Genomic DNA, 53,099 nt, shown 5'->3' on the forward strand with positions numbered 1-53,099 from the left:
AAAATATCTTAATAGCAATACTTGTCGTTTTCGTTGGCTCTAGAATGATCTTTTCCCGTCCGCATAGCCCCCAAAATGGTAGAAACATAGACACAACGTCTAACTTTACCACCATTCAAGCTGTAGAAGGTTATCTGTCCTAATCCGCCTACAGTACATTGATTTCCAACTTCAGAGATCGGACAACCGTGATAGTTAAATAAAACTCGCCACATTTGCTGTGAAGGGTGTTTTAGTAAAGTTGTCTCCTTTTTTCCTTTATTGTTTTCCTCTTCATCAATGCGAATGTTCGGCTCAAGACTATGCCATAAGTTGCCATTGTTTTTAACAGCATCAGGAATGAATTGTCCTGCCTCTGCTTGATGAACTGCCCATTGCACGACACCATTTTGTATACGAAAACTGGTTTGCCTAGTTAATTTATCTTTAGTGGCTTGGCTTTGTGCTTGGCGCATAGCATAATAAACCTCATTTTGACTAGTGTTGAGACGACGAGTCTCCACAAAAGCCAGCCAATTAGATATTCCGAGCGTAGCTAATATACCAATTAATACAATAACTACTAAAATCTCTGGTAAGGTAAAACCACTGTTGGAATGATTATTCTTCAAGAGATTTTTTGCAGAAACTAAAGACGGTAGATGCACCAGGCTATTCATTTTTATTCTGAGAGTTTTTCAGCTACCTAGCTGTTAAACAATTTTCAGTTTGTTTAGCTTTTTACTTCGCGCTGGTTAGTAATATTTTCGAGCAACGTAGGCATTAAAATAATTATAAAAATTTTTAATAATAATTTTAAAGTAAAGTTTATTCGCTGAAATCTTGAAGAATTATTCAGAATATAATTCCATAAGAATTTAGCCGCAGTTAAAGCTTTCTGTCGATTAAACGGCTTTTGTAGAGCTTTGCATGTCAGGTATTTATATAAATTTGCCAGACTGAGATTCCAAGTACTTTTAAGTGCTAAAGGTCTTTCCTTATATGCTCTATCAAGCACTTGCAAGCAAGCTTTTTCTTGTCTTATAAGATTAGAAGAAACGGAATTAGCACTTATTCTGTACAATATTTGTACAAATGGTACGCATACAAAATCAAACTGACAAGCTAATCGCAACCACATATCCCAATCTTGAGCAGCATTTAGAGATTCATCAAATCCACCTAATTTGATTAAAGCTTCTCTACGAATTAAAGGATTGGAGCCATTCTCTAAAAAGTTTGTCAACAATAACTTTTCATAAACGTCTCCATTGGCTGTAACGTGTGTACCAGAGAGTACTATTTCACCATTTTCATCGATATAATCAGTCCAACTGTAAGCAACTGTCGCAGTAGCATTTTCTTGCAGAGCCTTTAACTGAGACTGAAGCTTATCAGGTGTCCAAAGATCGTCCGCATCTAAGAAACTAACAAATTCTCCAACTGCAAGCTGTAGACCTCGGTTACGACTAACGTTTCCACCAGCATTGGTATAAGAAAATATTTTTATTCGAGGATCTTTAATTTGTGTAACAACATCTAAAGTTGAGTCTTCTGAACCATCATTAATTACAATTAATTCTAGATCGCTCAAAGTTTGATTTAGAACAGATTGAATTGTATGATAAATAGTATTTTCACTATTATAAGCGGGTATAATTACAGAAGTTTTCGGCAAATCTTGACTATAGTTAATCATTTGATAAGGCTAATTTATTTTTTAATCCTTTGCGCAAATTAGATTTTAAGTAGTAAAAAGGACTCATCATACTAGCCAAGTAAAATTCCATTTCAAAAAGTGCAATTAAATTACTTTTCAATTCCCCTCTATAGTGAATACGGTGCTTTAATACTCGGCGTAAATTCCCCAAAATAGTTTTTATAAACAGTATTGGTTTTTGCCAATTTTTAGTATTTATCAAGCTTAACTGGAAAATACACAAGCCACAACCGCGTGCCAGAGTTAAGAGATAATCTCTCTCAAGTCGCCAGCGTGGTATTTGATGATAAGTGTGCATGGTAGGATTATACCAAATCTGCCAGCCTGCATAATGTATGTAAAGCAATGGTTCATAGTCATCACCCTGTACGAAAATACCAGGCAACTTCCCACTTAAATTAGGCCGCTGTGGTACATTTTCACGCCATACCTGTTTCCGAACAACAAGCGCCGCACCAGGAGGAAGTCTTAAATTATCTGCGTCAAATAAATATGGATTTGAACCATGTTCTCTGATAGCTAAAAAAGCTTGAATTCTTTCAAAATTTTCTGGTGGGTTTACTTCAAAATCACCATGAATCTGTCCACTCCAAGCACCTGCTTGAGGATGCTCTAATCCAAAGGTATATGCTTCTGATAACCAATCAGGTGCAGGTAAATTATCATCATCTAAAAATGCGATTAGCTGCCCTTTGGCTTCACGTACTGCTCGCAATCTCGCAAAAGCTGCTCCCTGTTCGGTTTCTAAAACATATCTTAAATGACAGTTTCCATTATATATTTTTTGGTAATTCTGGATAATTTCAAAGGTATTATCAGAACTATTATTATCCACAATAATAATTTCCCAGTTAAGTTGTTCTACTCCTGTCTGTGTTAATAGCTTATCCAAAATTTTAGGTAAACGGGTTGCTCCATTGTATGCAGGAATGGCGACGCTAATATCTAAATTTTCAGCTGTTAATTCAGTCATAATGCCTAAGGTTTTAGTAATTTATTTTTTAAAATATCCATTTTTCCAAAGATAAAAAGGACTAATGAAACTACTTAAAAAAAGTTCCATTTCACAAGCTGCTACCAAATCATCTTTTAGATTAGTTCGATATTTGAGTAAGTGTAACGTGATTTTACGTAAGTCATTTATCATATAAGATAAAAGAGCAAATGGTCTATATATTTGTTTAATATTTACCATTCTAGTTACACAACGGCTAAGTCCAATCCCTCGGAAAAATGGAATCAAATAATCTTTCTGCAAACGCAATTTGGGTATTTTGTGTGATATTTCCATTTCTGGGTTATACCAGATTTGCCATCCTGATTTTTGGATGTAAGACAACATCTCTAAATCTTCACTGGTAAGCATATTGCCTTTAACTCTGCCAGTTAAAATCGACTTATCAGGTACACTTTCTAACCATGCTTGTTTACGGACAACAAGTCCGGCTGAAGGGGGTAGTAATTTTTTAGATGCTTCATATAATAGCGGTAGATTACCCCGCTCTGTAATTGCTAAGAATGGAGCAATTCGCTTAAAGTTTTCCGGTGGTTCTACTTCCCAGTCTGGGTGAATTTGGCTGCCATAAGCTCCAGCTTTAGGATATTTTTCACCAAAAGCATAAGCTGCGACTACCCAATTTGATACTGGGTAGTTGTCATCATCTAGAAAACCTATGAATTTACCTTTAGCTTCTAAAACTGCCTTTTTTCGAGCATAAGCTGCGCCTTGTTTTGCTTCAAAGCAATACTTTAAAGGGTAAGGACATCGCCAATCTTTTTGATAGGTTTGAACAACTTTAGCTGTATTATCATTGCTGTTATTGTCTACAACTATAATTTCCCAAGATAGATTTTCGGTGTGAACTTGGTTTTGTAGTCGTTCTAGTAGTTCAGGCAAACGATTTTCACCGTTATAAGTTGGGATAGCTACAGTAAAGTCAAGGTTCTCAGTCATTTTCCGAAAAGTAATTTTGATGACGCTTATTATTATGTTCAGGCAATGGCTAATTTATCAATGGCTCTTAAATGAATCTATCAAATATTAAAACTGCACATGATGTTTCAATTTTGCTATCAACGTGCAGTTTTATGTTCAGCAATCTTACGTATTTTTTAACAAATCTTGGTATTTAAATTACTTAACTGCAATTATTATCTTTTGCTGTCACTATTGAGCCTAAGATAGTTTTCACAATAACACATCGCTTTACGCTACTAGCCAATGTAGGATTTGCAGAGCTTGGTACAGCTACCACTATTTGTAACCCAGATGTTCCAAGGCTTGCATTGGGTAAAGTTCCCATATAGTCAAAAGTAATTTTTGCTGATGCATTTAAAGAATAGGATACAGTAGAATCGGCAGTGTTTTCAGTAGTGCTATTTAGATTTGTACCTAGCAAAAATTTATCAGAGCTAACGCCTACATCCGTTCCTAAAGGTTTCCACGTGCTGATTTCAGCTAAAGGCAAATTGCTACCATCACTCTTTTTGGTAGGAAAAATAGCAACCTCTTGAGTTGTGCTATTTTTCCGAAAACTGACACTGTAGCTAAGTTTTTTGTTTTTAGCTTCGCGCTGTGCTTCTTGCAGTGCTGCGAAAACGGCGTCGTTAAACTTATTGATCCGTTGCCGATTTACAAAGGCAGCCCAACCAGGAGCTGCGATCGCTGCTAAAATTCCTACTAGCAGCAGTACTACTATTAACTCTATAAGACTAAATCCAGCATCTTGTTGCTTGTAGCCATTAGTAGAGGGTCTATTTGCTAAATATTGCTGCTTTAGCTTTGTTTTTCGGCTGTGCAACTGGAAATAATTTAATAGTCTTAAACTAAGAATATTCGCCATACTATCCTGCTTTTAGTAATATTTGTCAAAGATAGAAGCTATTTGGTAAAGATAAAGCTACTTCCTTGAACCTTAATGTTTGCACTCGGAAAATAACTAGATTTACTCTGCGCGTAACGTGCTTTAGTTTCATCTTGTATTAAACGAGCTTGTGCATTACCCCTTAAATAAACTTCCGCAGCACTTCTATTATCTGCGCTAACTGAATCTACACAAGCATAAAAGCCTCTTCTAGCAAGGTTTGCGACTGCTGGAACTTGACTAAAGTCAGTAGAACAAGTCACTGTTGCTGTAGCTGTTGGGGTTTCCTGTGCTGTTGTTGTTTGATCTATAAAATCAACCAACACCACAGGAACTTGATCGTAACTCCCCCCTCCTGCCCAACTATTCATTTTTGCTTGTAACGTTATGCCTTTTTGTGACAAGTCAAATGGTTTAAAACCTTTATTTGGACATGGGAGATATTTTTCGGTGGTAAATCCATCGCCGCAAGCACCTACTATAGCAGCAGTATTTGGAACGCCATCTTTAATTTCCCATCTAGCGATGCGTGCAGCGTTAGACCAAGTAGTATTAGTGTCTTTAATTAAATAGTAGGCAACTAATGAGTAAACAAAAGTATCATCTTTTTGAGTGCCTGTAATTGTGATTGCTTGATTAATTAATGCTCGTTTCCAAAAAACAAGCACAGGAACTTTATCTGTTCCGTTAGGTAGTTGATTCCCAGTTGTACTTGCATTTGGGCAAGTATTAGCGGTACTAGTATCAACAGTACCGCTTAGACAAGCAATTCCAGTAGCATCATAAATATATATTGCTTGTTGGAGATCGCGAGTAATATAATCTAGTGCAGCTTTAATTTCTTGCTCAGAGTTCGCTTTGGCTTGTTCCTGACCATCAGTGTTTAAAATACTGATCATAAAACTTAGTAACGGCGTAATTACTAAAAATGCAATGAGCATAGCCACCAATAATTCAATCAGGGTAAACCCACTATTTTTATTTCGCTTGTGAGAGGGTTTTAGCTGAGTACTTAACAGCCACCTCAATATATTCATTTTGCTACAGGTTCTCCTTTATGACCGATACTGAGTTATGAAATTATTTATGTTTAACGGGTTAATTATGGTTGACAACCACCAAGGCGATCGCACAAAGCGCTATAGGAGCTTTGACCCCTGACGATTTCAGTTGTCATTTCTACTAGTGGTGCTTTGCGATCGCCTAATCCCCCAGTGAATGTTGCTGCTGTTTTTCCATTGCTATCACTACCTTTTTTCAAGCTACCAGTACCGATGAAGGCATCTGAACGATATACCCGAACTCCCAAACGATAGCCTTGACCTTTATCAGCATCACTATCTGTAACAGCAACGCGAATAGCTTGAATGTAAAACAGATCGCTAGTACAGTCGGGATTAGCAAGGCTGCCATTTTTGTTAAAGCAATACAAACCAGTGCTAGCAGTAGGAGCTAACGTACTACTCAATAAATAGTCACTGCTTGAACTGGATACATTTCTAGTTGTGCTAGCAGTTAGTGTAACGGTGATTGTCGGATCTGAGATTGTTTTAGACTTTATAGCATCAACGAAGGCTTTAGCCGCTCCTGTTGCCAATTCCACCCGTTTAGCTTGTACACGAGTTGCTGTTGACATTACTAAGACAGGTGCGATCGCTACTAGCAAAATGGCAACTACGAGGATTGCCACAAGCGACTCAATGATCGTAAAACCAGAATCGTTAGACTGAGCAGATAATTCTTGTAGTTGGCGTGGGTTCATACTCGATTTCTTAATAAGGCTATGTTTTAAAGTAATTTGCGATCGGGTGTAATATATTTGTAACCTCTCTCCAAACCTCTCCTCTACAAGGGGAGAGGCTTTGAATTTTCTCCCTTCCCTATTAGGAAAGGGGGCTAGGGGGTTAGGTCTGTTAACGTGGTCTATTCACCCGAAAAGTGATGTAAAAACTCTCATTCAAACACTTTAGGATGGTTGGAGTTGGCAGCTAGTAGGACGTTCAGTTGCTGGTAGTGCAAATTTGAAACCACTGCCAAAGTAAGTAGTGTCCGCAGTCTCAAATCCATCTGATGTTTGAGTTTGTACACCACACAACAGAGTTTTCACCCAAAGGTCATCGCGGCCTACTTCTCTGAAGTATTCATTCGGAGGATCTGCTGCTGGAGTTACAAAGCGCTGGGCAAACAAGTCGGGGTTTTGCGCCAATAACGCCACATCAAAACCCCAGTTACGGTTAGGAGGCATATAATAAGGCGCTTCACCACTAGGATTAGTGATGTAAGTACTATCTGATGTGTAACCAGGTCTTGCAGAATTCAGAAGTCTGTAAAAGATACTGTTATTATTCAAAAGGTTAGCAGCGCTAGTATCATTAGGGTCAGAAGTGGTTGCAGGAGGAATTGTTGGCCCTGGTCTGACAAGAACTTGGAATGGTGCAGTAGCATAGATACTGCGTTTAAATTGGATAAATGAACCGTTGATATTGGCATCAATCGCATCCCAGTTTTCTAAGAAGCGCACAAAGTTATGCAAACCCCCATTGATTTCGTAGGTACTTGCACCCACACGAGCCGGAGTATCACCAGCAGCAACTACTAGATTAAAATTTGTTTGACTTGCCTGAGACAACCATCTAGTGTTTTTAACTACACTAGATGATCCTGCTAAAGCAGCGTAATTTAGAGTAGATGGTGTTGCGGTTGTTAGTTGTAATTGCAATACAGGTTCAAATAGCGGCTGGTATGACGCATCTCTGCTGGGTGTAGCGCTGAATAGTGACGCGTCTGTGGCTCCAGGAAAATCCCTAAGCGAACCAGAAGCCGGTAGTTTGGGGTATCTGTAGAATACACGATTAGTATTGTTGTATTTGATCTCGCTTATAGTTGATGGTGGTGGGCTAGTAGAAGTACTTGTTGTGGTTGCAAACCATAGAGCATTAGTTGCTATGTCAGGTATACTAAGCGCGTCTATCAAACCACCTATGATAATTAGCGGCAATTCTCTTACTACACTTAATTTAATACCTAGTGGAATGGGAGTAGCACTAGTATAATTTATTGCATTATTACTAATATCAACAAGCTTCGCAAAATCAGCATTAGTCGTTGCTACATTATATTTCCGTTTGAACGCAACCCTACGAGCAAATCCTTCAAAACCAGTTCTTGGCGATCGCGCAGTTGTACCAGCTAAGAGTCTGGTAAGATCGGTTACACCTACTACATCACTAGACCTTTTTAGGATTTCTGTGTTTAGGTCTAAAGCATTACCTGTATCAGTATCACTATCTAAACCCACATACCAGTCACCCGGTTGACACTCTGAAACTGGTATTTTGAAGCACATCTCCATTACATACTCAGGGAAACTTCCTCGACGCTGAATGGGCGTGACAAAGTTGTTCACGTAAGAACTGTTATTGTTTACTGAGTCGGTAGAAGTAGGAGTACCTGTATAGTAAGTATCACCACCAGAGTTAGTCAAGAAATTAGATGAAGTGACAAAGTTGTTATTCCAGAAACCTACCTTCAGCCGACTGAGTACAACGTTAGGATCGTTCCCTTGGTTATTTCGCAAGTCGTAATCACCTTCATTGCGGAAACCTTCACGGAAGTTACCAGAGAGCAAGGTAACAGCATCGGCAATTACTGATGCTGGTCGCCAAGTTTCGCCTGTTGTGCAATTTGGTAGTCTAGGGTCACTAGGCCGACAAGCAAAGTCAGGATCGCGATTTGCCGCAGCACGAGTGTAAAATTTAGTATCGTAGGTAGCAGCGCTGGGAGCAGGTAAAAGATCCGGGGTTTTGAATTCTTGTTTAGTGTGCAGATTAAAATCGCCTTTAACATACACTGGTAGCTCAGTTGCTAAAATTAAGCCTTTTTCTTCTGCTCTGTAATTAGTCTGGCGACTCAAGTTAGTGCCATTAATCAACATAATGGCGTTAGGTCGCCGTTCTGGATCGAGATTGTAGTCACTAGCGCTGATATTTTCACTAGTTGGGTTACTGCGATCTTTTTGAGCATCATCACGAGAGGCATAGATAATGCCGCTATTGGGTAATAGATATTCGTTATCCGATGCAGCGCCGATTGCTTGTGTGCGAAGCTGACCTAAATTTATACTAGTAGCACGAATTTCTAGAGGCTGACGCTGTTCAACTTCTAAATTGTAGTTTCCAGTTAATGTACCACCTTTATCTATAGCCTTAATTTGTCGGGCATCAAGAAATGCAGTTTCTTTGATTGCGCCATCAGGAATGTAGGTAGTACTCCGAGACAGAGTGCCATCAGCAATCTGTATTGCACAGATAGTAGAGTCAATTGCTGATTGTTCAGAGAGAGTGAGTTTACTGGTAGTTGCTTTGGCCAGTGCTTGCCGTAGTAGAGGATTCACAAGGCGGCCATTGGGAAATACCAAGTTAGCTTGATATTTCAAGCGATCTAGCAAAGCTACACCAGTGTTAGTAACATCATCAGCATTAGCCCCAGGTGTTAAAAAACCATAGGCATCTACCGCTTGTCCTCTAGTTATACCATCAGATGCAGTAGCGGGAGCAGCATAAACAATCCCATTGTTAGATGCTGCTGCTGTTGTCGAATTAAGGGGATTATAGGTGTTTGTAGTTGCTGTTGTCTGATTGGTAGGGTTGTAGTAGCTACTTACACAGGCCATGGGTGTTTGATAATCGTCTGGTGTACTCGCCTGAGGACTATAAGAATTAAAATTGTAGTGATACACCACCGTGGCACGCATTACTAAATCACCACGTTTTTGTTTACTTGCATTCAGAGGATCGGTCGGATCGGATACAACCATAGGCATAGTATCTGGCCAGACTACAGTGCCATAACTTTCGTTGACTCCCGACGTGCTTGGGTCGTCAACCAAATCGGGCTTTCCTCCTCGTGTTGGAAGAGTAGGTTGGACGAGTGTTCTTAGTCCAGAACCTGTAGGTGTATATACTCCTGCGCCTGTAATCACCCTCAGTCCACCGACCACATCAAGGGGATTAGATCGCGGTGAAGCGGCTGAAATTTCCCAAAAACCATCACGTCCTGTTACCCCTAAATCTGATAACTGTCTGACGCGAGTGGTACGTGTTCGATCTTTGGTAGTGCTACTTGTCCACCTCACAGCAGGAGTGATGGGTTGAGGATCGTTGTCTCCTACAAAGTCTCCTTTTGTGCTGTCCCAGATAAGTTCAGGCAGATTGTTGCCTAGTACGATGCGATCGCCTAACTCTGTTTCTATTACAGGAGTATTATCTACAACGTCTGGATCTCTAGTAGGTAGTTGCGCTGTATTTAGTGTTAGTGTTGTATTAGTATCTGTTGGATAAATCCAGGCATCCATTGGACGTAGCGTATTAACAGAACCTTGCATAAAGGTTGTTGCATCTGTTATAGAGTCGTACTCAGTAGTGCCAGTTTTTATAATAGCAGAAGTACCATAAGGAACTTCTCTAAATGGTATACGCCTAGTACGCTTACGAAACCAGTTTTCTAATTCTTCCTTACGTACTTTAGTCGCATCTAAGCTTGGATCGTTTAGAGTCCGGTTAGTTATATTAGTTCTGATTTCTTGAGGATCAGTAGTCGTAGCATTGTTAAGTTGTGCCTTCACTAATAAGTCTATGCGTTGAGCATAAGCCTGAGTGTTATACGCAATGTCATTCGAGTTATTTGAAGTGGTTTTATTAGTAGATACTAAAGTTTTATTTGTAGTAGGCGCACCATTTTCTACAAATAAATCTACGTTTGTTCCACCTGTATCACTTGTACTGATTGGACTACCAGTTGCAACATTACCGCCAACAACTATCTTGCTATTTTCTCGTTCGTAGTAACATGAATACCTACTACTGACCTGAAATAGGGTTATATTTTGACTGGTTACAGCAGTAAATAAGTTACTGTTAGTAAAGATGCGTCCATTGAGACGGAATCTCGGTCCTGGTGTAATATCTAAGTCATCCTCATAAACAACGGCATTATTAGTAATAGAAACTTGACTACGATCTTGTTGCATTTCTAATGCCGAGAAGCCCTTATTACCTCGATACTTCTCATATTTGGTTGTATCAAGAGAAGTAGCTTGAGCAATATCACTAATGGGAACTGTTACTGCATATACGAAAAAGCTTTTTTTCAATTCGCCAGTTGGTAGCTTATACCAACCCGAACTACCTACTAAGCTGGCACTAGTATCACCAGCTACGTCACAAGCTCCACCTGCCTTAGCTGGTAGCATCGGAGGGGTTCTAGCATCTAGTGGGCTTCTATTTCGGAGTGTACCAGTTTGAGGGGGAGTACGGAAGTAGATACCATAGAGAATAAAGCTATCAAATTTACCGTTATTATCTGTATCGGCAGGAAATTTCCAGGCTGTTTGTATTTTCTCTTGATTTTCTAAAGCCATACTACTAGCTGCTTCAATCATCGGATTTGAAGTACTTTTATTAAGGTTATAAGCCAGGGTTATAGGAGTTTCATCACCAAATGTATAGATAGAAAGTTTATTAACTAAGGTATTGTATAGGGTTAGATTTGATGGGACAGAGCGTGGTAGAGTCGGGTCAGCAAACAGTGCACTTATTTTGGCTTTCGCCCTGTCTAAAGCAGGGGTAGCGGCTTGCATTGTCGCTTCATTTACGCGGACATTACTAGCATTTTTAGAACGCTCAAAAGACCGAAATAAAATTGCAGTTGTTAACAGTACGACTACCAAAACTACCATCGCCACTGTTGGCAATACAAAGCCAGAATTGACTGACCCGCGTCTTCTTTGAGTACCAAAGATAGTTCGCAAAAGCCAAATAAGTTGCTTATTAATTGCAGATAAAAGCTGCTTGCTAATTTTTATGAAGGTTTTTTGAATTACCTTGAATAGCTGACGTTTTCTAGACATATCTGCTTCCTGGTCAAGTGGATTATAACGAATTTTCTATTTTTTCAAAGTTTTAACTCATGCCTATCAAGTATTTTTACAGGCATTACATGAGACGATATTTATCTAACGACTAGATTTTGCTTTACTAACTTCCAAACTAAAGTAGCTATGAAAAAGATAATTTATTAAAGTTATATCATTTATGAAGTTTTCATTTGATCCGGTAAACACTGATTTTTTCAGAATTATTTAGTTCAAGTCTGATAAATAATAAGAGCATTAGTTCACAGTATATTTGCGTAAATGTGTTTTATTTGAAGACAAATTTATGAAGATGTTGTCAGCAGAGTAGGCTTATAATACCCATCTGTTAAAGGAAAGATATCAGTTAGGTGCAAAATAATCAGATGTGCGGCTTATATTCCCGACTTCTTTAATTAAAAAGTCGGGAATCTTGTTGTTCGCATTCCTTTGATTAATTACTAATTACTCATTAGTACACCTTGGCATAAATCCCACTACCACCTTTAAAGACAAGCAAGCTTCTGCCACAAGGTACGCAAAATTAGTACCCTGTGGCAGAAGCTACTAGGCATCATAGATGCAACACGCAGTTACATTAATGTTAAAAGGATGGTTAGAAACCGCAACTATACGAGGTTTACTCACATCCGTGGGTTTCAAACCCTCAATTATTCTTAGATTTTGTTTGTGTATCCGGCGTTGCTGAATCAAGGGATGATTCTTGTAGGGTGGGCGACACAAGCGCCCTGAAACACAAGGGACGGGCTTTTCGGCCCATCCCACAAAACTACCAAAATCATCCCGCTTTCTCTGCAACGCCGTTTATCCAAGCCAGTTTGGTCTTCTCCCTACAGCCCTTTGGCTACGTCCCGTTGAGTGAAGGGGAGACGCTAGGTGCTATGTCGCAATTTGTGGTACTGACACCTTCACTAGCACTTTTTTGCTAAAAGACAGACCATTTTCATTTTTGTCAATGATAATCGTGTCTCCAGAGATAAAAGTATTCTCCAATAACTTGGTGGCGAGGGGGTTTTCTACTTCTCGCTGAATTGCCCGTTTGAGTGGGCGGGCACCGTAAACTGGGTCATACCCTGATTCAACAAGGTGATCGCAGGCTGATTGGGATATCTCAAAGAAGATTTTTTGCTCGCGCAGGAGATTTTCTACCCGTTTGAGTTGAATGCGGATGATCTGCCGCATTTCAGTGCGACTGAGGGCATGGAAGAGAATAATATCATCAAGGCGGGTGAGAAATTCTGGGCGGAAATGCGATCGCAAAGCATCCATTACCCGCTTTTGCATCGTTTCATACTTGGAATCATCACCAGATATATCCAAAATATGTTCGCTACCAATGTTACTGGTCATCACAATGACGGTGTTACGAAAATCTACCGCCCTTCCTTGAGAGTCAGTAACTCTCCCATCATCCAACACCTGCAATAAAATGTTGAACACATCGGGGTGCGCCTTTTCCACTTCATCCAACAGCACCACTGAATAAGGACGGCGGCGAATCGCCTCGGAAAGTTGGCCGCCTTCTTCATATCCTATGTATCCTGGAGGCGCACCCACTAAGCGAGAAACTGAGTGTTTTTCCATATACTCAGACATATCCAAGCGCACCAATGCATCATCAGAATCAAAGAGAAACTGAGCTAAAGCACGGGCAAGTTCGGTTTTACCCACACCTGTAGGGCCCATGAACAAAAATGAACCAATGGGACGAGAGGGATCTTTCATCCCCGCACGGGCGCGGCGAATTGCGGCTGCTACTGCTTCTACAGCCTCTTCTTGCCCAATGACTCGTTGATGCAAATGACTTTCTAATTGCAGTAATTTTTGTCGTTCCGATTCCAACAAGCGATTGACGGGGATTCCTGTCCACTTGGCGACGATTTCGGCAATGTCGGCTTCGGTGACTTGTTCTCGCAGCAACGTGGAACCTTGGTTTTGAATTTCTAAAAGGCTCGCTTCTTTAGCTTCACGCTCGTGCTGCACTCCCTCCAATTTGCCATACTTTAATTGAGCAGCTTTATTTAGATCGTAGGCGCGTTCCGCCTGTTCAATTTGCACTCGCAGCGCATCTTCTTCTTTCTTTAAGGCGCTTATCGCCTCCAATATCTGCTTTTCACCTTGCCATTGCTCATTAAATGTTTGCTGTTTTTCCGTCAAATTGGCGATTTCTTGCTCAATTCGCTGCAAACGTTCTTTTGTTTGGAGAGTACCCTTTTCTTCACCAGCTAATGATAGCTTTTCCATTTCTAATTGCATGAGGCGGCGATCAATGGTTTCCAATTCGGCTGGTTTGGAGGTAATCTCCATTTTCAACTGTGCTGCTGCTTCATCGACCAAATCAATAGCTTTATCTGGTAAGAAGCGATCGCTAATATAACGTGCTGACAAGGTTGCTGCTGCTACCAAAGCCGAATCAGAAATTTTGACGTTGTGATGCACTTCATAGCGTTCTTTCAACCCCCGCAGAATCGAAATAGTGTTTTCCACACTTGGCTGATCGACAAATACTTGCTGAAAGCGGCGTTCTAGGGCAGCGTCTTTCTCAATGTGTTTGCGGAATTCGTCAAGGGTAGTAGCACCAATACAACGCAGTTCTCCCCGCGCCAGCATTGGTTTGAGCAGATTTCCCGCATCCATTGCCCCTTGTTGGCTGGAACCTGTACCGACTACGGTATGTAGTTCGTCAATAAACAAGACAATTTGACCGTTAGATTCCGTAACTTCTTTGAGGACAGCTTTGAGGCGTTCTTCAAATTCTCCTCGCAATTTTGCCCCAGCAATTAAACTACCGATGTCTAAAGAGATGAGTTGGCGGTTTTTCAGAGATTCAGGAACATCACCGTTCACCATCCGTTGTGCTAATGCTTCGGCGATCGCAGTTTTACCTACCCCAGGTTCGCCAATTAATACAGGGTTGTTTTTGCTACGACGAGACAATACTTGAATTACCCGTCGAATTTCGTCATCCCGCCCAATTACTGGGTCGAGTTTTCCCGCTTTTGCCTGTTCTGTCAAATCTCTGCCAAATTTTTGTAAGGCTTCATAGCGGGATTCTGGTGTTTGATCTGTTACCTTTTGGCTACCGCGAATAGTTTTGATTGTAGCTTCAAGTTTAGGTGCATCCGCATTAAAGCCTTTGAGCATCTTTCGTCCAATGCGATCGTCTTCAGCAAAGGCCAAAAGTATGTGTTCCACAGAAATGTAGGAATCTTTCATCCTAGCTCTAGCTTCCTCGGCTCGGTCTAGTAAAATATCTAAATTGCGGCTAAGGTAAAGCTGATCGCTTTTACCAACTTTCGGCTGACGTTGCGTAAAGGCTTCTAGCTGCTGCTGCAAGCGGATTGGATCGACCTCAGATCGAGCTAGGATACGTATTGCTAGACTAGTGGGTTCTTCTAACAGGGCAATAATTAAATGTTCAACATCTAGTTGCTGTTGTTGATAAGCACGGACTATATCCTGAGATTTAACAATTGCTTCCCAGGCTTTATCAGTAAATTTATTTGGATCTGTAGGTTGCATCTTTAGAATTTTAGAATTTGAATTTTTAGTTTAAGGATTGGGGATTATTAAAGGGAGTAGGGAGTTGAGAGTGGTTGTAACCCTACTCCTTAATACCCAGATAATTATCCAAACATTCTGGGCGGATATCCGCGTGTATCTCCGGTGGCAATTTTGGATTGGCAATTGATGATAGTTTAATCCATTGCCTATTTCCTAATTTAAAACGAAAATACTGTTATGAGCAGACTTTCCCCAATGGTGTTATTGGAGCGATGTCTACGACTGGCTATTTGACTTCGCTATTAATATTGCTCATCAAGGACAGTATTGGGGAAATACTAATAGGATTTACGTAGAGGAGATCCCCTAACCCGCCCAAAAAGGGAAAACTCTAGCGCGTCTTCTGTGTTTACTGACACCAGATGACAGTGTGCCAGAAGAATCAATCTTTTTCTAGCTCCACTTTTTAAGACATCTGTGTAGATTTTCCGATCGCTCTTAAGCACAAATTGCTGCCCAGATTCCCGACTTCTTTAAGGAGCCGGGGATCTGAATCCAGCTTAGATAAATGACATTCCACCCTACTGGATAATTAATTTTTTGGAAATCCCTGATAGAATTATTGACTCACAAGTTGCTCTTGTGATTCCTGTTTGACTGCCGAACCTTGAGTTCCCAGTTGAATCAGTTCAATTTTATACCCATCTGGATCTTCCACAAAAGCAATTACCGTCGAACCATGTTTCATCGCCCCTGGCTCGCGCACGACTTTACCGCCCTGAGTGCGAATTTCTTCACACGTAGCGTAAATATCATCAACGCCAAGGGCAATGTGACCGTAAGCATTACCTAATTCGTACTTTTCTACACCCCAGTTGTAGGTTAGTTCGATTACCGAGTTGTCGCTTTCGTCGCCATAGCCAACAAAAGCCAGGGTAAATTCTCCGCCTGGATAATCTTTTCGGCGCAGCAGTTTCATTTTGAGAATTTCACAGTAGAACTTTAAAGATTCTTCAAGGTTGCCCACCCGCAGCATTGTGTGTAGTAATCGCATATTGACCTTTTCTCTGTAATTGATTTAGTGTTATTCTCTGCAAACATTTTACCTAGCTCAAAGTCTTAAGGTAAAAATGCTGTCACAGAAAGAATTAAAAGCCGAGAGGACAGAATAAACAATTACCCATTCTGGGCATTGCTCCCTATCCTTGATAATGGAAATCTTCTTTAATCTCAGCCGAGAAAGTCTCTTAACCACCTATGCTAGCGATTGGGTTAGGCAACTGGACTGGATGCGTAACACACTCGAATAAAGGATAAAGTACAGATGAGTAAATTTCTAGATACTGCCATTGAGGCGATCGCAGCCCGTGAAATTCTTGATTCACGCGGTAGACCGACAATTGAAGCCGAAGTATATTTAGCTAATGGTGTTGTCGGACTGGCGCAAGTTCCCAGTGGTGCTTCTACTGGCACTTTTGAAGCCCACGAACTGCGTGATGGCGATAAAAGTCGTTATGGGGGCAAAGGCGTACTCAAGGCAGTACAAAACGTCAAAGAAGCACTTGCACCACAATTGTTAGGCTTGGATGTCCTCAATCAAGAACTGCTAGACCGCACAATGATTGCGATAGATGGTTCTGCTAACAAAAAAAATTTGGGGGCTAATGCAATTTTGGGGGTTTCCTTAGCAGCTGCTAAAGCTGGTGCTGAGTCTCTAGAAATTCCTCTATATCGCTATTTGGGTGGCCCTTTAGCGAATTTGCTCCCAGTGCCGTTGATGAACGTGATTAACGGTGGCGCACACGCCTCAAATAACGTGGATTTTCAAGAGTTTATGATTGTCCCAATTGGCGCAACTTCCTTTCGGGAAGCGTTGCGCTGGGGTGCAGAGGTGTTTGCTACTCTCAGTCAAGTATTAGATGAGAAGGGTTTGCTTACTGGTGTGGGCGATGAAGGCGGCTTTGCTCCTAACCTAGAATCTAATCAGGTGGCTTTGGAATTGCTGGTTGCTGCCATTCAGAAAGCTGGTTACAAGCCAGGGGAACAAGTAGCTTTGGCGTTGGATGTGGCGGCTAGCGAGTTTTACAAGAATGGTCAGTATGTTTACGATGGTAAACCTCACGCCCCGACAGAGTTTATTGACTATTTAGGACAACTGGTTGACCAATATCCAATTGTGTCAATTGAAGATGGCTTGCACGAAGAAGATTGGCAAAGTTGGCAATTGCTCACCCAGAAGTTAGGTTCGCGGGTGCAATTGGTAGGGGATGACTTGTTTGTGACTAACGCTACTCGCTTGCAAAGAGGCATCCAGGAAAAAGCCGCTAATGCCATCTTGATTAAACTCAATCAAATTGGTTCGCTTACCGAAACCTTGGAAACAATTGATTTGGCAACTCGCAACAGCATCCGTTCAGTAATTAGCCATCGTTCTGGTGAAACAGAAGACACAACGATCGCTGATTTAGCTGTAGCAACCCGTGCCGGTCAAATCAAAACAGGTTCTCTGTGTCGCAGCGAACGCGTAGCAAAATATAATCGCTTGCTACGAATTGAAGATGAACTAGGCGATCGCGCCGTTTATGCTGGTGCTGTAGGGTTAGGGCCGAAGTAGGGACTAGGGACTGGGGACTGGGGACTAGGGACTGGGGCAAGAATTCTTCCCAATACCCAATCCCCAATCAAGGATAAAACCCCAACTTGGGCAACCCCAAGGTTTCATCCCAGCCCATCATCAGGTTCAGACACTGAATAGCTTGGCCCGCCTGTCCTTTAATTAGATTGTCAATTGCTGACATGACAATTACGCGACCCGTGCGTGGGTCAACTTCTACACCGATGTAACAAAGATTGCTGCCGTTAGCCCACTTGGTTTGGGGGTAAACGCCGCTACCGGAGACTCTTACCCAAGGAGAGTTGCGGTAGAAGGCTGAGAAAATTGTGATTAAGTCATCTCGCACTAGACCTGGATCGCTCATTGTGGCATATACCGTTGCCAAAATACCGCGTACCATTGGGATCAGGTGCGGTGTAAATTGAATCATGAGTTCGTGACCGGCTAAGTCACTGCAAATTTGCTCAATTTCTGGGGTATGACGGTGACGACCAACATTAAAAGCTGTTATGGAGTTGTCGGCTTCAGCTAGTAATAAGTTGGTTTGAGCCTGCCGTCCGCTACTAGATGTGCCAGACTTGGCATCGATAATAGCTGTTTCCGGTCTGATTAAGCCTTGCTTTAAAAGTGGCGAAAGTGCAAGAAGACTAGCAGTGGCATAGGAACCGGGACAGCCAATAAGTTGAGCTTCGGCAATGCGATCGCGATAAAGTTCTGGTAATCCATAAACTGCTGTAGCTGCAATTGTGCGATCGCTTCTCTCTGTACCATACCAATTGGTATAAGTTGTCAAATCACTAAACCGATAGTCTGCACTCAAATCTAGTACTTTACATCCTTTTTCCAAAAGTTTGGGTGCGATTTGGCAAGCCAGACCATTTGGTAAAGACAGGAAAACTACTTCACAGCGGTGAGCAATTATTTCTGGTTCTACCGCCTCTATTAGCAGGTTAGTTGCATGAGCCAGATGCGGGTAAAGATCCCCAAAGGATTTCCCGATACTAGTCTCACCTCCTAAATAAACCATTTCGACTTCTGGGTGATCCATCAGTAGTCGTACTAACTGCACTCCACCATAGCCCGACGCGCCAACAATCCCAACGGGTACGCGTCTAAATTTGCCCATGATCTGAAATCCTTATCCCATGAATGGTTAATTCGTTCTCAGCTATCAACAATATCAGCGACCAGACGCACAGCACACAAAAGGTCTTAAACCCCTCTACTTTGTTCTGAGAAGATGGGGGAGCAAACAAATGATTATTATGCTTCCTCATCCCCTTCATCCTTTGCGATCGCTGCACTTTATCCCCACTTTTAATGGCAAAAATTTTTGCCCCGTTATCAAATCATTGCTAGTCTACTTCTCTGCCTTATAAAGGAGCTACAATCTAAAAGAAGAAATTGTTAAAAAAATTTACGTTTATAGCTGGAAATCTTCTGTGTCACAGCCTAATCCTACCCAAGCTTTTAAATTTGATTCGATTGATGCCGCTTTAGCAGACCTAAAAGCTGGTCGCGTCATTGTAGTGGTAGATGATGAAAATAGAGAAAATGAAGGCGACTTAATTTGTGCTGCCCAATTTGCCACACCCGACATGATTAATTTTATGGCGGTGGAAGCAAGAGGACTAATTTGTTTGGCAATGACAGGCGATCGCCTAGACGAGCTAGACTTACCCTTGATGGTAAGCAACATTACAGATACTAACCAAACTGCTTTCACTGTCAGTATTGATGCCGGGCCAGAATTAGGTGTCACTACAGGCATTTCAGCAGAAGACCGCGCCCGCACTATCCAGGTTACTCTCAACCCAGCCACAAAACCTACCGATTTACGCCGTCCTGGACATATTTTTCCCATTCGGGCTAAGGTTGGAGGCGTACTCAAACGGGCAGGACATACGGAAGCGGCTGTGGACTTAGCTAGACTAGCAGGGCTATACCCAGCGGGGGTAATTTGTGAAATTCAAAACTCTGATGGTTCAATGGCGCGGTTGCAGCAGTTAGTTGAATACGCGAAACGTCACAATTTAAAAATTATTAGTATTGCGGATTTAATCAGCTATCGCCTACAGCACGATCGCTTAGTGTATCGTGAAGTTATTACTAAACTGCCTAGTCAATTCGGTCAGTTTGAGATTTACGCCTATCGCCATACTCTGGATAATACAGAACACGTGGCAATTGTTAAAGGCGATCCCGCTAACTTCAAAGATGAGCCAGTGATGGTACGGATGCACTCAGAATGCTTAACTGGTGATGCTTTGGGTTCTTTGCGCTGCGACTGTCGAATGCAGCTTGTAGCTGCACTGAAAATGATTGAGTCTGCTGGACAAGGTGTAGTTGTATACCTACGTCAAGAAGGACGAGGAATCGGCTTGATTAACAAGCTGAAAGCCTACTCGTTGCAGGATATGGGACTAGATACAGTAGAAGCAAATGAGCGTTTGGGATTTCCTGCTGACTTGCGAGACTACGGTATGGGGGCACAAATGCTCATGGATTTGGGCATCAAAAAGATTCGTCTGATCACCAATAATCCCCGCAAAATTGCAGGTGTCAAGGGTTATGGGCTGGAAGTAGTCGATCGCGTGCCATTGTTAATTGAGGCAAACGACTACAATTCCTATTATCTAGCGACAAAGGCGAAAAAGCTGGGTCACATGCTGTTACAAACTTATCTAGTAACAGTAGCAATCCATTGGCAAGATGACCCGGAAGCTGTAACCGAACGTTATGAACGCTTAGAGAAACTGCGACACTTAGCCAGAAGTAACGATCTATTGTTGCAGGAAGAAGCGCGCCCCTTAGCGATCGCTTTATTTGACGAGCCATCTTTAACTGTACACTTGGGTTTCGATCAGGCAAAAGTTGCTAGCTGTGATTGGTATCAGCAGAGTGGTCATCCTTACATACAGGCAATCTTCCAAATTCTGGATAACCTAGCAACAGTGCCTTACATCCAGAAACTAGAATTTCTGATTTCTTCTGGTTGCGATCCTTTGAGTAATTTACAAGTCCAACTAGATCGGCAGACATTCGCGGATGGTACACTGCCTTCATCGATTAGCGATCGCTTGGAGACGCAACAAATTTACAGCTTTAGCAAATAGCCACAACCCTAAAAGCCAACTTTTTAAGGAGTTAGAGGATTTATTGTGTGTAAGTCCTACATTGCCCCCAAACTTTTCAGCCGTTCTTTTATATAGACAATGAGAGCAATCAAAATTATTGTTGAAAAACATAATGACGGTTACGTAGCATATCCTTTGGGTATCAAGGGGGTTGTAGTTGGTGAAGGTGACAGCTATGAAGAAGCACTAGCTGATGTTAAATCTGCTATCCACTGCCATATAGAGATATTTGGTCAAGAGGTTTTAGAAGAGGAATCACCAGTCCTAGAAGCTTTTGTGGCGGAAGCTGAGGTTCCTATTTAATGGTTAAATTCCCAGTAGACGTACCGAAAGCTAAAGTAATTAAGACATTGGAATTTCTGGGATTCACTGTTATTAGGGAGCGGGAACATATTGTTATGAAGCGAGAAAACGAAGATGGAACAAAAACTCCACTGACTATGCCTAACCATTCTCAAATTAAAGGTTCAACGTTGAGATCCATTTGTACTCAAGCGGGTATTTCAAGAGAGGATTTTTTATCTGCTTATGAGCAAATCTGAAAGCAATACTGCTCGGTTAAAACTAAAAAATAGAAATGTGTAGCGAATTAGGCGAGGCTTTGGAACTGAAGTTCAATTATAAAACTCGCATTACAGGCATTACAGATACTTTTGCACCAACTACTCATCTAGCATGGCTTTTACTTCTTCATCTGTAGGTGGTAGGGTGTCAGTCTTCGCAATACCGATTAAACTTGCAGCTAAACCCTTTGGCTTTGACGTTGGCTGAAGTTTTGGTTGGAGCGATCGCTCTCCAAACTTCTACTGTTTACCTCAGAACACGAAACACCGAGTTCGGAACTCGACACTTGAGCCTCAGAACACGAAACACCGAGTTCGGAACTCGACACTTGAGCCTCAGAACATGAAACAGCGAGTTGAGAACTCGACACTTGAGCTTCAGAACACGAAACACCGAGTTCGGAACTCGACACTTGAGCCTCAGAACACGAAACACCGAGTTCGGAACTCGACACTTGAGCCTCAGAACATGAAACAGCGAGTTGAGAACTCGACACTTGAGCTTCAGAACACGAAACACCGAGTTCGGAACTCGAAGTGTCGAGATAAAAACGCCAGAGTTGAGTTCTTTAAAGAAGAGTGAGGAAGTGAAAGAGTGGGGAGTGAGGGAGTGAGGGAGAAGAATTAATAACCAATGCCCCATGCCCGAATGGCACTAAGAAAAGCTGAAAGTTCGTCTGGGCAGGGTGTTGGGGGTAGGGTGTTGGGTGTAGGGAAAAATCAAGAAAAGTAAATATGAGTGGGGATACAAATAAATTTCTGACTTACTACACCCACTCAGCCACACCCCACACCCAAAAGCCTTATATATAATGGGTTTGCCGTTAACAAGCGTGCCATTCGCCCCATGCCCCATGCCCCATGCCCCATGCCCAATTAATAATGAGTTGCCGACTTGCGATGATGCACAGCAGTAACGCCATCAGTATCTAACAGTTTGCCACTCTCGACAGTCGCATAAACCAGCCAATGGTCGCCAGACTCCATCCGGTTTTGTACGGAACATTCGAGATATGCTAGAGCATCCGTAAGTATGGGAGAACCGCTTTCAGCTTCTTCGGCGGCGACATCAGCAAATCGGTCTTGTCCTGGGCCAAAAGGTTTGAGGAAGTGCTTCATCAATCCCAGGTGATTCCCCTCTTTGAGGATATTGAGGACAAATTTGTTTCCTGTATGCGTCAGTGTTTCTACTGCCCGATCTTTGGCAACGGCGATGGTTAAACCAGGTGGACTAAAACTGGCTTGAGATACCCAAGAAGCTAACATGGCACTGGCGCGATCACCTTCTTTGGCTGTAAGAACGCAAAGAGAACCGACAATCCGACCAACTGCTTGTTCTACATTTGTTGCAGGTTGACTTGGCGATCGCACTTTTCTCGCTTTCTTCAGTGCTTGGGCAAAGTCGGTTCCAGCTTCTTCGCATAATTGTAAGGTGGCATCGTCGGGTTTGAATTTGACGCGGATGGTATCAAAACCAAACCGATAGCCAGCATCTTTTAATTTACTCTCGATTAAATCAACCGCTTCCCCACTCCAGCCAAAGGAACCAAAAGCACCGGCGAGTTTATTGTTAGTAGCGGTGGATAGCACAATCCCTAAAGCTGTTTGCACGGGTGTCGGTGCATGACCGCCAAGAGTGGGAGAACCGATGATGAAACCACCCGCTTTTTCGACAGCCGCTCGGATTTCTTCTGGTTCCGTAAATTCGCAGTTAATCGATTCTACAGCTACACCAGCTTTTGTAATCCCACGAGCGATCGCTTGGGCTAATGTGGCTGTATTTCCATAAGCTGATGCATAAATTAACGCTACTGTCAAGTCAGCAGAAGTTTGTTGTTGACTCCATTCTCGATAAGCTTTGGTCAGGTCGATTAAGCCATAGCGCACCAAAGGCCCGTGTCCAGTGGCATACATTCGCACGGGGAAATCAGCTAATTTCTCCAGCGCTGTTTCAACTTGACGAGCGTGGGGAGCCATCAGGCAATCAAAATAATAGCGCCGATCTTCGTTATATACTTCCCAGCCTTCATCAAATACCTGATCTCCACAAACGTGCGCCCCAAATAACTTATCTGTGTAGAGAATTTCTGTTTGTGGATCGTAGGTGCAAAGTTGATCGGCATAGCGGGGATTGGGAGTGGGAATAAATTCTAAATTATGCCCATTACCCAAATCTAGAGTTTCCTCGCCCCGCATCACAAGAATTTGCAAATCTTGATTTTCCAACGCTGCACGTAAATTTCTCGCCCCTGGATTAGAACACACAAAGGTGATTTGCGGGGCAATTTTTAATAAAGCTTTTAAAGTTGCAGCACGGTTAGGATTTACGTGTCCCAAAATTACATAATCTAAATCTTCAAGATGGAAACGCTGTTGCAAAGCTTCTAAATAAATTTGCGTAAAGGTTTCCCCTGGAGGATCGATAATGGCGGTTTTATCGCTTTCGATTAAATAAGAATTAGCAGTTGTACCCTTAGCAAGAGCATATTCAATTTCAAATCTCAGCCTTGACCAACTGCGCGATCGCAGTATTCTCGTATCTGTCGCAATCGGGAAAACTTGAACGTCACGGGGTTTGTTTTTTGACATAGCTAAAACAAGAGTTATGAGTTATGAGTTATGAGTTATGAGTTGAAGAAAGTCGTTAATCAAAATTTTTGAACTTCCGTTGTAGAGACGATCTCGTCTCTACAACTCCTAACTCCTAACTCCTAACTTTTTAGTAGTGGTTGCCGACTTTACGGTGATGCACAGCAGTTAAACTTTCTGGCTTAGAAACCCGTCCAGCGTAGACTGTGCTGTATACTGCCCAATGATCGCCGCAATCCATTCTGCTGATGACTTCACACTCCATGTAGGCGAGGGCATCGTTGAGGATGGGCGCACCATTTTCGGCTGGCTGAGTTCTCACACCTTGAAAACGATCTGCGCCAGGGGCGAACCGTTTCAAAAAGTGTTTCATTAATGGTTGGAAATTGCCTTCTTCTAAAACGTTGAGAACAAAGCGATCGCCTACTTGCATGAGTGATTCAATTGCCCGATCTTTGGCGACTGCAATCGAGAATCCCAACGGTTTGAAGCTAGCTTGAGCAACCCAAGAGGCTAGCATCGCACTGGAAACATCGCCTTTTTTGGCTGTAATAATATATAATCCGCCGCTAATTCTACCTAGTGCTTTATCTAAGTCAGCACCAAGGGATTTCATCGCTTTGATGTTGCGAGCGCGTGTTACCCATTGAGCTAAGTCTGTACCCGCTTCTTCACACAACTTGTAAGTATTTTCCGTAGGCGTTTGTTTAATCCGAATTGGTGGAAAAACTGTTGTCAAACCCAAATTGCGGAATTTACTCACCAAAGGATCTATTGGCTCATCATCGCCACCACCGGTTTCAAATACGCCGATAGCTTGCTTTTCTTTGGTCGATCCTAAAACAGTGCTGAGTGCAGCTTGGATGTTCGCAGCGCCAGAAGCCGGAGGTAATCCAACGACTAGTCCAGCACAACGGCTAACTAGTTCCCGCAGTTCTTGTAAATCGACTTCAGATCCCAAATCGACAATTTCCACTGCGACACCGGTTTTACCGATACCGTTGGCAATTGCTTGCGCTAGGCGATCGCTATATCCGTATTCAGAAACGTAAAATATCCCAATTATTGTTTCTGCCTTGGTTTGGCTTTGGCTCCAAGTGCGGTAACGTCCAACTAGTTCTTCTACATTGTGAGATAATAATGGGCCGTGCCCTGTGGCAATCATGTCGATCGTTTTCAGTTCACCCATCCGCTTCAGCGCAGATAGAACCGATCGGGCATTGGGCCCCATCAAGCAATCGTAGTAGTAATGAAAGTCTTCTTCGATCGCTGCCAGGTTTTCATCAAAGGTGCTATCTGAGCAATAGTGCAACCCAAAAGCGTCGCAGGTGTAGAGAATTTTGGTTTTGTGGTCAAAGCTGAAAATGGTATCCGGCCAATGTAAATTTGGAGCAATCACGAATTCAAATTCATGCCCATTGCCCAAATCTAAGCGATCGCCATTTTTCACAATCCGCCGTTTAAATGGCTGATGTACCAAATTCTCCAGAAACTGAATCGCCACTTTAGAACCGACAACGGTTATTTCTGGAGCCATAAGCAGCAAATCTTTAACTAAACCGCTATGGTCTGGCTCCGTGTGGCTGATAATTAAATAATCAATTTCTGTTGGGTTGATTAATCCGGTGAGCGTATCAAAGTATAGTTGGCGAAATTTTTCGTGGGAGGTATCAACTAAGGCAGTCTGCTCCCCGCGAATGAGAAACGAGTTATAAGTGGTGCCGTTTTGCAGACCAAACTCAATATCGAAGCGATCGCGATCCCAATCCAAAGAGCGAATAGCCGTTGTCTCTTGAGCAATCTCTACAGTCTGTATGGTGAGCCGTTTTTCAGTTTTTTCTGTGAGTGCTACCATAACTCCCTCCTTGACACAATGAGTATTTCTTCCTCTTCTTTTATTGTTACACGGCTTTAATGTTAATTTTTATTAAAAAACCTATAGTTGACTTAAAAAAGTTAAAAGTGTGAAACCACAGAGGCACAGAGAGGAAATTTGGCTAGCCTTGGAAATTGGTAATTCGCGGTTGCATTGGGCATTGTTTATTGGCGAGACACTTTACTCAGCTTGGGATACCGACTATCTTGCTGAGTCTGTCATACAACATCTAACTGAATTTCAAACCCTAGATGATTTATTGCTGGCAATTTCTCCAAGCCATCAACAAAGTAATTTTCTCACAAATACTCCACCCCTTTGCGCTTTTGTCTCTCTGCCCCCGTGCCCTCTTGTCCTTGCCTCAGTAGTTCCCAGTCAAACTGCTATTTGGCAAACTTACCCAAATGTTCGCGTTATTACCTTAGACCAAATACCACTAAAAGGCGTGTATCCCACACTAGGAATTGACCGCGCTTTAGCTTTGTGGGGTGCGGCGAAAACTTGGGGTTTTCCGATGTTGGTAATTGATGCTGGAACAGCGCTAACTTTCACGGCTGCGGATGCTAATGAGTGTCTAGTTGGAGGTGCAATTTTGCCGGGATTAGGCTTGCAATTTGCAACTCTCGGTCAAAAAACAGGACAATTACCATTAGTAGAAATGCAAAATTTTCCGTCTCTACCAGCACGTTTTGCTCTCAATACTAAAGAAGCAATTCAAAGCGGGATAATTTACACAGTATTAGCTGGGATCAAAGATTTTATTGAAGCCTGGTTGCAATTATTTCCTCATGGTAAGATTGCAATTAAAGGGGGCGACCGCACTTTTTTGATTAACTATTTACAAGCTTTATATCCTGAAATTACAGAACGTTTAATTGTGGAAGCAAATTTGATTTTTTGGGGAATGTGCGAAATAGTAATGGGTGATAGTACAGATGAAATAAAATGAAGAGAGAAGTTTATCCATAGTGAAGTTATGCCCAAAGCATCATCGCTTTATGTAATTATGCAACAACTTGCTGCCCTTTCTTTAGTGGATCTTTTCAAACTTAGGGCAATAATCGATGCGTTGATTGAGGAAAAATCTTCTCCACCGTCCAATATTTTGAGTGTTGGAAGCTATCAAAGAGCAATGTCTGTTTCTAGTGAAACGAGAGACATTGATATCGCTGCTGTATTCCCCCCTATGATTCCGGGGTCGAGTATAAGAGGTCAGATCAGATCCGCTATTATCTCAGGAAACTTAGAACACATTAATTTAGATGAATATCAAGTTGTCCAATTTTCTAAATCGGAAGCAAAAGGGGATGATTCTTTAGAAAAGGTAATAAAACTGGTTGACGAATGGATGGCTAATGAATCTGGATACGATGAGCAAACATACCCACAGATTGAGACAGCTTTGAACCAAAATCAGTTATCACTATAAAAACTTAGATGGGTAGAGCCATATTGCTAGACACTCATCCTTTGAGTCAAGTAACACATCCAAAAGTAAATCAAAAAGTCCAACAGTGGTTGAAATCTTTACAGAAAACCGAAACTGTTATACGTGTGCCAGAAATAGCCGATTATGAACTTCGGCGTGAACTATTGAGACAAGGAAAACAAAAGAGTACAGATCGCCTCAACAAACTTAGCCAAGATTGTCTCATCCCACTGACTCCCGAAACGATGCGAAAAGCAGCCGAATTATGGGCATGGGTACGAAACCAGGGGAAGCCTACAGCAAGCAATGAAAGTTTGGATGGTGATGTAATTCTTGCTGCTCAAGCAATTCTTCAATTAAAGAGTTTTGATCTGGTCATAGTTGTGACAACAAACTTGAAACACATATCACGGTTTGAAAGCGAAGGAATATGTGTTATGGATTGGCAACAAACCCTGAATAAGCTAGTTTAATTCGTTGAAATTATGACTTTTTAAAATACCTTGAATAAACTCCCGAATCTCGCTCGCCACAACCTCAGCACAAGATTCTGGCAAGTCATTTCCGGCATGAGCAATCATTTTCAACTCGACTTTCGGCATCAGTTGAGCATAAACACGGCTTCTGGCTAAAGCATCTGGTGTATCTTGCCCACCTTGTAAAATAAAAACTGGGACATCTATCATATAAAGCTGCTTTTGCAGTAATTCCGCCTCAATTTCTACTTGTCGCCGTTTGAAAAGTAACTGGCAACCTATGGGATACGGCAATAGCGATTGACGCAACTGCAAGTCTTGGGCAATTTTTTCATGCCAACCCAGGATTTTAGTCAAAGGACTGAGCGATCGCAACAATTTAACTACTAGTGGTGGATAATTCAATAATCGCCGCATTTTCTGGCAATACTCTTCTTGTCCTGCTATCTCTACGCCCTCTGGAGCTAGCAGTACCACACCATCAACTTTCTCTGGATACTTTAAAGCATAGCTAGCAGCAATCCAACCCCCAAGAGAATGCCCCACTAAATATACTTTTTCTAGCTTCACAGCTTGCAAAAATTCAGCTAGACACTCAACTTGTAAATCTATCGAATGGTAGATATTAGGATTTTCTGATTCACCAAATCCTAACAAATCAGGTGCAAAACAATGAAAATCTTGTGCAAGGGACTCCATCACAGCTAACCATTGACTGCTCTCATTCCAAGCACCATGTAAAAAAATTATAGGAGTTTTTTCACCGACTTCACGCCAGAAAAGTAGCCCTTGAGAGAGCTTTCTCCGGGAGTTACGGAATAGTGTATCCATTTTATTTAGTAGTTAACTTTTAGCATCATAATAAATAGTCATTAGTCATTAGTCATTAGTCAAATTACAAACACAAAGGTGTGGTGCGATTCGTTTAGCGTCTCCTTGGGGAGGCCTATCGTAGAGAAGAGAGGATTCCTTAAATCATAACCTTGGTGGAAATAACCAATGACAAATGACAAATGACAAATGACAAAATATTATTATGCCAATGTTGTCAAACCATTCAAGTAGTCTTGCAACTGCCGAGTATGGTCGTGAGACATCTTTCCTGAAGGTAGTAAACTGGGAGAAAAAGCTTGGATTTCCATGACTTCTAAGGTGTCTTGAATCTCCATTGTCCCATGCACCTCGGCTTCAACCACAATACAAATTGAATGGATTCTGGGATCGCGGTCTGGTGCAGAGTAAACTCCTACCAAACGTTTAATTGTCAACAATTCTAGCCCGGTTTCCTCCATCAATTCCCGGCGGACTGTATTGGGAATATCTTCTCCCCAATCAACAATCCCTCCAGGCAATGACCAAAGACCATTGTCACGGCGTCGGATCAGTACAATCCGACCATCGGGTAAAATTGGGATGATACTAGTGCCAGTAATGGGATGACGAAATATTATACCCAATACTGTTTGTCCAATACGCCATAAGCTACGTGTGGACTCGACAGCTGCCGGAAAAAAAGCGATAACGTTCAATCTTCAAAACTTCTGTGTTGTATTCTATAGTTCCTTACCACTTACACAGGCTCAACTAATAAAATTTTTGTTGAGTTTTGTTTTATACAAAAATGTTTGTGGTTTGAGATTTTATTCTCACGATTTATGTAGAATACTATCAATTCTAACACCAAGTTTCAATAGAAGCACTGTATTTATATATACACAATATTTCTAGAACCAGGTAAATTTTCAGTTTATAGCTAGCATTAGTGCTGCTGAAAGTAGCTATCACTAGTAGTTTTTCACGTACACATTAACAAAAATAATATGAAGAATAAGTCATAATCCAAAATTCTGAATTCTAAATTTATTTATAAGACACAACTAAGTAGGGTTTAAGACCTCCACTTAATTAAAGACTATTAGATCAAATATTAAACTTTATCTTAAACCCACCTATGTTACCTAAGTTTTGATGACTGACTCCTGAATTATTTTTTGATAATATTGGTTTGTTTCAAGAACAACAACTAGTGAGCTAATTTACAATCTATTTGACAGATTGGAATCTAAGAAAAGATATTTTTCATCTTACTGGCGGAGAAAATTCAGAATTTTTATTGACAAAATTAAGTAGAATGCGATAGACTAGTACACTGTTTAAAGCGTATTTATTGCTGCACTAGGTTAGAAGTATATCAATAATATTGGTAACTAATATTGCCTACGTGATGCCTAGTTGCTACTTTTTTGTTGTTTATTAATGAGGTGAACATGGCCAAGCGCCGTAACCCGAAAAAAGAAAAGGCGCTACGTAACCAGGCGTATGCCAGAAAGTTTCGTAAACGGACTACGACAGGAAGAATGCAGAGAAGGTTCCAACAAAGACCACCAAAGAGTGAGGAAGAAGAAGGCGCAGCAGCAGCTGACACTGAATAAGTTGCCTGCCTAAATCTTTATTGTTTGGGTTATTTACCTTTTAGGGCGCACATTTATTTGTACGCCCTTATTTATGATTGGGTATGGGGCATGGGGCATTAGTTATTCCCCTTGTCCCCCTTGTCTCCCTTATCCCCTCATTCCCCAATGCCTCTATTGAGCAATTTGAGCGCGGGCGGCTATTAGTGCTTTGTTTACCTGTACAAAGCCAGTACCTCCGTAACTGTTGCGGGCAGCAACAACTTGACGGGGGGAGATTGCCTCATAAATATCTGCTGCAAATGCTGGATGTAGTTGTTGCCACTCTTCCAATTTCAAATCTTTCAGGAGTTTACCTGCGGTAATACTAGTTTTTACCACCTTACCCACAAGGTTGTAAGCTTCCCGGAAAGGAACGCCCCGTGCTGCAAGATAATCTGCTACATCGGTAGCATTAGAAAAATCTTCCGCAACAGCTGATGCTAACCGCTGGGTACGAAATTCTAAGCCTTCCCTGAGCAAAATCGTCATCGCTTCTAGAGACGCTTTGACTGTGTTAACGCTATCAAATAGACCTTCTTTATCTTCTTGTAAGTCTTTGTTATATGCCAGAGGTAGCCCCTTCATAATCACTAACATTGCCTGGAGATGACCGAATACACGTCCTGTTTTGCCCCGCACCAATTCTGGTACATCGGGGTTTTTCTTTTGGGGCATGATACTGGAACCCGTAGCACAGCTATCTTTGAGGGTGACAAAGCGAAATTCTTCAGATGACCAAAGAATGACTTCTTCTGCAAGGCGGCTGAGGTGAACCATAATCAAGCTAGCAGCACACAAAAATTCGATCGCAAAATCGCGATCGCTCACTCCATCGAGGCTGTTAGCATAAATATCGTCGAAATTCAAGAGTTTGGCTGTGTAGTGGCGGTCAATGGGGAAAGTAGTTCCCGCTAAAGCACCGCATCCTAAAGGTGAAATATTCACGCGGCGAGAAACGTCTCCTAAGCGTTCCCAGTCGCGTTGCGCCATTTGAAAGTATGCCAAGAGGTGGTGAGCTAAACTCAGGGGTTGGGCGCGTTGGAGGTGGGTATAGCCAGGAATCAAAGTTTCAACGTGCTTTTCGGCTATATCAAGTAAAACACTTTGAAATTCTCGTAATTGGCTTTTGATTTGTTGGATTTGGTCGCGCAGGTAGAGTCTGGTATCAGTACCAACTTGGTCATTACGCGATCGCGCTGTATGCAGCTTTTTACCCACATCGCCAACAATTTCTGTCAGTCGGCGTTCAACTGCAAAATGCACATCTTCAGCATCGACACCGGGCTGAAATTTCCCCTGGCGGTACTCTTGGCGAATTTGTTCTAAACCGGCAACCAGTTGCTCTCCTTCTTCTGGGGAGATAATGCCCGTGTGAGCAAGCATTTTGGCATGAGCTTGAGAACCAGTCAGGTCATATTCGATTAATTCAATATCAAAACTTATACTGGCATTAAAACGAGCGATCGCTGGATGCAACGCTGATTCAAACCGCTGGCTCCAAGTTTCTTTTTTGGTCATAAATTATCAAAAGGTGGGCGATAGTTAAGAGTTAAGAGTGAGGAGTTATGAGTTTTTGACTCCTAACTTCTCACTCCTCACTTTCAACTCCTAACTTTTAAATTTAACCGTAGCTAGTTAGATTCCGAATCATATAGCCAATGACTAAACCAATCAACAATGCCCATACTTGACCTGTTTGTATAAAGTGGCTCCAAGCTTTTTGCATCTGACCCATAACGTTTGGATCGGTGATTGTTTGTGCTAGTGCCGTCAAATTTACAGGCAAATGCCAAAGTAACTGAGATGTCAAATCGCTGTAATTGCTCATCTTTGGTGATTAAGAAGTTAGAGGTGGCAAATTTCAGCATCAGTTTATTATTTACATTAATTACTGATATTTACTGAAATATTAGATATAACTTCAATGTCTTAACTCAAGATGCAGCCGATGCCAACCGCAATTTCTCGGCAGTCCGCAAAATTTGCCCCGCCAAAACTGCTGCACCAAAACCATTATCGATATTGACTACGCCTACTCCCGCAGCACAAGAGTTAAGCATTGTCAATAAAGGTGCTAAACCACCAAAACTTGCGCCATAACCGATGCTAGTGGGTACGGCAATCACAGGACAACTCGCTAAACCAGCGACAACGCTGGGTAAAGCGCCTTCCATCCCCGCCACGACAATCAACACCGATGCTGATTCAATCAGGTGGCGGTTACTCAGCAAACGGTGAATTCCAGCAACACCAACATCCCAGAGACGCTGTACCCGAAAACCAGAAAGTTCAGCAGTGACAGCCGCTTCTTCAGCAACGGCTAAATCGGCAGTACCAGCAGAAAGAATGCCAATTTCACCTGCAAATTGTGGTTCGATGGTAGGGGGAGCGATCGCACAAATTCGCGCCGATTCGTAATATCGCAAACCGCTAACTTTTGATTGCAGTACGGTATAAACTGCTGGTTCGATACGAGTTGCCATCACGACCGGATTGCGGAGGCGCATCACCTCGATAATTTGAGCAATTTGGTCGGGAGTCTTACCAGGGCCCCAAATCACCTCTGGAAAACCAGTTCTTAGCTGGCGATGATGGTCAATTTTAGCAAATTCACCTACAGATTCATAAGTTAAATCTTTGAGTGAGTCTAATGCCGTATCTGGCGTAACTTTACCATTAGCAACCGCTTCTAAGAGCGATCGCAAAGTTTTTTCATTGGTCATGGGTCATTTTTCCTTTGTCATTTGTCATTTGTTTTTTGTGAATAAACAATGCCCCATGCCCCTCAATAGTAATTAGTGCTGAGTGCTGAGTTGTGAATCTTACTTATTTACTAGGAACTCGGAACGGGCTAAACGCCCCGCTTCCGCTAAAGGAACTGTTTTGCCCAATGCCCAATGCCTAATCTTCTGTTACTTTAATTTGTTCAATATTCCAGAATGCGCCGCCAAGAGCAGAGAATTTAATGCCTTCAAAACGATTACGCACCGCTGATAATGAATAAGGATTAACCAAGTAAATAAAAGGTAAATTTTCCTGAGTAATCCGCTGTGTTTCGGCATAAATCGCTTTAACTTTAGCTTCGTCTAATTCCTGTGCAGCTTGAATGTAAAGATTCCCTATTTCCGCTTCCCAAGGAGCAACCTCCCAACCCTGAATCGGCTTTTGTCCTGCTTGGGGTTTCTGATTAAACATGTGCAATCCGCCTTCAGGTGCCCAGACATTAGCTCCGTCATTCGGTTCTAATCCGCCAGTCAAACCCATCAAAGAAGCTTCCCAATCCAAGGAGTTAGAAGTTTTATCAGTAAAAGTATTCCATGCCAACGGCGTGAAATCAACTTGAATGCCGATTTTGCTCAAGTCTTGTTTAATCTGCGATCCCATTGCCTCACGGATTTTATTTCCAGCATTAGTAAGCAAAGAGAAACGAACGCGATTTCCCTGAGAATCTACTAACTGATTGTTGTTGTACTTAAATCCTGCTTTTAGCAGTAATTCCTTCGCTTTTTGTTGATTGTAATCGTAAACTTTTAACCCCTCTTTAGGGGAAAGGTAATAGGGGCTTTGCACAGAAATCGGTGAATTTTGTGCTACACCCAAGCCGCGAAAAGTATTATTAATCATCGTTTGGCGGTCAATTGCATAAGCTATAGCTTGCCGAAATTGCACATTATTGAACCACCGAGATTTAACTGGATCTACCAGTGGTTTTCCGTCCCTTTTACCTTTGTTGAGATTGAACCAAACAAACGATGTAGCAGATGTTGGCCCTCCATTATAAATTGTGAAATTACTCTGTTTTTCTTGCACCTTTAGCAAAGAAAAGTAATCTGGTGACACTCCTACAGTATCTAACCCGCCAGAACGAAATTGCAGCAAGGAAGTATCTGTTGATTCCACAATTTGCCAAATTACCCGTTCAATATAAGGTTGGGAATTACCTTGAGCGTCCTTGCGCCAGTAGTAGGGATTGCGCCGGAAGACCACACGCTGACTTGTGTCGTAGCGCTCTATTTTGTAAGGGCCGTTGACAATAATTTGGTCGGGAGGAGTATCAACACCCCATTTTGTCAGAAAAATCGGACTCCCATTTTGGTCTTTGATTTTTACTGATTGTTGCAATATGTGGGCAGGCAAAATTGGCGAACCTGTATTTAGTAAGAAAGGTCTAAAGGGTTCTGGTACGATAAACTCAACCCGGCGCTCATCCACTTTTTGCACAGTGGGTAGCTTCCGACTCTCACCAATTCTCAAACCGTCTCTCACATCTGTAGGAATTGCTTCGTTAAGGTAAATATCGTTGTAGGTAAACACCACATCATCTACTGTTAGTGGCTGACCATCAGACCATTTCAACCCTTCGCGTAGGGTAAAAACAATCTTTAATTTATCATCAGAAATTTGCCAGGATTCAGCTAATGCTGGCTCAATTTTTGCAGTGATTGGATTTTGGGTAATTAACCCCTCGTAAATTAAAGGAAAAACATTAGGAAACTCTTGACTCAGGGGGTAGTTAAAAGTTTTAGGATCGCTGAGAATGCTACTTACTAATTGCGGTACTTGAGCAGCGTGACTTTTAAAGTTAGCTGGGTTGCAGGCGGTAACTGTAAATGCTATTGCTGAAGTAAAAATTATTGGCAGCCAAAAACGTTTAATTGCCAAAAATATTTGTCTAAAAAAGTTCATAATTACTAATCTATTTACATTCTAATCAGTCTTGAATATCTTTATTAGAAGCTAAAGAAAGTTATTCTGAAGCACCTAGCAAGACGACAGCATAAGCACATATACCTTCTTCACGGCCAACAGGGCCTAATTTTTCATTGGTTGTAGCTTTGATGCCAATTTGATTTGGTTGTAATTCTAAAACCGCCGCTAGTTTGTCGCGCATATTCTCAATATGCGGCTTTAATTTTGGACGTTCTGCTACTATCACCGAGTCAATGTTTCCGATCTGCCAGCCTTGAGCGCGAATCAGTTGATGTACTTGAGTTAATAGTACTAAACTATCTGCTCCCGCCCATTTGGGATCGCTAGGTGGAAAATAATGACCAATATCGCCCAAAGATAATGCCCCAAGCATGGCATCCATAATCGCGTGTGTTAGCACATCAGCGTCACTGTGCCCTAATAAACCCAGTTCATGGGGAATTTGAATTCCACCTAAAATCAAAGCGCGATCGCTCACCAGTTGATGAATATCGTAGCCGTTACCAATACGAATTTTTGTCATTTGTCGTTTGTCATTTGTCATTTGTCAGGAGTTATAAATTATTCTTCTCTCCATACTCCCCTGCTTTCCTGCTCCCCCTGCTCCCCCTGCTCCCCCTGCATCAATTTCTCCAGGAGATCGGGGCGGCGATCGCGGGTTCTTTGAATTTGTTGTTCGTAACGCCATCGAGCGATCGCGGCGTGATTTCCACTGAGCAAGACATCAGGCACTTTCAAACCGCGAAAATTCGCCGGACGAGTATATTGGGGATAATCCAATAACCCCTCCTCAAAACTTTCTGCTGTCAGGGACTCCGTTTTAGCCACAGTCCCTGGTATTAGCCGCACTACACCATTAATTAAGGCCATTGCTGGAATTTCTCCACCGGTCAGAATAAAATCGCCTAAAGATACTTCACGAGTTACCAAATGCAGCACTCTCTCATCCACTCCTTCGTAATGCCCGCAAATAACTACTAACTGGTCATAATTTGTCGCCAATTCTTTCAAAAGAGCTTGATTAATTGTTTGACCCTGTGGACTCATCAAAATTACTTCTCTTCGGGGTAGAATCGGCAGCGACTCTACAGCGGTAAAAATAGGTTCTGGCTTCATTAGCATCCCAACGCCGCCGCCGTAGGGTTCATCGTCTACCTTTCGGTGTTTATCAGTGGTAAAGTCCCGTGGATTAATCAGATGCACTTCGGCAATCTGTTTGGCTAAGGCTTTACCTAGCAGCCCAGAATTGAGAACAGAGTTAAAACAGTCAGGAAAAAGCGTAACTATATCAAAGCGCACAGTTATTCGTATTCGAGGACACTAATCTTAAATTTGAATGTCTAGCAAACACCAGCAAGCCAAGGTCGGGTTAAACTCCAGTTAAACTTTATCAATAGTATCTAAAACTACCAGACCTCCTGGATTTTAGATGGGATCAAAAGTTTTTCTAATTACTTAATTTATGTTTAAATGTTGTCACAACTACATTTAAATTAATAATCATATCAAGTTAACAACTTCCAGGATGCATCGAGCCAGCCTCAGAAAAAAGCGTAGTCTTAACTGCTTTTCCCCAACTCTAAAGGGGGAATCTAGCTACTCAAAGACTATTTTGCCCTGCTGCAAGTGGACAGATGAAAAACAAGGCGCCCGCCAGAGAGGAATGGGAACAAACACGTTTAGACTGAGGCAATGCGAGCGTGAAGCGAGAATTTGGAGAGTGGCTTTCCCCAGTTCCAAACTTCCAAAAAGTGTCCTCTCAAAAGTTGCAAAGCGCAAAAATTATCAGCAACTGAACCTTGTTGAATTCACACGCCATTCGCCACAAGCCGGGGAACCATGCACGGCAGTCGCTCATGGGGGAAACCCTCAAGACCGTGCTGCCTCTCCTGACGGAGACGCTATGCGAACACCAAGGCGATGGCTCCTGAAGTTGTTGACAGGAGAACCAAAATGCCGCAATTACAAGCTAAATCGCTAGAAATGAGGACACCCCAAGCAACTAAAACCGCCGTTCTGGTTATCGGAGGTGCAGAAGATAAAGTTCATGGGCGCGAAATCCTACGAACTTTTTTTGGACGCGCTGGTGCTAGTAAGGCTTATATTACAATTATTCCATCTGCCTCTCGCGAACCTGCCATTATCGGTGGTCGGTATATTCGCATTTTTGAAGAAATGGGTGCCCAGAAGGTAGAGATTTTAGACATCCGCGAACGAGAACAGTGTGAAGCCTCCCAGATCAAAGCATCCTTAGAAGCCTGTAGTGGGGTATTTTTGACAGGAGGAGACCAGCTGCGTCTTTGTGGTGTATTGGCAGATACGCCAGCAATGGAAATTATTCGTCAGCGGGTGAGGGCGGGGCAACTGACGTTAGCAGGCACCAGTGCAGGAGCGGCGGTGATGGGGCATCACATGATTGCTGGCGGCGGGAGTGGAGAAACGCCCAATCGTTCCCTAGTGGATATGGCAACGGGTTTGGGATTTATTCCCGAAGTAATCGTTGACCAACACTTTCACAACCGTAATCGGATGGGGCGACTGATTAGTGCGATCGCAGCTCATCCCGATCGCTTAGGTATTGGCATTGACGAAGATACTTGTGCTGTGTTTGAACGTGATGGTTGGCTACAAGTTATGGGTAAAGGCAGTGTCACCATTGTCGATCCCACCGAACTGACCCATACTAACGAACCCCATGTCGGTGCTAATGAACCTTTAACCGTACATAATTTACGTCTCCATATCCTCAGCTTAGGCGATCGCTTCCACTTGTACCAGCGGACTGTATTGCCTGCTGTACACCGAATCTCCAGCTGACGGGATAGAGTATCTGAGGTTACACTGAGTTGACCGCACATTTATTATTTCTTACCGTAGAAAGAAAAATGATAATAATACCATGTAAAAAGAAAAAACTGTTTTTAACGAACAGTTTAGCGGTCAATTCCAGTAAGAAACTAGAATTTTGGTTCCGAATCTCCATCTACCTATTCCCATGAGAATTCTCAAGATCCAGACATTACGCGGCCCAAACTATTGGAGCATTCGACGCCACAAACTGATCGTCATGCGCCTCGATTTAGAAAACCTTGGCGAGACGCCCTCGAATGAAATCCCTGGCTTTTATGAAGGATTAGTTGAGGCGCTGCCAAGTCTGGAGGGTCACTATTGTTCGCCTGGCTGTCGCGGTGGTTTTCTGATGCGAGTCAAAGAAGGCACTATGATCGGCCACATAGTAGAACACGTAGCCTTAGAACTCCAAGAATTAGCTGGGATGCATGTCGGCTTTGGTCGCACCCGCGAAACTGCCACACCCGGAATTTACCAAGTAGTAATCGAGTACCTGAATGAGGAAGCGGGACGCTACGCTGGACGAGCCGCAGTACGGCTATGCCAGAGTATTGTCGATCGAGGCCGTTATCCCAAGGCAGAACTAGAGCAAGATATCCAAGACCTGAAAGACTTTTCTCGTGATGCTTCCTTAGGCCCTTCTACGGAAGCGATCGTCAAAGAAGCAGAAAAAAGAGGTATTCCCTGGATGGCGCTGGAAGCCCGCTTTTTGATTCAGCTAGGGTATGGCGTGAACCAGAAGCGGATGCAGGCGACAATGACGGACAACACCAGCATTCTGGGCGTAGAACTAGCTTGCGATAAAGAAGCCACTAAACGTATCCTTGCTGCTGCTGGTGCGCCAGTACCCAGAGGTACAGTAATCAACTTCTTAGACGATTTGGAACAAGCCATTGAATTCGTTGGCGGCTATCCCATCGTCATCAAGCCCTTAGATGGCAATCACGGGCGTGGGATCACCATTGATATCAGAAGTTGGGAAGAGGCTGAGGCTGCTTATGAAGCTGCCAGACAGGTTTCTCGGTCAATTATTGTCGAAAGATATTACGTTGGGCGCGACCACAGGGTACTGGTGGTAAATGGCAAAGTAGTAGCAGTAGCCGAACGTGTCCCAGCTCATGTCATTGGTAACGGCAGATCCACCATTGCCGAACTGATTGAAGAAACAAACCTCGATCCAAATCGCGGTGAAGGACATGATAACGTCCTGACCAAGATTGAACTAGACCGCACCAGCTACCAACTGCTAGAAAGGCAAGGTTACACCCTAAATAGCGTGCCACCCAAGGGCACTATTTGTTATCTCAGGGCAACAGCCAACTTGAGTACAGGTGGTAGTGCCGTCGATCGTACCGATGAAATTCACCCAGAAAATCTGTGGTTGGCACAACGAGTAGTCAAGATCATCGGTTTGGATATCGCCGGACTCGATATCGTCACCACAGATATTAGCCGTCCTCTGCGGGAAGTGGATGGCGTGATTGTCGAAGTTAACGCTGCTCCCGGTTTTCGGATGCACGTTGCCCCAAGCGTAGGTATTCCCCGCAATGTCGCTGGTGCAGTGATGGATATGCTGTTTCCTAACGAGCAATCTAGCCAAATTCCCATTCTCAGCATCACGGGTACTAATGGCAAAACCACCACGACTCGACTACTAGCACATATTTATAAACAAACTGGAAAAGTAGTAGGTTATACTACTACCGACGGAACATACATCGGTGATTACTTAGTAGAAGCTGGCGATAATACAGGCCCTCAAAGTGCCTATCTCATCCTCCAAGATCCTACGGTAGAAGTAGCAGTACTAGAAACGGCTCGCGGTGGCATTCTCCGCTCTGGATTGGGCTTTGAAGCCGCAAATGTAGGAGTAGTATTGAATGTAGCCGCCGACCACTTAGGAATAGGCGATATAGATACCATTGAGCAGTTAGCTAACCTCAAAAGTGTAGTGGCAGAAGCTGTATTCCCTGATGGCTATGCGGTACTCAATGCCGACGATCGCCGCGTCGCTGCGATGTCAGAAAAAACTAAAGCTAATATTGCTTACTTCACTATGAACCCCGATTCGGAATTAGTGCGAAAGCACATCCAAAAGGGTGGAGTTGCGGCAGTATATGAGAATGGCTATTTGTCAATTGTTAAAGGTGACTGGACACATCGCATAGAAAGAGCAGAAAATATACCTTTAACAATGGGCGGACGTGCGCCGTTTATGATTGCCAACGCTTTAGCAGCAAGTTTGGCAGCGTTTGTGCAAAACGTCACAATTGAGCAGATTCGTGCTGGTTTGAAAACCTTCCGGGCTTCAGTTAGTCAAACACCGGGACGAATGAATCTATTTAATTTGGGCAACTACCACGCTTTAGTGGATTATGCTCACAATGCAGCCAGTTACGAAGCTGTAGGTTCCTTTGTGCGGAACTGGACTACAGGACAACGGATTGGTGTAATTGGGGGCCCTGGCGATCGCCGCGACGAAGATTTTGTTACTTTGGGTAAATTAGCAGCGCAAATTTTTGATTACATCATCATCAAAGAAGACGATGATACACGCGGACGCTTACGGGGTTCAGCCGCCCAGTTGATTATTCAAGGCATCACAGAAGTTAAGCCTGATAGCCGCTATGAATCAATTCTGGATGAAACCCAAGCAATCAATAAAGGCTTAGATATGGCTCCTGATAACAGCCTGGTGGTGATTTTGCCAGAAAGCGTTACTCGCGCCATTAAGTTAATTAAGCTGCGTGGTTTAGCCAAGGAAGAGATACACCAACCAAATTCCGGCACAACTATAATCGATTCCCAAAATGGGATCGCGCCTTCTTCTGTGGTGAATACCTTACTGTAGCCAGGAATCAGGAGAAAGCAGGATGCTGGCTCCTCCTGACTCTTTTAATTACTGTTTTTCTTCTCCCTGATTGGTTTCCTCGCTGGGAGTTTTCATCTCCTCCTTAAAACCTCTTAGGGTTTTACCCAGTGCAGTTCCCAGTTCAGGAATTTTTTTTGGGCCGAAAATTAGAATAGCGACTATGCTAATTACAGCTATTTCTGGCCATCCCAGTCCAAACATATAAATTTCCTCTAAGGCATCTGTAATTAAATATAGACATTGATGGCTCACATCCCATAAGTTCGCCACCGATCAATGCAACTAACTTCTAATTGGATTGGTAATTGGCAAACCTAACCAATCGCTTAATTCCTGAGCTAGCCATTCCAGTTCCGCTTCCGATTTAATTGCACCATCACTACCACCAAGTTGATATTTTTTTACTCCTACCCAAATATCCAATTGTGCGGGAACGGCAATTCTCGTACCTTCAGAATCTTTCGTAAAATGTTTGGGAATGTAAACTAATTTATTAATACTTTGTCTTGGCGATGCACGGGGACGATAAAATTTCCAAGCAAACAATTCCCAAGTTAGGGAAATTTGTTCTGGATTCAGGCGTAAGCAAATGCGTCCAAAAAAATGAAAGAAAAATTTATACACCATCATCAAGCCAGCACCCCAAAATGGAAGTGAAAACAACGCAAAGGGGATGTTGACAGGAAAAGGTGCTGAAAGTGCGCCAATTGTCCAAAAGAGAATAAATGAATTCCAGACGATCGCAAATAAACCTGTAAATATTATTGATGGATCAAAACCAGATGGTGGAACGATAATTTCTAGAAAATCCCAATTTTTGGTTAGTTGAATCTTACTGCCATCTGGTTTGCCAACAACCAAAATCGGCAAGTTTGTTGGTTGTGGTTTCTCTAAAGCTGCGAGTGCTTGGTCAGCTGAACTCAAACGCCGTTCTAAATTAGGTTCAATCATCCACTTTAACCAATTGCTAAAGCTGGGACTGAGATTAGCCAGTTGTTTAAACTGAATGCGAAAATCTTTTTGGGGTAAATCGGCTGGGTGAGTACCTGTCACCAAGTAAATTAAAGTTGCGCCTAAACTATAAAGGTCTGATGCTGCAACAGTGCGTCCGCCAAATTGCTCTGGTGGCATATAGCCATAAGTTCCCACCACAGTTCTTGTCCCGGTTTCGCTAGCCAGGACTGTTTGCACTGAGCCAAAATCTACCAAATAAACTTGACCGACACTATTTCCAGAACGCTCCCCCAATAAAATATTGCTAGGCTTAATATCACGGTGAATTACAGGCGGATGTAGTTCATGTAGGTAAACGAGAATCTCTAAAAGTGCTTTAGCTATCTGTTTAACTTCAGCTTCGGTAAAAGTCCGCCCAGTTTGTAAGCATTGCTCTAAAGTTTGTGCAGGGATATAAGTTTGTACTAGAGCAAATCCTTTGATGGTTGGTAAATTTACCTCAAAATAGTTTAAATAGCCAGGAATTGAGGGATGTGCTAGGTTTTTTAAAGTTTCAGCTTCTCGCTCAAACAACTTGAGTGAATCCCACTCAAAGTCACTGCTAAAAGAGAGTAATTTAATGACAACTAATTTCTGAGTTTGCAAATCACGAGCTAATAGCGTCCGTCGCCCTGCTTTTTTTCCTAATAGCTGCTGAATTTCGTAGCGATCGCCTAATATTTCACCAATCATTATGTTTTCTTATAATGCTACCGTTGAAAAGTTTTATAGCTGATAGCTTTTCAATTTGGCAAATCGATATCTTTAGTATAATTGCGTAATTCTATGCCCTCCCAACTTTGGCCTTATATTACCCCCGGTATTCCCGATGAATTATTCGAGCATTTGCCAGGAATTCCTCTGAGCCAGCGAGAAGTCCGACTGCTATTGATTGCCCAACTGCGGCTGAAATCAGATTCCGTATTGTGGGATATTGGTGCAGGGACGGGTACAATTCCGGTAGAGGTGGGGCTATTGTGTCCAAGCGGACAGATTATCGCTATCGAAAGGGATGAAGAAGTAGCTAGTCTGATCAAGCGTAACTGCGATCGCTTTGATGTGAAAAATGTCGAAGTTGTTGAAGGCAGCGCCCCAGAATGTTTACATGACCTCAAAATTACTCCTCATCGCGTTTGTATCGAGGGAGGTCGCCCCATTCAGGAAATACTGCAAGCAGCTTGGCATTATTTGCCACCATCCGGTCGGGTTGTAGCCACAGCTGCTAATCTAGAAAGTCTGTATGCTATTTCCCAAAGCTTTTCCCTATTAAGGGCTAGAAATATCGAAGTCGTCCAATCTGCGGTTAACCGCCTAGAGACACGCGGCTTTTCTCAAACCTTTACCGCCGTCGATCCCATTTTTATCCTCAGTGGTGAGAAACTGGATTAGGGAATGGGGCATGGGGACTAGGGACTAGGGACTAGGGACTGGGGACTGGGGACTAGGGACTAGGACTAGATGGGAAAAAGTTTTCCAAATACTCAATACCCAATACCCAATACCCAATACCCAATACCCAATACCCAGTACCCAGTACCCAGTACCCAATACCCAGTACCCAATACTTCTATGCCTTGGTCTCGGATTATTAGTGGAATTGTTGCGATCGCTCTTGCTCTTTCTGCAACCCTTTTTGGGGGTTGGTACTTTACCATCATCTTTGCGGTTATCATCTTTTTGGGTCAACAGGAATATTTTAATTTGGTGCGAGCTAGAGGCATCGCTCCTGCCGCTAAAACCACTATGGCTGTCAGCCAAGTATTGCTGGTGATTTGCACCCTTGATGGCAGTTTAGCTGACGCTGTGATGCCAATAGCTGGCACACTTATTTGTTTTTACCTGCTGTTTCAACCCAAATTTGCGACGATCGCTGATGTTTCCGCTTCTATTATGGGGCTATTTTACGTCGGTTATTTACCAAGTTACTGGGTGCGGTTACGAGCAATTGATAGCGCTGCTTTTAGCAATCTCCCTTTGGGAGGTTACTGGCCCACAACCTGGACAGATTTCTGGGAAAAAGCAAATTCCGCTTCTTTAGCACAAGGTTTTACAGCCACATTACTAACTTTTTTGTGTATTTGGGCAGCTGATATCGGTGCGTACACCATTGGCAAATTCTTTGGGAAAACGCGTCTATCTGACATTAGCCCGAAAAAAACTGTTGAAGGCGCTGTCTTTGGTATTACTTCAAGTGTTGCCGTAGCCATAGCGGGAGCTTATTATCTTCACTTGCCTGAATCCCCGTTCACTGGTTTAGCATTGGGTTTGCTGATTGGCATTGCTAGTCTTTTAGGGGATCTTACAGAATCTATGCTCAAGCGGGATGCTGGAGTTAAAGATTCTGGGCAATTAATCCCCGGTCATGGTGGTATTTTAGACCGTACCGATAGTTATATTTTTACTGCTCCTTTGGTTTACTATTTTGTGACATTACTTTTGCCACTACTTAGTAAATAGGTGAGTTGGGCATTGGGCATTGGGCATTGGGCATTAAAAAGAGACAGGGTAGACAAGGAAGAGGGGGAAGAACAGGAAAAGATTTATTCAATAATTCCTCCTTGTCTCCCTTGTCCCCCTTGTCCCCCTTGTCCCCCTTGCACCCCTGCTCTTGTTCCACTAGACGCCACATCATTTAAAATAGGGTATTAATATTTTTTAATTTGTGAGATCCGTCAAGGGTTAACGTTAATCCGCCCACGACACACCAGCTTTCCTGGGATCAGCGTTAATTCTTGGATATCGACATCTGAGCCAAGATCGAGATTGTACTCATAATTGTTTTTTAATATATCTCCTTGGTCTGGCTTGATTGGGATATGTACCAGTTGCAACTCATGTCCACTAAGTAATTGTGAGCTTAGACAAATCTCTAGAGGCGTTGTTTCGCTATTGGTTACTCTCAAACCTCGCAGTATAATTTGGTTGTTCCCAAGGATAATTTCTTGCCACTTGATTGGTTGTGACTGGGGATAATCTTTTGGTAAAACCTTAACCAATAGATCGCTCAAAGCAGTCGATAATAAGTCTGATGAGAGAGAAGCATTAAGATCCTTCTCATCTACGATCAAATTGCCAACCACTGGTACTGTTTCTAACAGTCGCAGGGGTTTTCCCTTGAGTACGGAGCCAAGATTTATCCGAATATTTTCTGCTATTAATTGAATTTGGGTAATTAGGAGACCTTGATAAACTGCATGAGTAGCAAAAACAGATACCAAAGGAATGCGTCCAGAGAAAAGTTGGCGATCGCTAGCTTTAATCTCCACTTCTAATGCCGATATTTGGCTGACCTGCGCTCTCAACCAAAGCTTGACTGCTGTTGTGAGTACTTGCGTAATTATGCGGATTTTATTTCCACTTGTTGTTTGGGGATTTTGCTCTGGCATTTAACCAATTTGTTTAAGAGTATTTGCTCAACAACCGAACCGAAATTAAATAAGCTTTAAATGTAACATTTATGCCTACTCGCTACAAAATGCAAATATCATTTAATTGATAACAATAAATAAGCAATTTCCACATGGAGGTACGGTTACAAAAAATTCTTGCTCAATGGGGTATCGCCTCACGTCGTGAAGCCGAAGAAATGATTAGGCACTCACGCGTGCGGATTAATGGGGTATTGGCACATTTAGGCCAAAAAGTCGATCCCGAAAAAGATGCGATCGCAATTGATGGTAAGTCTGTATCCGAAAAGCAGCGTCCGGCTTTAATATATCTATTGCTGCACAAACCTGCGGGAGTGGTTTCTACTTGCTACGACCCTCATCGCAGACCAACAGTCCTGGATCTACTACCGAAAGAATTACGGGAGGGTTCAGGTATTCACCCAGTTGGCCGTCTAGATGCAGACTCTACAGGAGCATTAATCCTGACTAATGACGGAGAACTGACATTTGGACTAACCCATCCACGTCACAGTATTTCCAAGACATATCATGTTTTGGTCAAAGGACATCCTCCAGAAACGGTACTACAGATGTGGCGTCAAGGTGTGATGTTGGAGGGTAGAAAAACCAGGGCTGCTAAGGTACACCTAATAGAACGTCGTATCGAGCAAAGTGTTTTAGAAATAGTGTTGCAGGAGGGAAGAAATCGTCAAATTCGTCGGATAGCTCAACAGTTAGGATACCCAGTAATCAAGCTGCATCGGACTGCTATCGGCCCAATTCAATTACAAACTCCAAAGCAACCCTTTTTGTCAGAGGGTAAATATCGTTCCCTCAAAGATTATGAAATTCGCTTTTTGCAAGATCAAATAACGCAACCTAATTATTGATTCAGTGGAGTTAAGGAGTGTCAGTAGGCATGAAATGGCTAAGAAAGAAGAATAAGCACCAGCCATCACTTTCATTAGAGGAACAACGAGCCGAAAAGTTGGCAGAATTAGGCGCTCAACTTTGGGCATTGCGTCAAGAACAGGGTTTATCTCTAGAGCAAGTGGTTGCATTGACCAGGATTCCCCGACGATTATTGCAGGCGATCGAAGAAGGTAATTTAAACGATCTACCAGAACCAGTCTATATTCAAGGTTTGATCAGACAATTTGCCGATGCACTCGGCTTGAATGGAGTCGAATTTTCTGGCACTTTTCCGGTCAGTTCTGCCCAAGTTAGTCCTTTAAGTAAGGGGAATACTTCACCCCTGGCTCAACTACGTCCGATTCATCTTTACTTTCTTTACATATTGCTAATAGTATGCTCTGTAAATGGGTTATCTCAGTTATTAAATAACGCTTTACTACAAGCAAGTAATAGCCCAAACCAGCAATATCCAAAACAAAAGTCTGTTGTTAAACCAGAACTAGCTCAACTAAAAGAGTCAACACAGGTACAACCTGTCAGCGATACCCTCAACGGTGTCCAAAAGGGACAGGTTGTACAGGTTGGTGTAACTTTGAAAGCCTCATCTTGGATTCGTATAGTAGCCGATGGCAAAACCGAGTTTGAGGGTATTCTGCCAGAGGGAACTCACCGAGTTTGGAAAGCCCAAGAGCAACTGACAGTGAAAACTGATAATGCTGGTGGTGTCTTGGTGAGCGTCAATCAAGAGAAAGCTAAGGAAATGGGAGAGCCAGGGAAAGAGGAAGAAGTTAGGATTGCTGCGAAACCTAAATTTTGAAATATGGGGCATGGGGCATTGGGGATTGGGGATTGGGGATTGGGCATTGGGCGTTGGGCATTGGAAAGAGGACTTGGAGACAAGGAGAATTGGGGACAAGGGGAAAGACTTGTTGTAAGTTCTAAACTTTTGTCACCTTGTCACCTTGTCCCCTTGTCCCCTTGTCCCCTTGCTTCCCCTGCTCCCCTGCTTCCCTGCTCCCCTGCCCCTCTGCTCCCCTGCTCACTCAGCCCCACTCCTCACTGGACTTGATCTTCCGGGGCGCGTCCATTGAGTTTGGTAAGAACCTTCAAGCGATCGCGCAATTCGTCTGTTATCGCTCCTGCTTGATAGCGCCACTCCCAGTTCCCCTCTGCAATACTGGGAAAATTCATCCGCGCTTCGTTTCCTAATCCCAAAATATCTTGCAAGGGAATAATCGCTTGGTTGGCTACAGAACTCAAAGCTAGGCGAATTAAATCCCAGTGAATGCCATCAGGGCTGATAGAACCTAAATAAAGCAACAAGTTTTGCTTTTCCTCGTCCTCGGCTGTATTGAACCAGCCTATAGTTGTATCATTATCGTGAGTTCCGGTATAAACTACAGCATTGTGCGGATAATTGAATGGTAAAAATGGATTAGCGGAATCAGCACTAAAGGCAAATTGCAAAATTTTCATCCCCGGAAATTCATACTTGTCTCGCAGTGCTTCTACCCCCGGTGTAATTACTCCTAAATCTTCTGCTAAGACAGGTAGCTTGCCTAACTTTTGCCTAATCACTTCAAAAAAAGCATCTCCAGGCGCTTCCACCCATTTACCATTGATGGCAGTTTGTTCGCCTTGCGGCACAGCCCAATAAGCCTCGAAGCCCCGGAAGTGATCGATGCGAATTATATCTACATAATCCAGCATTGCCTCAAAGCGCTGTACCCACCATTTAAAGTCTTGTTTTTGCAATTCATCCCAGTTATAAACCGGGTTGCCCCACAATTGACCAGTAGCGCTAAAGTAATCTGGTGGAACTCCTGCCATTTGAGCAGCAGCACCTGTCTCTGGATCTAAGCAAAACATATCGGGATGCGCCCACACGTCGGCACTATCATGAGATACGTAGATGGGGATATCGCCAATAATGTGAATACCGCGCATATTAGCGTAACTTCTTAGTTCTGACCACTGGCGGAAAAACTCAAATTGGACGAATTTGTAATAATAAATCTCTCCGTTGAGCCGATGCTGTACTTGCTCCAATGCTTGGGGATCGCGCTTGACAAATTCGGGCTTCCATGAGTGCCAGTTTGCATTGTCGTTGGCATCTTTCAGCGCCATAAATAAGGCGTAATTATCTAGCCAATAAGCTTTACTGTCGCAAAAACCTGCAAATTCTTTCTGCTGAATGGGCGTAGCATTGGCTCTAAAGTTGTCACAGGCTTTTTTGAGTAGCCCAATCTTAATTGGCACAACCTGCTCGAAGTCTACCTTTTCTACCGGAAATCCTGGTAAATTGGCAAAGTCTTCTTCAGTGAGCAAATTCTCATCTCGCAGTTTTTCTGGGCTAACCAGCAGGGGATTTCCCGCCATTGCCGAGTAGCACATATACGGAGAATTGCCGTATCCAGTGGGGCCCAGTGGTAAAACTTGCCAATATTGTTGATGGCTCTCTTTAAGAAAATCAATGAAGCGATAGGCTTCTAAGCCTAAATCCCCAATGCCAAATCGACTGGGAAAGGAGGTAGGATGCAGCAAAATGCCACTGGATCTAGGAAAAGGCATAAGTAACCTGAATTATGAGAGGGAGCAATTGTCTGATGGAAACGCTAGGCGATCGCATCGAATTTATCACGGAACGGTATTTGCAGGGGAAATCAAGTAAACTCATTTTGTTTGTCATTTGTCCTTTGTCATTTGTTCTTTGGTAATAACCAATACAACTCTTGGAGAGGCTGCACTTAGACTATGCTCAGTGACTACGCCAACGACTACGCGGTAGTTGAATCTCGACTTACTTCGACTATGCTCAGTACAAGTCGCTCGATTACCGCGCAGTCGAAACTTAGTACAAGTGACTAATGACCAATGACCAATGACCAATGACTAATGAGTAAATCACTATGACTTACCGAAATCCTACACCGACAGTTGATATCATTATTGAACTAGTAGATCGACCTCATCGGCCAATAGTGTTAATTGAAAGACATAATCTACCTTTAGGTTGGGCTATTCCTGGTGGTTTTGTAGATTATGGAGAAGCGGTGGAAGTGGCGGCGCGGCGAGAAGCTGAAGAAGAGACGGGTTTACAGGTGGAATTAGTTGAACAATTACTGGTATATTCTGACCCAAATCGCGATCCGCGTCAGCATACCATTAGTATTGTGTTTTTGGCGACAGCTACGGGGGAACCGGTGGCTGGAGATGATGCTAAGGGTGTAGGCATTTTTGAGTATTGGCGTATGCCTGGTAATTTATGTTTTGACCACGATCGCATTCTGCGCGATTATTGGCGATATCGGCATTATGGGATACGTCCGAGGTTGGGGTAAGAGGGACGAACCGCAGAGGCGCAAAGAGCGCAGAGAGAAGAGGGGAGAGGAATATCTGTGACACAAAGTTTTTGTGATTATACTGTGTCAGTGGTATTTAAAGGTGAATTATGGACGCTGAGACACTGTTGGAGAAATACGCCGCAGGAGAACGAAAATTTCACAACGAGAATCTTAGAGGAGTAGACCTCAAATATGCAAATCTAACTGGAATAGACCTAACAGGTGCAGATTTGACGGGTGTAGATTTAAATGATGCGAACCTAAGTAAAGCATTACTTCAAAACGCAAACTTCACTAGAGCTTCTCTAACAGGTGCAAATTTGAGTGAGTTGGGCGAAAGTTCTAGTTTAAATTTGAGTTGGGCAGACCTAAGTAGTGCTGACTTGAGTGGAGCTAAACTAAATAGCGCTAACTTTAGTAACGCTAATCTGGATAACGCCAACTTGAGTAAAGCAAACTTGAGTAGCGCTAACTTTAGTAATGCCAACCTAGATAATGCCAACTTGAGTGATACAACACTCAATTCTGCAAACTTAACTGACGCATCCTTAAATGAAGCAAAGGTAGTTAGAGCTAATCTTACTAGTGCTAATTTAAGTGGAGCTAACTTGTTTGCAGCTGATTTGAGTCAAGCAAACTTAGCTCAAGTGATACTCAAAGGTGCTAATTTGCAGGGAGCCAAAATTCGGGGCGTTAATTTATCTCAAAAGGATTTGTCAGGTATGAATCTGACTCAGGCTGATCTTGGCGCAGCAAATCTTATCGGTGTAAATTTCAGAAGAGCCTGCCTTGAGGGGACAAATTTAGAGAAAGCAGAACTACAAAAAGTAGATTTGATCAACGCGAATCTGAAAGAGGCAAAGCTGAAGAAGGTAGATTTAACTGGGGCAAATATCTATGGTGTCAACTTTAAAGATGCTGACCTAACTGGTGCGATAATGCCAGATGGAGAAATCTATAAACCGATCGCAGCTGAAGCAGAAATCGGTAAACAGGAAACATCGTTAGAGAAAGTAATATCTATGATCCGTAAAGTAATTAATACTGATAACGCACCCGCACCAGTCGGCCCTTATAATCAAGCGATCGCAGCTTCAGGTCAATTTATATTTATAGCTGGACAAATTGCCATCGATCCCCGCCTTGGTGATGTCGTCTACACTGATGATGTCAAAAAGCAAACTGAGCAGGTATTAGCTAATCTTGAAGCCATTCTCACAGAAGCCGGTGCGACTTTTCAAGATGTGGTGAAGACCACTGTATTTTTAGCTGATATGAATGATTTCGCGGCGGTGAATGCCATTTATGCTAAATATTTCCCGGAAAATACAGCCCCAGCGCGGGCTTGTGTGCAGGTATCGCGCTTACCTAAAGATGTGTTAGTAGAGATTGATGCGATCGCTGTGATTAGCGGTTAGGAGAAATAGAACAATGAGCAAAATTTTAACAGTTACATTTGATGGTTCTGTTTTGCGGCCAGATATTCCACTTGATTTAGAACCGAACAAACGCTATGTGATTACCATTGTTTCTGAGGATATTAACTCATCTCAAATTAAAGTAGCTGATGCATGGGATGTATTAGAAGGTTTAACTGGAACAGTTGATGCACCCGATGATTGGGCAAGTCAACACGATTATTACCTGTATGGCACACCAAAACGTCAACCTGAAATTAACACATGACAGGTGAGCGAATATTTTTAGACACTGTTTTTATCCAGGCGTTACTGAATGCACGCGTTCAATACCATATCAAGGCTAGAACGCTGCTACCGCGTGTCCGAAATCCTGTTGAAGTATGGGTTACTGAAGCTGTTTTAATCGAAGTTGGTAATGCTTTGAGTGCTTTTAATCGCACAGCTGCCATGCAGTTTATCCAACAGTGCTATCAAACCCCAAATATGTATATTGTGAGTGTAGACACACCACTGCTCAATCATGCTTTAAAACTTTATCAATCCCGTCTAGACAAAACCTGGGGTTTAACTGATTGTATTTCGTTTATTGTCATGCAGGATCAGGGGTTAATTATTGCAGCCACGGCCGATCAACATTTTGTCCAAGCAGGTTATCAGGCACTTTTGTTGGAAATACAAGCTTGACTGGATCGTGGTTTAAAAAATTAGAACTTCAACAGCAAAGTTAGCAATTAGCAATTGCAAGTATTTTTGAGTGTTCTCCTCTGATGAATGCGATCGCTGTGATTGGCGGTTAGGAGGAACGCATCAATGAGCAAATTTTAACGGTTACATTTGATTGTTTTGTTTTGACTCTAAAAACTCCATCACTTCTTGTAGCACATCGGCTATATGTGGCTTTTCGCAAGCAATTACGTTATCGAAAAGATGTTTATGGTGCGGGAAGCTAGGTAAGTTGGGAAAGTGTGGTGTACTGTCATAACGAAAAATCAGACTATTTTGCTCGTTTTGAAAGTGATAGCGGTAATCGATATATGTAATCTGATTATCTACAATAATAAAGGCTTCACTGATTGCTAGTAAATATTTGAGAGCGAAACGTATTCTAATGCGGAGATTAGCTCTCTCTGTCGTTAAAATTACGGCACTATATTCTTCAACGTATGTGTTAGAGCAGTTGAGTAAAAGTTGAGCGATTTCATCTAGATATGCTTGGATGACTTTACGCGACATCTCTAAGTTTGCTCTTTATATCTTGGTGTAGAGCTAGATAATGTTGGTAGTTTCCTGCCCATTCGACAAATACTTCATCGTCAGAAGTTTCGCCTTGGCTATATTTGGCAAAAAAATCTTCTGAATTCATTTGGTACTTTATTTCATAGGTATTTAACTGTTTGGTAAGGGCAATCAGCGCATCTAATGGAGATGTATATTCAATGATTTGTTTACGCATTGATTTCTGCATTCAGTTTCATCGTTAATTATCTCTCAACAAACGCGATCGCCTCTATAACTTTGGGAATACTGAAATTAAGTGCCCTAAAGGAGTATTAAAAATGGCAGAAAATCGCATCAGTGCCACCTTAGCCCCAGCAGACAAAGAAGCAGTCATGCAGGCGATCGCTACAATTAGAGAAAAGTTACCGTTTTTAGTAGATTTGACCCCCGAAGACAGGCGAACGATGTTGAAGATGGGAGATAAAAGTCGGGCTTTTGTCAGCAAAGCCTTAGAAGTGGCGACACAAAACCCTAACTTTTTGCCCCGTTCTTTTGATTTAGAAGAGATGCGCCGGGACTTAGAAATATATGAGGACTTGTATCCGGTGCTGTTATCTTTGACACAACTGCAAGAACTGGTAGATGATACCTGTATAGCTGCTGCTAGTGAAGCGTATGCCTCAGCATTAGCAGTTTATAGCTATGCCAAAGCTAGCGGTGATGTCACAGGTTTAGATGCAGTAATTGATGAGATGGGACGCAGGTTTAACCGCCGTTCTAAGAAAAAGCAACCCGAAGTCCCAGTCAGCTAAAGCTTAAAACAGGTAATTATACCAATTGTAAACTTACTAGAATACACATAATTTATAGGGGCATAACATTGTTATGCCCTTTTTGCGTTTTGTATCCAAAGATTCTTGAAACCCGCGCAGGTGGTCACTAAGCTTGCCGAAGTGCGGGTTTTGTCTGTATAGCCGCGATTTATATAGTGCATCTCGTTAATCTCAAATACACTTTAACCTCTCTCCAAACCTCTCCCCTACAAGGGGAGAGGCTTTGAATCTTACTCCCCTTCCCTACAAGGGAAGGGGCTGGGGGTTAGGTCTATATCAGACTCCACCGATAAGCGCTAATTCGCCAAGGCATTTTTGAGCCTCAGAAGGTCAACGTCGAGCTTCAAAAGGTCAACGTCGAGCCTCAGAAGGTCAACATCGAGCCTCAGAAGGTCAACGTCGAGCCTCAGAAGGTCAAC

General features: G+C 42.7%; 48 protein-coding genes. 20 read left to right on the forward strand and 28 right to left on the reverse strand.

Features of this window, described 5'->3' with window-relative positions:
* Positions 1–8: 8 nt before the first annotated feature.
* The 10 genes from RMZ95_RS19425 to gloA form a co-directional block, all read right to left on the reverse strand.
* On the reverse strand, positions 9–659 hold the full coding sequence (locus RMZ95_RS19425; RefSeq protein WP_322682236.1) for a type II secretion system protein: 651 nt from the start codon (positions 657–659) through the stop codon (positions 9–11).
* Between the two features lie 53 nt (positions 660–712).
* Positions 713–1,678: a glycosyltransferase gene (locus RMZ95_RS19430; protein ID WP_322682235.1), complete on the reverse strand. Its 966-nt coding sequence runs from the start codon at positions 1,676–1,678 to the stop codon at positions 713–715.
* Complete coding sequence (hpsE, locus tag RMZ95_RS19435; RefSeq protein ID WP_322682234.1) at positions 1,671–2,672, reverse strand: hormogonium polysaccharide biosynthesis glycosyltransferase HpsE; 1,002 nt, start codon at positions 2,670–2,672, stop codon at positions 1,671–1,673. The genes RMZ95_RS19430 and hpsE (RMZ95_RS19435) overlap by 8 nt, the downstream gene beginning before the upstream one ends.
* Before the next feature lie 21 nt (positions 2,673–2,693).
* Positions 2,694–3,653 (reverse strand): hormogonium polysaccharide biosynthesis glycosyltransferase HpsE, encoded by a 960-nt coding sequence (gene hpsE, locus RMZ95_RS19440; protein WP_322682233.1) that lies wholly within the window; start codon positions 3,651–3,653, stop codon positions 2,694–2,696.
* Between the two features lie 184 nt (positions 3,654–3,837).
* Positions 3,838–4,542 carry a prepilin-type N-terminal cleavage/methylation domain-containing protein gene (locus RMZ95_RS19445; RefSeq protein WP_322682232.1) on the reverse strand — a complete coding sequence of 235 codons (705 nt, stop codon included), beginning with the start codon at positions 4,540–4,542 and terminating at the stop codon, positions 3,838–3,840.
* A 38-nt stretch (positions 4,543–4,580) separates the two neighbouring features.
* Positions 4,581–5,600 carry a hormogonium polysaccharide secretion pseudopilin HpsC gene (hpsC, locus tag RMZ95_RS19450; protein ID WP_322682231.1) on the reverse strand — a complete coding sequence of 340 codons (1,020 nt, stop codon included), beginning with the start codon at positions 5,598–5,600 and terminating at the stop codon, positions 4,581–4,583.
* A 65-nt stretch (positions 5,601–5,665) separates the two neighbouring features.
* Entirely contained in the window at positions 5,666–6,325 is a 660-nt protein-coding gene (gene hpsB, locus RMZ95_RS19455; protein ID WP_322682230.1) for a hormogonium polysaccharide secretion pseudopilin HpsB, read from the reverse strand.
* 204 nt (positions 6,326–6,529) lie between these two features.
* On the reverse strand, positions 6,530–11,470 hold the full coding sequence (hpsA, locus tag RMZ95_RS19460; RefSeq protein ID WP_322682229.1) for a hormogonium polysaccharide biosynthesis protein HpsA: 4,941 nt from the start codon (positions 11,468–11,470) through the stop codon (positions 6,530–6,532).
* Positions 11,471–12,373: 903 nt separating this feature from the next.
* A complete protein-coding gene (gene clpB / locus RMZ95_RS19465; RefSeq protein ID WP_322682228.1) occupies positions 12,374–15,016 on the reverse strand; it encodes an ATP-dependent chaperone ClpB in 2,643 nt (880 codons plus the stop codon).
* Positions 15,017–15,617: 601 nt separating this feature from the next.
* A complete protein-coding gene (gene gloA, locus RMZ95_RS19470) occupies positions 15,618–16,052 on the reverse strand; it encodes a lactoylglutathione lyase (RefSeq protein ID WP_322669818.1) in 435 nt (144 codons plus the stop codon).
* A 270-nt stretch (positions 16,053–16,322) separates the two neighbouring features.
* On the opposite strand from gloA, the gene eno reads away from it, so the two are divergent.
* Entirely contained in the window at positions 16,323–17,612 is a 1,290-nt protein-coding gene (gene eno / locus RMZ95_RS19475) for a phosphopyruvate hydratase (protein ID WP_322682227.1), read from the forward strand.
* A 67-nt stretch (positions 17,613–17,679) separates the two neighbouring features.
* On the opposite strand, the gene argC is transcribed toward eno, so the two are convergent.
* The gene (gene argC / locus RMZ95_RS19480; RefSeq protein ID WP_322682226.1) at positions 17,680–18,738 is read right to left on the reverse strand and encodes an N-acetyl-gamma-glutamyl-phosphate reductase; all 1,059 of its coding nucleotides are present in this window, start codon (positions 18,736–18,738) and stop codon (positions 17,680–17,682) included.
* A gap of 316 nt (positions 18,739–19,054) precedes the next feature.
* Between argC and ribBA the strand changes: the two genes are divergently transcribed.
* The 4 genes from ribBA (at position 19,055) to RMZ95_RS19500 (ending at position 21,449) form a co-directional block, all read left to right on the forward strand.
* A complete protein-coding gene (gene ribBA, locus RMZ95_RS19485) occupies positions 19,055–20,728 on the forward strand; it encodes a bifunctional 3,4-dihydroxy-2-butanone-4-phosphate synthase/GTP cyclohydrolase II (protein ID WP_322669815.1) in 1,674 nt (557 codons plus the stop codon).
* Positions 20,729–20,827: 99 nt separating this feature from the next.
* Positions 20,828–21,052, forward strand: a complete 225-nt coding sequence (locus RMZ95_RS19490) for a type II toxin-antitoxin system HicB family antitoxin (RefSeq protein WP_292755533.1) — start codon at positions 20,828–20,830, stop codon at positions 21,050–21,052.
* Positions 21,052–21,291, forward strand: a complete 240-nt coding sequence (locus RMZ95_RS19495; protein ID WP_322682225.1) for a type II toxin-antitoxin system HicA family toxin — start codon at positions 21,052–21,054, stop codon at positions 21,289–21,291. The genes RMZ95_RS19490 and RMZ95_RS19495 overlap by 1 nt, the downstream gene beginning before the upstream one ends.
* Positions 21,292–21,326: 35 nt before the next feature.
* A complete protein-coding gene (locus tag RMZ95_RS19500) occupies positions 21,327–21,449 on the forward strand; it encodes a hypothetical protein (RefSeq protein ID WP_322682224.1) in 123 nt (40 codons plus the stop codon).
* Between the two features lie 42 nt (positions 21,450–21,491).
* On the opposite strand, the gene RMZ95_RS19505 is transcribed toward RMZ95_RS19500, so the two are convergent.
* The 3 genes from RMZ95_RS19505 to RMZ95_RS19515 form a co-directional block, all read right to left on the reverse strand.
* Positions 21,492–21,809 carry a hypothetical protein gene (locus RMZ95_RS19505; RefSeq protein WP_409883211.1) on the reverse strand — a complete coding sequence of 106 codons (318 nt, stop codon included), beginning with the start codon at positions 21,807–21,809 and terminating at the stop codon, positions 21,492–21,494.
* Positions 21,810–22,188: 379 nt separating this feature from the next.
* Complete coding sequence (locus RMZ95_RS19510; RefSeq protein WP_322686634.1) at positions 22,189–23,901, reverse strand: diflavin flavoprotein; 1,713 nt, start codon at positions 23,899–23,901, stop codon at positions 22,189–22,191.
* A 130-nt stretch (positions 23,902–24,031) separates the two neighbouring features.
* Complete coding sequence (locus tag RMZ95_RS19515) at positions 24,032–25,756, reverse strand: diflavin flavoprotein (RefSeq protein ID WP_322686635.1); 1,725 nt, start codon at positions 25,754–25,756, stop codon at positions 24,032–24,034.
* A gap of 109 nt (positions 25,757–25,865) precedes the next feature.
* Between RMZ95_RS19515 and RMZ95_RS19520 the strand changes: the two genes are divergently transcribed.
* Genes RMZ95_RS19520 through RMZ95_RS19530 form a run of 3 tightly spaced genes read left to right on the forward strand, consistent with a single transcriptional unit; the run spans position 25,866 to position 27,679 of the window.
* On the forward strand, positions 25,866–26,726 hold the full coding sequence (locus RMZ95_RS19520) for a pantothenate kinase (protein WP_322686636.1): 861 nt from the start codon (positions 25,866–25,868) through the stop codon (positions 26,724–26,726).
* Positions 26,727–26,753: 27 nt separating this feature from the next.
* Complete coding sequence (locus RMZ95_RS19525; RefSeq protein WP_322686637.1) at positions 26,754–27,206, forward strand: hypothetical protein; 453 nt, start codon at positions 26,754–26,756, stop codon at positions 27,204–27,206.
* Positions 27,207–27,214: 8 nt separating this feature from the next.
* Positions 27,215–27,679 (forward strand): type II toxin-antitoxin system VapC family toxin, encoded by a 465-nt coding sequence (locus RMZ95_RS19530; RefSeq protein ID WP_322686638.1) that lies wholly within the window; start codon positions 27,215–27,217, stop codon positions 27,677–27,679.
* Here RMZ95_RS19530 and RMZ95_RS19535 read toward each other — a convergent pair.
* From RMZ95_RS19535 to trmD, 8 genes are all read right to left on the reverse strand, one after another.
* Positions 27,671–28,513 carry an alpha/beta hydrolase gene (locus tag RMZ95_RS19535; RefSeq protein WP_322686639.1) on the reverse strand — a complete coding sequence of 281 codons (843 nt, stop codon included), beginning with the start codon at positions 28,511–28,513 and terminating at the stop codon, positions 27,671–27,673. The genes RMZ95_RS19530 and RMZ95_RS19535 overlap by 9 nt on opposite strands.
* A gap of 203 nt (positions 28,514–28,716) precedes the next feature.
* The gene (locus RMZ95_RS19540) at positions 28,717–29,211 is read right to left on the reverse strand and encodes an NUDIX hydrolase (protein ID WP_322686640.1); all 495 of its coding nucleotides are present in this window, start codon (positions 29,209–29,211) and stop codon (positions 28,717–28,719) included.
* Positions 29,212–30,267: 1,056 nt separating this feature from the next.
* Positions 30,268–31,653 carry an argininosuccinate lyase gene (gene argH, locus RMZ95_RS19545; RefSeq protein WP_322686641.1) on the reverse strand — a complete coding sequence of 462 codons (1,386 nt, stop codon included), beginning with the start codon at positions 31,651–31,653 and terminating at the stop codon, positions 30,268–30,270.
* Positions 31,654–31,756: 103 nt separating this feature from the next.
* The gene (locus tag RMZ95_RS19550) at positions 31,757–31,963 is read right to left on the reverse strand and encodes a hypothetical protein (protein WP_094348493.1); all 207 of its coding nucleotides are present in this window, start codon (positions 31,961–31,963) and stop codon (positions 31,757–31,759) included.
* A 106-nt stretch (positions 31,964–32,069) separates the two neighbouring features.
* Positions 32,070–32,858: a nickel pincer cofactor biosynthesis protein LarB gene (gene larB, locus RMZ95_RS19555; protein WP_322686642.1), complete on the reverse strand. Its 789-nt coding sequence runs from the start codon at positions 32,856–32,858 to the stop codon at positions 32,070–32,072.
* A 178-nt stretch (positions 32,859–33,036) separates the two neighbouring features.
* Complete coding sequence (locus tag RMZ95_RS19560) at positions 33,037–34,821, reverse strand: ABC transporter substrate-binding protein (protein ID WP_322686643.1); 1,785 nt, start codon at positions 34,819–34,821, stop codon at positions 33,037–33,039.
* Between the two features lie 61 nt (positions 34,822–34,882).
* On the reverse strand, positions 34,883–35,368 hold the full coding sequence (gene ispF, locus RMZ95_RS19565) for a 2-C-methyl-D-erythritol 2,4-cyclodiphosphate synthase (RefSeq protein ID WP_322669802.1): 486 nt from the start codon (positions 35,366–35,368) through the stop codon (positions 34,883–34,885).
* Between the two features lie 38 nt (positions 35,369–35,406).
* Entirely contained in the window at positions 35,407–36,144 is a 738-nt protein-coding gene (trmD, locus tag RMZ95_RS19570; protein ID WP_322686644.1) for a tRNA (guanosine(37)-N1)-methyltransferase TrmD, read from the reverse strand.
* A gap of 364 nt (positions 36,145–36,508) precedes the next feature.
* Here trmD and RMZ95_RS19575 point away from each other — a divergent pair, with 364 nt between their 5' ends.
* The 3 genes from RMZ95_RS19575 (at position 36,509) to cphA (ending at position 40,546) form a co-directional block, all read left to right on the forward strand.
* Positions 36,509–36,826 (forward strand): hypothetical protein, encoded by a 318-nt coding sequence (locus RMZ95_RS19575; RefSeq protein WP_409883218.1) that lies wholly within the window; start codon positions 36,509–36,511, stop codon positions 36,824–36,826.
* On the forward strand, positions 36,799–37,662 hold the full coding sequence (locus RMZ95_RS19580) for a cyanophycinase (protein WP_322669800.1): 864 nt from the start codon (positions 36,799–36,801) through the stop codon (positions 37,660–37,662). The genes RMZ95_RS19575 and RMZ95_RS19580 overlap by 28 nt, the downstream gene beginning before the upstream one ends.
* A gap of 178 nt (positions 37,663–37,840) precedes the next feature.
* Entirely contained in the window at positions 37,841–40,546 is a 2,706-nt protein-coding gene (gene cphA / locus RMZ95_RS19585) for a cyanophycin synthetase (protein ID WP_322669864.1), read from the forward strand.
* A 48-nt stretch (positions 40,547–40,594) separates the two neighbouring features.
* Here the strand turns inward: cphA and tatA are convergent, their stop codons facing one another.
* A complete protein-coding gene (gene tatA / locus RMZ95_RS19590) occupies positions 40,595–40,768 on the reverse strand; it encodes a twin-arginine translocase TatA/TatE family subunit (protein ID WP_322669863.1) in 174 nt (57 codons plus the stop codon).
* Between the two features lie 81 nt (positions 40,769–40,849).
* The gene (locus RMZ95_RS19595) at positions 40,850–42,253 is read right to left on the reverse strand and encodes a serine/threonine-protein kinase (RefSeq protein ID WP_322686645.1); all 1,404 of its coding nucleotides are present in this window, start codon (positions 42,251–42,253) and stop codon (positions 40,850–40,852) included.
* Between the two features lie 93 nt (positions 42,254–42,346).
* Here RMZ95_RS19595 and cbiT point away from each other — a divergent pair, with 93 nt between their 5' ends.
* Both cbiT and RMZ95_RS19605 read left to right on the forward strand, forming a co-directional pair.
* Positions 42,347–42,949, forward strand: coding sequence for a precorrin-6Y C5,15-methyltransferase subunit CbiT (cbiT, locus tag RMZ95_RS19600; protein ID WP_322686646.1), 603 nt, complete (start codon positions 42,347–42,349; stop codon positions 42,947–42,949).
* A gap of 180 nt (positions 42,950–43,129) precedes the next feature.
* On the forward strand, positions 43,130–44,017 hold the full coding sequence (locus RMZ95_RS19605; RefSeq protein ID WP_322669797.1) for a phosphatidate cytidylyltransferase: 888 nt from the start codon (positions 43,130–43,132) through the stop codon (positions 44,015–44,017).
* Positions 44,018–44,232: 215 nt separating this feature from the next.
* Here the strand turns inward: RMZ95_RS19605 and RMZ95_RS19610 are convergent, their stop codons facing one another.
* Positions 44,233–44,946: a DUF2993 domain-containing protein gene (locus RMZ95_RS19610; protein ID WP_322686647.1), complete on the reverse strand. Its 714-nt coding sequence runs from the start codon at positions 44,944–44,946 to the stop codon at positions 44,233–44,235.
* Between the two features lie 134 nt (positions 44,947–45,080).
* Here RMZ95_RS19610 and RMZ95_RS19615 point away from each other — a divergent pair, with 134 nt between their 5' ends.
* Together RMZ95_RS19615 and RMZ95_RS19620 are read left to right on the forward strand one after the other, a co-directional pair.
* On the forward strand, positions 45,081–45,839 hold the full coding sequence (locus tag RMZ95_RS19615) for a pseudouridine synthase (RefSeq protein ID WP_322686648.1): 759 nt from the start codon (positions 45,081–45,083) through the stop codon (positions 45,837–45,839).
* Between the two features lie 29 nt (positions 45,840–45,868).
* The gene (locus tag RMZ95_RS19620; RefSeq protein WP_322669794.1) at positions 45,869–46,681 is read left to right on the forward strand and encodes a RodZ family helix-turn-helix domain-containing protein; all 813 of its coding nucleotides are present in this window, start codon (positions 45,869–45,871) and stop codon (positions 46,679–46,681) included.
* Between the two features lie 239 nt (positions 46,682–46,920).
* On the opposite strand, the gene malQ is transcribed toward RMZ95_RS19620, so the two are convergent.
* The gene (gene malQ, locus RMZ95_RS19625; RefSeq protein ID WP_322669793.1) at positions 46,921–48,435 is read right to left on the reverse strand and encodes a 4-alpha-glucanotransferase; all 1,515 of its coding nucleotides are present in this window, start codon (positions 48,433–48,435) and stop codon (positions 46,921–46,923) included.
* A 338-nt stretch (positions 48,436–48,773) separates the two neighbouring features.
* On the opposite strand from malQ, the gene RMZ95_RS19630 reads away from it, so the two are divergent.
* The 4 genes from RMZ95_RS19630 to RMZ95_RS19645 all read left to right on the forward strand — a co-directional run bounded on the left by RMZ95_RS19630 (position 48,774) and on the right by RMZ95_RS19645 (position 51,313).
* Positions 48,774–49,205 carry an NUDIX hydrolase gene (locus tag RMZ95_RS19630; protein WP_322686649.1) on the forward strand — a complete coding sequence of 144 codons (432 nt, stop codon included), beginning with the start codon at positions 48,774–48,776 and terminating at the stop codon, positions 49,203–49,205.
* A 110-nt stretch (positions 49,206–49,315) separates the two neighbouring features.
* Positions 49,316–50,626, forward strand: a complete 1,311-nt coding sequence (locus RMZ95_RS19635; RefSeq protein WP_322686650.1) for a Rid family detoxifying hydrolase — start codon at positions 49,316–49,318, stop codon at positions 50,624–50,626.
* Between the two features lie 13 nt (positions 50,627–50,639).
* Positions 50,640–50,894, forward strand: coding sequence for a hypothetical protein (locus RMZ95_RS19640; protein ID WP_322669790.1), 255 nt, complete (start codon positions 50,640–50,642; stop codon positions 50,892–50,894).
* Entirely contained in the window at positions 50,891–51,313 is a 423-nt protein-coding gene (locus RMZ95_RS19645; protein ID WP_322686651.1) for a type II toxin-antitoxin system VapC family toxin, read from the forward strand. Before RMZ95_RS19640 ends, RMZ95_RS19645 begins: the two co-directional genes overlap by 4 nt.
* 144 nt (positions 51,314–51,457) lie before the next feature.
* Here the strand turns inward: RMZ95_RS19645 and tumE are convergent, their stop codons facing one another.
* Together tumE and tumA are read right to left on the reverse strand one after the other, a co-directional pair.
* Positions 51,458–51,862: a toxin TumE gene (gene tumE, locus RMZ95_RS19650; protein ID WP_322686652.1), complete on the reverse strand. Its 405-nt coding sequence runs from the start codon at positions 51,860–51,862 to the stop codon at positions 51,458–51,460.
* Complete coding sequence (tumA, locus tag RMZ95_RS19655; RefSeq protein ID WP_292766954.1) at positions 51,852–52,082, reverse strand: antitoxin TumA; 231 nt, start codon at positions 52,080–52,082, stop codon at positions 51,852–51,854. Before tumA ends, tumE begins: the two co-directional genes overlap by 11 nt.
* Positions 52,083–52,185: 103 nt before the next feature.
* On the opposite strand from tumA, the gene RMZ95_RS19660 reads away from it, so the two are divergent.
* A complete protein-coding gene (locus RMZ95_RS19660; RefSeq protein WP_322686653.1) occupies positions 52,186–52,659 on the forward strand; it encodes a hypothetical protein in 474 nt (157 codons plus the stop codon).
* Positions 52,660–53,099: the final 440 nt, after the last annotated feature.

It is taken from the genome of Nostoc sp. DedQUE07 (assembly GCF_034530975.2).
Taxonomy (GTDB): Bacteria; Cyanobacteriota; Cyanobacteriia; order Cyanobacteriales; family Nostocaceae; genus Nostoc.

Coding starts and splice junctions, on each gene's coding strand:
- RMZ95_RS19425 (WP_322682236.1), bottom strand. CDS start 659: ATGAATAGCCTGGTGCATCTACCGTCTTTAGTTTCTGCAAAAAATCTC.
- RMZ95_RS19430 (WP_322682235.1), bottom strand. CDS start 1,678: ATGATTAACTATAGTCAAGATTTGCCGAAAACTTCTGTAATTATACCC.
- hpsE (WP_322682234.1), bottom strand. CDS start 2,672: ATGACTGAATTAACAGCTGAAAATTTAGATATTAGCGTCGCCATTCCT.
- hpsE (WP_322682233.1), bottom strand. CDS start 3,653: ATGACTGAGAACCTTGACTTTACTGTAGCTATCCCAACTTATAACGGT.
- RMZ95_RS19445 (WP_322682232.1), bottom strand. CDS start 4,542: ATGGCGAATATTCTTAGTTTAAGACTATTAAATTATTTCCAGTTGCAC.
- hpsC (WP_322682231.1), bottom strand. CDS start 5,600: ATGAATATATTGAGGTGGCTGTTAAGTACTCAGCTAAAACCCTCTCAC.
- hpsB (WP_322682230.1), bottom strand. CDS start 6,325: ATGAACCCACGCCAACTACAAGAATTATCTGCTCAGTCTAACGATTCT.
- hpsA (WP_322682229.1), bottom strand. CDS start 11,470: ATGTCTAGAAAACGTCAGCTATTCAAGGTAATTCAAAAAACCTTCATA.
- clpB (WP_322682228.1), bottom strand. CDS start 15,016: ATGCAACCTACAGATCCAAATAAATTTACTGATAAAGCCTGGGAAGCA.
- gloA (WP_322669818.1), bottom strand. CDS start 16,052: ATGCGATTACTACACACAATGCTGCGGGTGGGCAACCTTGAAGAATCT.
- eno (WP_322682227.1), top strand. CDS start 16,323: ATGAGTAAATTTCTAGATACTGCCATTGAGGCGATCGCAGCCCGTGAA.
- argC (WP_322682226.1), bottom strand. CDS start 18,738: ATGGGCAAATTTAGACGCGTACCCGTTGGGATTGTTGGCGCGTCGGGC.
- RMZ95_RS19490 (WP_292755533.1), top strand. CDS start 20,828: ATGAGAGCAATCAAAATTATTGTTGAAAAACATAATGACGGTTACGTA.
- RMZ95_RS19495 (WP_322682225.1), top strand. CDS start 21,052: ATGGTTAAATTCCCAGTAGACGTACCGAAAGCTAAAGTAATTAAGACA.
- RMZ95_RS19500 (WP_322682224.1), top strand. CDS start 21,327: ATGTGTAGCGAATTAGGCGAGGCTTTGGAACTGAAGTTCAATTATAAA.
- RMZ95_RS19510 (WP_322686634.1), bottom strand. CDS start 23,901: ATGTCAAAAAACAAACCCCGTGACGTTCAAGTTTTCCCGATTGCGACA.
- RMZ95_RS19515 (WP_322686635.1), bottom strand. CDS start 25,756: ATGGTAGCACTCACAGAAAAAACTGAAAAACGGCTCACCATACAGACT.
- RMZ95_RS19525 (WP_322686637.1), top strand. CDS start 26,754: ATGCCCAAAGCATCATCGCTTTATGTAATTATGCAACAACTTGCTGCC.
- RMZ95_RS19530 (WP_322686638.1), top strand. CDS start 27,215: ATGGGTAGAGCCATATTGCTAGACACTCATCCTTTGAGTCAAGTAACA.
- RMZ95_RS19535 (WP_322686639.1), bottom strand. CDS start 28,513: ATGGATACACTATTCCGTAACTCCCGGAGAAAGCTCTCTCAAGGGCTA.
- argH (WP_322686641.1), bottom strand. CDS start 31,653: ATGACCAAAAAAGAAACTTGGAGCCAGCGGTTTGAATCAGCGTTGCAT.
- RMZ95_RS19550 (WP_094348493.1), bottom strand. CDS start 31,963: ATGAGCAATTACAGCGATTTGACATCTCAGTTACTTTGGCATTTGCCT.
- larB (WP_322686642.1), bottom strand. CDS start 32,858: ATGACCAATGAAAAAACTTTGCGATCGCTCTTAGAAGCGGTTGCTAAT.
- RMZ95_RS19560 (WP_322686643.1), bottom strand. CDS start 34,821: ATGAACTTTTTTAGACAAATATTTTTGGCAATTAAACGTTTTTGGCTG.
- ispF (WP_322669802.1), bottom strand. CDS start 35,368: ATGACAAAAATTCGTATTGGTAACGGCTACGATATTCATCAACTGGTG.
- RMZ95_RS19575 (WP_409883218.1), top strand. CDS start 36,509: ATGGGAACAAACACGTTTAGACTGAGGCAATGCGAGCGTGAAGCGAGA.
- RMZ95_RS19580 (WP_322669800.1), top strand. CDS start 36,799: ATGCCGCAATTACAAGCTAAATCGCTAGAAATGAGGACACCCCAAGCA.
- cphA (WP_322669864.1), top strand. CDS start 37,841: ATGAGAATTCTCAAGATCCAGACATTACGCGGCCCAAACTATTGGAGC.
- tatA (WP_322669863.1), bottom strand. CDS start 40,768: ATGTTTGGACTGGGATGGCCAGAAATAGCTGTAATTAGCATAGTCGCT.
- RMZ95_RS19595 (WP_322686645.1), bottom strand. CDS start 42,253: ATGATTGGTGAAATATTAGGCGATCGCTACGAAATTCAGCAGCTATTA.
- cbiT (WP_322686646.1), top strand. CDS start 42,347: ATGCCCTCCCAACTTTGGCCTTATATTACCCCCGGTATTCCCGATGAA.
- RMZ95_RS19605 (WP_322669797.1), top strand. CDS start 43,130: ATGCCTTGGTCTCGGATTATTAGTGGAATTGTTGCGATCGCTCTTGCT.
- RMZ95_RS19610 (WP_322686647.1), bottom strand. CDS start 44,946: ATGCCAGAGCAAAATCCCCAAACAACAAGTGGAAATAAAATCCGCATA.
- RMZ95_RS19615 (WP_322686648.1), top strand. CDS start 45,081: ATGGAGGTACGGTTACAAAAAATTCTTGCTCAATGGGGTATCGCCTCA.
- RMZ95_RS19620 (WP_322669794.1), top strand. CDS start 45,869: ATGAAATGGCTAAGAAAGAAGAATAAGCACCAGCCATCACTTTCATTA.
- malQ (WP_322669793.1), bottom strand. CDS start 48,435: ATGCCTTTTCCTAGATCCAGTGGCATTTTGCTGCATCCTACCTCCTTT.
- RMZ95_RS19630 (WP_322686649.1), top strand. CDS start 48,774: ATGACTTACCGAAATCCTACACCGACAGTTGATATCATTATTGAACTA.
- RMZ95_RS19635 (WP_322686650.1), top strand. CDS start 49,316: ATGGACGCTGAGACACTGTTGGAGAAATACGCCGCAGGAGAACGAAAA.
- RMZ95_RS19640 (WP_322669790.1), top strand. CDS start 50,640: ATGAGCAAAATTTTAACAGTTACATTTGATGGTTCTGTTTTGCGGCCA.
- RMZ95_RS19645 (WP_322686651.1), top strand. CDS start 50,891: ATGACAGGTGAGCGAATATTTTTAGACACTGTTTTTATCCAGGCGTTA.
- tumE (WP_322686652.1), bottom strand. CDS start 51,862: ATGTCGCGTAAAGTCATCCAAGCATATCTAGATGAAATCGCTCAACTT.
- tumA (WP_292766954.1), bottom strand. CDS start 52,082: ATGCGTAAACAAATCATTGAATATACATCTCCATTAGATGCGCTGATT.
- RMZ95_RS19660 (WP_322686653.1), top strand. CDS start 52,186: ATGGCAGAAAATCGCATCAGTGCCACCTTAGCCCCAGCAGACAAAGAA.